The sequence below is a fragment of the Streptomyces sp. NBC_00459 genome, from assembly GCF_036013955.1.
Taxonomy (GTDB): domain Bacteria; phylum Actinomycetota; class Actinomycetes; order Streptomycetales; family Streptomycetaceae; genus Streptomyces.
Map to the genome: position 1 here is coordinate 4,528,602 of NZ_CP107903.1, position 57,671 is coordinate 4,586,272.

Consider the following 57,671-nt stretch of genomic DNA (forward strand, 5'->3'; position numbering starts at 1 on the left):
AAGGACGCCGAGGCAGTGCTCGACCAGCAGACGCTGTCGGGCTGGGTGATCAACCTCGCCTTCCGCGGACAGGCGGGCAAGGACTGGGCACGGGTCACCGGGGCGGCGGCCTGTGCCCCGCAGGGCGCCCCCGAGCGGCGCGTCGCCATCGTGCTGGACGGCAAGGTCCTCTCGGCGCCCGGCGTCAACGCGGATGTGGCGTGCAACGTCGGCATCTCCGGCGGCTCCACGCAGATCACCGGCGGCTTCGGCCGGGAGGAGGCCCACGATCTGGCCGCGCTCGTCAAGGGCGGTGCGCTGCCGGTGCCCGTGGACGTCGTGGAGCAGCGCACGGTCGGCCCCACGCTCGGTGCCGACGCCATCGCCGCCAGCACCCAGGCCGCGATCATCGGGCTCGCCCTGACGGGGCTGTTCATCATCGTCGTCTACCGGCTGCTCGGTGCCCTGGCCACCATCGCGCTCGCGCTGTACGGGCTGATCTCCTACGCCGTACTGGTCGCCCTGGGCGCGACCCTGACACTGCCGGGACTCGCCGGTTTCGTCCTGGCGATCGGCATGGCGGTGGACGCGAACGTGCTGGTCTTCGAGCGTGCCCGCGAGGAGTATCTGGGAGCCCGCGCCCTGAAGTCGGCCTCGGCGCACCTGGACAAGCCGCTGAGCATCGGCTTCCGCAAGGCATGGAGCGCGGTCGTCGACTCGAATGTGACCACGCTGCTCGCGGCCGGGCTGCTCTTCTTCTTCGCCACCGGACCCGTCAAGGGCTTCGGCGTCACGCTCTCCATCGGTGTCCTCGTCTCGATGATCTCGGCCCTGGTGATCACCCGGGTCCTCGCCGACTTCGCGATCCGGCGCCGCTACGTGCGGGGCCGGCCCGGCCTGACCGGGATCACCTCCACCGGCCGGGTGCGTGCCTGGCTCGCGCGCCGCGAACCCCGCCTGGTGCACCACCGGCGCCGCTGGCTCGGCGTCAGCGCGCTGCTGATCGTGGTCGCCGTCGCCGGAATCGGCCTGCGCGGACTGGAGTTCGGGGTGGAGTTCACCGGCGGGCGCCTGGTGGAGTACAGCACCAGCAGGCCCATGGACGTGGACGCGGCACGTACGGCGGTCACGGACGCCGGGTTCCCGCGCGCGGTGGTGCAGGAGTCGGGGCACGGCAACATCTCGGTACGCACCGGTGAGCTGAGCAACGACCAGCAGCACACGATCAGAACGGCGCTGGCGGAGGAGGGCGGCGAGGTCACCGTCGAGCGGGACGAGCTGATCGGCCCGAGCCTCGGCGACGAGCTGCGCCAACACGCGCTCATCGCACTCGGCATCGCCGTCGCGACCCAGCTGATCTACCTCAGCGTGCGGTTCCGGTGGACGTTCGCCGCCGCGGCGGTGACAGCCATGGTGCACGACGTGCTGCTTGTGGTGGGCCTGTTCGCCTGGCTCGGCAGGCCCGTCGACAGCGTCTTCCTGGCGGCCCTGCTCACGGTCATCGGATACTCCGTCAACGACACCGTCGTCGTCTTCGACCGGGTGCGCGAGGCGCGCCGCCGCGATCCGGCGGCGGACCTGGAAACCACCGCGAACAAGGCCGTCATCCAGACGCTGCCGCGCACGGTGAACACCGGTATGGGCGCGCTGTTCATCCTGGCTGCCCTGGCCGTGCTCGGCGGTGACTCGCTCGCGGACTTCTCCGTGGCGCTGATCGCGGGTGTGGTCATCGGAATGGCATCGACGGTGTTCACCGCCGTGCCGATCGCCGTGCAACTGGAGGGCAGCCATCCGGCGCCGCCGGTGCGACCCAGGCGCAGCGAGAACGGCGGGACGCGCAGTCCGCTGGAGCGACGCGGGCGGGCACGGGATTCAGGCGCCGTGGTGTGAGGGCCGGTCCGCCTGGATGAAGAACGGAGGGCCGGCACCGTGGTGGGCGATTTCCTCGCCCACCACACCGGCAGACTCCTCGGGACCGGCTGCGCGCGGGCTGCGCAGCCCGTCGCATCCCCGGCACCGCTCCGGGCACAAGGTCGCCTGCCGCGAGCGGTAGCGGCGCCCCAGCCTCCCCGCCTCGACAGGACATGTGCGTCCGCAACGCCGTAACAGACACCGTCCTCCGAGCGGGACGGGACGGGGTGGGGTGGGGTGGCCGGCTCGGGCGGGCAGGGCCGTGGCGCGAAGGGGCTCGTCCTGGGAGGCCGGGGAGTGAGCCGCCGCGGTCACCGGCCAGGCCCCGCGGTGGGACGGAGTGCCCGGAACGTGTCAGGCCACGCCGAGAAAGCGCAGAACGGCGAGCACCCGGCGGTGGTCCGCGTCGGCCTTCGGCAGGTCCAGTTTGGCGAGGATGCCGTTGATGTGTTTGGCCACCGCGCTCTCACTGACCACGAGCCGCGCGGCGATTCCGGCGTTGGACCGCCCGCCCGCCATCAGCTCCAGCACCTCGCGTTCTCGTGGGGTGAGCCGGTCCAGCGGGTCGCTGTGGCGGCGTACCAGCAACTGGGAGACCACCTGCGGGTCCAGCGCGGTGCCGCCTTCGGCCACCCGGCGCAGTGTGTCCGCGAACTCCTCGACGTCCGCGACCCGTTGCTTCAGCAGGTAGCCGATCCCCGACGTGTGCGCGGACAGCAGATCCGCCGCGTACCGCTCCTCCACGTACTGGGAGAGCAGCAGCACGGCGGTACCGGGCCACTGCTGTCTGATGACCAGCGCGGCTCGTACCCCCTCGTCCGTGAAGCCGGGAGGCATCCGGACGTCCACCACCGCGATGTCCGGCCGGTGTTCCTCCACCGCCGCCAACAACGCCTCGGCGTCGCCCACTTCGGCGACCACCTCGAACCCCGCCATCTCCAGGACCCTGACCACGCCGATCCGGAGCAGGACGGAATCCTCGGCGATCACGGCACGCACGGCAGCTCCACGGTCATGACGGTCGGTCCCCCGACGGGACTGTCGACCGACAGCCTGCCATCGACCGACGCGACCCTCTTGGCCAGCCCGGCCAGCCCAGTACCGCCGGCGGGTTCGGCGCCGCCCACGCCGTCGTCGCTGACGACGAGAACCAGGGTCGCGCCGACGCACTCCACCGTGACCTCGGCCCGGGACGCCTCGGCGTGCTTCACCACGTTCGTCAGTGCCTCGGAGACGATGAAGTACGCGACGGCCTCGACCGCGGGCGAGGGCCTCGACGGCAGGTTCACCGTCACCCCCACCGGGATGGGCGCCCGGGCCGCGACACCCGAGAGCGCGGCGTCGAGGCCGCGATCCTCCAGAACGGCCGGGTGCAGTCCGCGCACCAGATCGTTCAGCTCCTCTATCGCCTCCTTCGCCTCCCGGTGCGCCTCGTCGAGCACGCGGCGGGCGTCCTCGGTCAGGTCACCGAGCGTCGCCCTGGCCAGCCCGAGGTTGACCGCCAGGGAGACCAGCCGCTGCTGGGCGCCGTCGTGCAGATCGCGTTCGATACGCCGCCGTTCGGCGTCGACCGCGTCCACCAGGCCCGCCCGGCTCTCGGCCAGGTCCGCCACCCTGCGCGCCAGTTGTTCCTCGCGGCTGGGCCCGAGCCGGACGGTGGCGGTGCGGGTGTCGAGCCGGGTGAGGGCTCCGGACAGCCAGGATGCCGCGTAGAGCAGGGCGATTCCGGCGGCGGTGGCGTATGCCGCCAAGGGGGTGTAGCCGGCTTGGCCGAGTCGCGACTCCGGTGGAACGAGCCAGATCCATACGTAGGTCGAGGCGACCACGGCGGACATGGCCCACAGCAGAAGGACGAAGCCGGCTGCGAGGGCCAGGAGCGGTCCGAACAGCAGGTGGTAGCCGAGCTGCCGCCGGCCCGCCGGGGAACGCAGCCACTCGGGCAGCGGGGGACGCGGCCCCTCGTAGGGCGAGGGGATGTCCACACCGAGACGGGTACGGAAGCGGGCGTACTGGGCCTCGGTCAGCAACGGCCCGGCCGGCATGACGGCGGCGAGCGGGGCGAGAACCGCGAGGAGGATATCCGCCGGCGTTTCCGGGACGAAGAGGATCCAGGGGAGAGCCATGACGACCAGGACAGCGAGCTGGATCAGAACCCCGGTGACCATGAACACGGCCGGGCGTCCGGCGCCCTGGAACGGCCACTGGATCACGCGCCGCAGACGGGCGGTTATGTGCATGAGGGAACGGTAAGCGCCGAGGTCAGGGGTGGTCCATGACGTAGGCGTCCGTCCTGGGGGTGTAGCTGGTGCCACCCCGGAACGGTCATCTGCGCTACTGACTGTGATCGCCGCGCGGTCGAGGCTGAAAGCCATGCAGGAGAACCGCCGACGCGAGGAGTCCGAACCGATGAGTGCGCTGATCACCCGTCAACCACCTGGTGTCGAGGGCGGGTCGACCACCCTGAGGCGGGTGCGCCGCTGGTACCGGATGGAGTACGTCCTGGTCGGCAGCGGGCTGGCCCTGCTGCCCTGGCTGGTCGTGCTGGCGGACAACCTGCCCGCGGTGGCCGTTGCCTCCAACTGGCGCACGGTCTGGATCGGCCTGGACGCCGCGGAGGCGGTGGCCCTGATCGCCACGGGACTGCTGGCCGTACGAGGTCACCGCCTGTACCCGCTCACGGCCACCGCCGCCGCCACACTGCTGGTGGTCGACGCCTGGTTCGACACGATGACAGCGGCACCGGGCGCGGACCAGGTCTCGGCGGCGGCGATGGCACTCGGCGCGGAGCTGCCGCTGGCGGTGGTGTGCGTCGTACTCGCGGCAAGGGGGCACGCCCGCCGCACGGTCTGACGGTCTCCCGGGCCTCCTCCTCGTGCATTGACTAGTCCGTGCCACCGCCCCGACGCAGTGCTCGGGTGCACCAGCCGATGATCGCGGTGTTGACCGCTGCCCCGAGAGTGACGGCGATGACGGCCATGACGATGTTGTCCGGCAGTACGAGGAGCACGAAGCTGGCGGGGGCGGTGGCGAGAAGGGGGATGACGCCGGCCATGGACTCGTCCGAGCTGTCGCCGATGGTCACCACCAGGGCCCACGCGAGCAGAACGGCACAGACGACGAGGTAGCCGAGGCCGACGACGCCGATGTGGTCGCGCAGTCGGCGGAGGATGGATCGGCCGGTATCGGTGTCGGTCATGGGAGGGGTGGGCTCCTTGGCTGCGGCTGGGTGGTGGTCAGAGGTGGGTGCCCGGTGGGTTCGGGCGGGCGAGGCCGAGGTCGTACGCGAGGATCGTCGCCTGTACGCGGTCGCGCAGGCCGAGTTTGCGGAGCAGCGCGTTCACGTGGGACTTCACGGTGCCTACGGTGATGCCGAGTTGTTCGGCGATCTCCGTGTTGGTGAGTCCGGCCGCGACCAGGGTGAGGACGCCCCGTTGGCTGCCGGTCAGGCTGTCCAGTTCGGGGGAGCTCCCGACCGGGACCGGGGCGGGTGGTCCGGACGCGTAGTGGCCGATGAGGCGGCGGGTCGCGGACGGGGCGAGCACGCTCTCGCCGGCCGCCACCTCCCGGATGCCCTGCAGCAGTTGGGCGGGGAGTACGTCCTTGAGGAGGAAGCCCGAGGCGCCGGCGCGCAGCGCGTCGAAGACGTACGCGTCGAGGTCGAAGGTGGTCAGGACGAGGACGCGGGGCGCGTTCTCCCGGCCGGTGATGATGCGGGTGGCGGCGATGCCGTCCAGTTCGGGCATGCGTACGTCCATGACGACGACGTCGGGAGCCAGTTCTTCGGCCAGCCGCACCGCGGCGGCGCCGTCGGCGGCCTCGCCGACGACCGTCATGTCGTCCTCGGCGTCGATCACGGCGGCGAACCCCGCCCGTACGATGCCCTGGTCGTCGACGACCAGCACGTTGAGGCTCATCGGTGTCTCTCCTCGTTGTCCGGGGTGTCCTGCGCGACGGCGAGTGGCAGTCGGAGGCGGACCGCCCCCTTCGGGCCGGTGGTCACGGTGCCGCCGAGCGCCGCGACCCGTGTGGTCAGCCGCTCCTGTACGGCCAAGGCTGCGGCACGGGGTACCCCGGTGGCCGTGAGCGTCAACGTACCTTTGTCCACGTCCAGTTCGAGCATCGCGGGCTGCTCGCCGCCGGCCGCGAGCAGCGTCTCGGCGGCGCGGTAGGCGGCCAGGTCGACGGCGGTGGGCAGTCGTTCCGGTACGCGGTCGGTCAGCCGGATCTCGATGTCCCGTCCGGTGGACCGGAGTTGGTGGGCGAGCAGGTCGAGCGCCTGGAGGGTGGGCTGCGGCCGTAGTTCGGCCTCTGTCTCGCCCTCCCGGGCGGTGTCGAGCAGGGTGCGCATCGCGGCCAGGGCCTCGCGGGCACGGGTCGCTGTCGCATCGAGTCGGCCTGCCTCCGCCTCGGTGACCATGTCGGCGGCGCGGGCCAGTACCGTGGTTTCGAGACCGGCGGCGATACGGCGGCGCTCGGTCCAGGCGTCGCGTACGGCCTCCTCGGTCCAGGCGGCGAGGCGTTCGTCGTGGGCGCGGCGGTCGGCCTGTCGGCGCCGGGTGCGGAGGCGTCCGGCCAGGTGAGCCGCGGTTCCTGTGAGGGCCGCGCCGACCGTGGTTCCCGCGACGACCGCCCAGACGGGAGCGGCCGTACCCCGGTCCAGAACCGCGATGGTGGCGGCCACGGCGTGCACCAGCACCGTGAGCACCATGAGGACTGTGAGGAGAAGGGTGGTGATGTGGCCGCGGGCCGGTGGGGGCCGGTCGCTCACCCCTCTCATGGGGAACCCCGTCGCGAGGGCCGCGCACGTGGCCAACAGGCTCAGCGCGGGCGGGAGGAGGACGGGACCGCCGTAGTTCCCCAGCGCCATCGCCACCGGCCACAGCAGCGCCAGCCCCAGCAGCATCCCGTACGCCGTCCGCGGAGCCCTCCGCAGCCACAGCAGGGCCACCGCCTGGCCCGCCGCCAGCAGGGCGAAGAAGACACCCGCGGACACCCGCGTCGTGCTCGACGCCTCGTCGGCCCGGATGACCAGCACGGGCAGCAGTGGCTGCAGGACCAGGCCCGCCGCCGCCACCAGCTGCGCCACGCGGTAACTCCTCGGCGCCGACGGCTCCACCGTCGTGGCCATACGGCCCGGCAGTACCGCCCGTACCTCCCAACCGCCCTCCGCCGTCGGGCCGCTGTGCACCGTGCCGCCCGCCTCCCGTGCCCGGGAGCGCAGGAAACCCTGCCCACGGCCACCGCCGAGTCCCGCACCGTGCGCCACCGCACCGGCCGGCGGGGACGTGCTCGTGACCGCGACGTCGGTGCGGGTGTCGCCGTACCGGCACAGCACCCTCGTATGCGCGCCGGGGGCGTACCGTGCCACGTTGGTCAGCGCCTCGCGCACGATGCCGTACGCCGCCTCCGCGACGGTGCCGTCCGGCAGGGGGTCGATCTCGCAGTCCACCCGCTGGTCCAGGCGCCGGAACCCGGCGACCAGATCCAGCAGCCGTTCCTCCGGTGACGGCACATCCCCGCGGGAGGGCGCAGGCGCTCGTACCGCGCCGAGCGCGCGGGTGACCTCGCGGCCGGTCTCGACCGCGAACTCCAGTGCCTCCTGGGCCAGTTCGGGTCGGCGGTCGCGCAACCCGAGGGCCGCTCCCGCCGTGACCACCACGGCCGTCAGATGGTGGGCGCTGATGTCGTGCAACTCCCGTTCCATACGGCGCCGTTCGGCCGCCGGGAGCCGGTGGCGCTCGAACTCGGCCCACTTCAGGAGTTGTTCGGCGGCTCGCCGTGCCCGACGGGTTCGTCGTACGCGCAGGCCGGCGCCGCACACGGCGGAGTACAGCAGAGCGGTCAGGACGAGGTCGAGCCCGTCGCGGTCGCTGAGCCCGTGCAGGCTGATGCCCTGCAAGAACTGCCAGGCGGCAAGTGCCACCACGCACAACACGGCGGTGAAGGCGTCGCGTTCGGCCGCCACGGTGAACAGGGCCAGCGCGACACCCGCGGTCCCGAGCACCGCCATCGCCCCGGCGGGCAGCGGTCCGGCACCCAGCGCGCAGGCGGCGGCGACCACGACGAGGGTGGCCACCGGGCGGGTACGGCGCAGGGCGAGCGCGGCCGTCACCACTCCGGCGACCAGGGCCGCCACGAGAAGGGAGGCCATGGTGGGGGCAGGGACGGTCCCGCGCACCAGCGGCGCCCCGGGCCACACCACAGCCTGGGCGCAGATCAGCAGGACCGGGAGCAGCCGGTCGTCAGTTCGATTCATGGCGGATCAAGGCTATGGCCGCAGGTGAGCGGCCCGACTCCGGCTGGAGGCGGATTCCGGCCTCTTACCTGGGTTGCAGAGTCTCTACCTGTGGTTCGAGGCGCCACTCGTCCTGCGGCGTGAGGACGGCGCCATGCCCCGGCCCTAGGCTCGAACACATCGAGAACGCGGTCGGCCACCGCTTCTACGACCACCTCCAGGACCGGCTCCACCAGCGGCTCCACCAGAGGTTCGTCCACGGTCTTCCGTGCTCTTTCGCGTAACCGACCCGACTTTCCAACCAATTCAGGGGGATCTCCCATGTCCAAGCGCGTTCTCTTCTCGTCACTCATCGGTGTCGTCGTCCTCGGCGGAGTGGCCGCCGGCGGTCTCGCCCTGGCCGCGGGCCCCACGGAGCCGACCCTGGACCGCGGCACGGCTCGCTACACGGCTCCGTCCGACAGCAGCGCGGGCTCGCTCACCTACACCGTGGACGTGAGCGACGACTCGGGCATCCGAAACCTCAAGGTCCTTGCCTGGCCCGCGAGTTCGAAGCTCGACCCGACCGAGGCGGAGCTTCGCTCGGCGGAGAGCGCCAAGTGCGGGAGCACCTCGGGCGAGACCACCCGCTGCACCTACACGCTGAAGGTCACGAAGCAGGAGGCTGCCGAACTGGCCAAGGGCACCTGGTACGTCTCGGCACTGGCGACGGCCAAGGACGGGGGCACGACGTTCGTGCCCGGCGCCGCCACGTTCGACGTCGCACGCTGACGCGCTGACACACAGGTCGAACCGTCGTTCAGTGACGCGGTCTGCCGGAAGCGCGGCTTCCGGCAGACCGATCCCGCCTGTCCGCCGGGCCGGACCGACGGTCACAGGTCACCCGCGCACGACACCTGGCTGACAGCCAGTCGGACAGCCGCCAGACAGCGAGAGCCGAGGAGAATCGGAGAGCATGGCCAGTTGCAGGAAGTGCGGTGTGAGAAAGCACAGTTGGCCCCGCTCCTGTCCAGGGTGCCGCGCCGGGTCGGCCCGGGCGGACGTGGCCATGGCGGGGGCCGATGTGACCGTGGCGGCAGAGCTGTTCGGGTGGATCAGACGGGCGGTCACAGGCGTCGTGCGGCGGATTCTCGACTGGGCCTGACCCAGCGGGCGCGATCCTGCTCCCGAAGCCGTCGGCATCGATCGCACCGGCCGGGACAGTAAGCATCGGCGGGTCCCTGCCGAGCTCGCTCCAGGGCCACTCCCCGCCCGTCGTCGCGCGCAAAGGCTTGACGGCGGCGAGTGGCAATCGTTAACTTCCAGGCTTGACGAGCATGCGAAATCTTGCATGCGATTCGCAATACCGAACAGTCTCGACAGCTTCCCGAGCCGCCAAGGGCAGGCCGAGGCAAGGACCGGCAACACCTCCCCCGAACAAGACCAGCGCGTAGTCGTCCCTGCGTGTGGGAGCGCTCCCACGTCGATGGCGCGGATCAGCGCCCACAGTCAAGAGGAGGAGACATGACGCAAGGTCGGAACGAGCCCGCGAGCAGCGAGCGGAGGTCGCCGAACCGGAGGACCGTCCTGGCGACGCTGGGAGCCCTGCCGGCTCTCACCGCCACGACGTCGGCCGTGGCGGCGTCGAGAGCTGCTGCCGCGACGGCTGCCACCACGGCGGTCGTCGACCCCTCGGCGCGGCGGCAGACGATCCGGGGCTTCGGCGGCATGACCCACACGGCCTGGATCGGCGACCTGACAGCCGCCCAGCGGGACACGGCGTTCGGCACCGGCGAGGGCCGGCTGGGGTTCTCCGTGCTGAGGATGCCCGTTCCCGAGAACCAGGCGGACTGGAGCCGTGACCTGGCGACGGCAAAGCGCGCGACCGAGCTCGGGGCGACCGTCATCGCGTCGCCCTGGAATCCCCCGGCCTCCATGGTCGAGACCTTCGTCCGCGGCACTCAGACGGACGCGAGACGCCTCAGGTACACCATGTACGGCGCCTATGCCCAGCACCTGAACGACTTCACCACGTTCATGCGGAACAACGGGGTGAACCTGTACGGCATATCGGTGCAGAACGAGCCCGACTACGCTCAGGACTGGACGTGGTGGACTCCCGCCGAAGTGGTCCGGTTCCTGCGGGAGAACGCCGGCTCGATCGGCACCAGGGTCATCGCACCCGAGTCCTTCCAGTACCGGAAGAACATCTCGGACCCGATCCTCGACGACTCCACGGCGCTCGCCAACGTGGACATCATCGGGGCCCACCTCTACGGCACGGCGCTCGCGGACTTCCCCTATCCCCGCTTCAAGGCAAAGGGCGCGGGCAAGGAACTCTGGATGACCGAGGTCTACCACCCCAACAGCAGCGATTCGGCGGACCTCTGGCCACAGGCGCTCGACGTGGGGGAGCACATCCACCACGCCATGGTGGACGCCGAGTTCCAGGCGTACATCTGGTGGTACATCCGGCGCAGCTACGGGCCCATGCGGGAGGACGGCCGGATCAGCAAGCGCGGTGCCTGCATGGCGCACTTCGCCAGGTTCGTCCGCCCCGGACATGTGCGGGTCGAGGCGACGGCGAACCCGGTGTCGAACGTCTACGTCTCGGCGTACCTTGGCGGCACGTCCACGGTCGTCGTCGTTGCCGTCAACAAGGGGACGTCCGCGGTGAGCCAGCAGTTCACCCTGAAGAACAGCACGACGTCCGGTGTCTCGTCCTGGCTGACCGACGCGAGCAGGACCGTCGCACCCCAGGGCACGACGGGTGTGTCGAACGGCTCCTTCACCGTCACGCTTCCGGCCAGAAGCGTGATGACCTTCGTGACGGCGTGACCGTCCTGCGGGACACGGTGATGACACGGTGAGCCCCTCGTACGGTTCAGCCGCCGAGGGGTGCCGGGCGTGGTTCAAAAAGCGCCCTACAACGGCCACGGCTATCAGAGCGTCTTCTACTTCATCGCCGGCACCTGGCTGGTCGGCGCGATCGTCCTGGCCCTCTTCGGCACCCGGACGCGCTCGGCGCGCCTCGCCGAGGCGGAGCGGCAACGCGAGGGCGTCCCCGCCTGAGGCGGGCGGCCCGACCGTCGTGGTGGCCGCCGCCGTCCCGCCTGAGGCGGCCACCACGACAACCATGCGGACCTTCGACGACTCGTCGCTGACCGTCGTCCGCTGCCGCTGGTGGGCTCGGGCCATGCCCGCCCCGTACCCGGATCCGCTGCGCTACGCTCCGCTCCGCGCCATGAAGCTGAAGGCGGCGGTCACACTGGTTCTCGTCGGCGCGGGCGGCATGGCCACCCTCGCGGCAACGGGAGTGTGGGCGCTGTCGAGTGGGCTGCTCTACGGCTGTACCGAGGCTGACGAAGAACTCGCCCCCACACTGGCGTCCTTGTCCGTCCTCGACGCGCACCCGAGCCAGACGCAGCCGCAGGACGAGCGGTACTCCGGATGCGACGAGGATGACGGATTCGCCTACGCCGGGCAGTCCTACCGATTCACGACCCCCCGAGCCGACGTGCTGGCCTTCCACCGCCAGGCCGCCGCGGCGGACGGCTGGCGACTCAAGAGCGCCGACCCTTCGCCGTCCCCGGCACCCGGCAGCCTCGCGGTCGACATCTCGGCGCTCTGCTTCGAGAAGCCCGTCGCGGGCACTACCGCCCATCTCGCTGTGTGGTTCCCCGGCGATCTCGGGGACAGCCCCGACGAATACGGCCTGGAGGTCACAGCCAGCCATGACGGCACCGCCTGGTGCTGACCCCGCGAACGGCACGGCCCCCTCGTCGAGCCGTCTGGGCAGGGGCCTGACCTTTCACAGGTCGGGCCCGGGAGGCGAGGGCGAGGAAATCGCCTCGGTTCTCTCGAACGCGGCGATGCGCCGCCGTATATCGGTGAAGCCGGCACGGCCCGCCCCGGCACGTGGGTGTGCGCAGGGGCGGGCCGCTGTGGACGGGGCTTGTTACTTGATGCCGATCTCGGCGAGTTGCAGGCGGAACTTGGTGGTCTCGTCGGAGGCCGGGGTGCCGAGTCTGGTGGCCGTCAGGCGGAGGTAGCGGCCGGTGGTGGACGTGAGGGTGTAGGTCTGGGCGGCTCCGGCCGGGTTGGCCTGGCCGGTGACAGTTCGGGCGGTGGTGTAGGTGGTGGATCCGTCGGGGCGGGTCTGGAGTGTGAAGTCGACGGGGAAGTTCGCCGTCCCGCCGCCGGTTGCGCCGGCGTCGGTGCGGGGGTGGAGGGTGACGGAGCCGATGGTCCGGTCGGCGCCGAGGTCGACCTCGATCCACACGGGTGTGGCGCTGACGTCGGCGGCGGGGAAGTCGATGCTGGTGAAGCCCTTGGCGCCGGTGACGCTGGTGGTGGTGCCCTCCAGGAGCCGGGTCTTGCCCCAGTCGCTGTTCTCCAGCGTGTAGTTGGCCGTGACCGTGGTCGCGGCGGTGGGGACGGTGAGTTCGGCGAGCTGCAGGCGGAACTTGGTGGACTCGTCGGAGGCGGGGGTGCCGAGCTTGGTGGCCTGGAGGCGGACGTACCGGGCGGTGGTGGTCTTGAAGCCGTACGTCTGCACCAGCCCCTGGGGGTTGGCCTGGCCGGTGACCGTGCGGGCGGTGGTGTAGGTGGTGGATCCGTCGGGGCGGGTCTGGAGGGTGAAGTCGACGGGGAAGTTCGCGGTGCCGCCCCCGGCGGCCTGGGTGTCGGTGCGGGGGAAGAGGCGTACGGCGTCGAGGTCGGTGTCGGCGCCGAGGTCGATCTCCACCCAGACGGGGTTCGCGCTGACATCGGCGGCGGTGAACTCGTTGCTGGTGTACCCGCGGGCGCCGGACACGCTGGTGAGCTTGCCGTCGGTGAGCCGGTTCCGGCCCCAACTGCTGTTCTCCAGGCTGTTGTTGCTGGTGACCGTCCTGTTCAGGGCGAGGTTGTCGAGGCGGCCGGTGCCCGTCGCCGTGAACGTCCACGTGCCCGGCTGGACCGTGAAGTAGACGTACGAGGCATCCTTGCCGTCATAGGCCAGGCCGCTGACGCTGCCGGTGGATGAACCACCGGTGAAGACCGTCGTGCCGTTCGCCTTGACGACGGGCTGGGAACCGCCATAGGTGGGCACACCCACGCGGGCTGTCGTCCCGTTCGGCGACGTGAGCGTCAGGGTGGCCTGGGTGCCGTCGCGGGTGATGGCGAAGCGGATGTCGCCCGCGCCGGTGGGCGTCACGGTGTTGATCTTCGTGAGGGTGCCGGTCTGCGGGGTGACCTCGTAGGTCGCCCAGCCCGCCGTGGTGGGCCGGACGCCGGCGGCGTACGCGGACAGGGCGTACAGCGGGCCGCCGTTCCAGGCGTGGTTGTCGGTGCCCTGCGACTTGACCCACACCTCCCACAGGGTGTGGCAGGCGGGATCGGCGACCTGTGCGGCGAAGCGGTTGCGCATCCGCTCCTCGGCGACCGTGGCCGCACCCATGAGGTACAGCGCCTCCAGGACGTAGAACTCCATGTAGGGGCTGGCGTTGAGGTGGGTGCGCAGCACGTTGGTGATCGCCGGGTAGTGGCCGGGGGTGGCCAGGCCCGCGACGACGGCGAGGGCGTTGGCCCGGTCGTCGGTGTCGCCGGTGTAGGCGGGAGAGCGGTACTCGTTCTTCGTGGAGTTCCACAGAAGAGAATCGAAGTTGGCCTTGATGCTGGTGCGCTGGGCCTGCCATCCGGCGACGTCCGCGGTGTTGCCGCTGAGGGTGGCGAGCTTGGCGGCGGTGTCCAGGGCCAGGTAGTACCAGCAGTTGTTCAGGACGCGGGTGTCGATGTTGCTGCCCCAGTCCTGCCAGTCCCAGTCGCCGGTGCGGTGGGCCACCAGTCCGTCGCTGCCCAGGCCCCACAGGTCCAGGTACTTCTTCACCGCCGGGTAGGCGCCGGTGACCGTGCTCGTGTCGCCGGTGTAGAGGTGGAACGTCCAGAACGACCACACCGACGCGAGCATCTGGTTGGGCAGTTCGGCGGTCCAGATGGTCGAGGGCATCGGGGAGTAGAGCGCCCCGCTGTCCTTCTGCCAGGAGGCCAGCTGCGCGATGGCCTTCTTGCCGAGGGCGTGGGAGTTGGTGTCGAAGGTGTAGAAACCTTCCTTCAGCTGGTTGACCACGTCGCCCCACCACTGGGCGCGTTCGCGGGTCGGGCAGTCCATGTAGTTGTCCCGCATGTTGACGTACATGGTGCGGGCGGCCTTGGTCCACACGGTGTCGAAGAGGGCGTCGCTGCTGGTGAACGACCCGGCGAAGTCCGTGTCGTACCCCGACTCCCGGTACTTCAGCTCCACGATCGTCACGCCCGCCGGGATGGTGTACCGCACGGCGGTGCCGCTCATCCAGCCCAGCGCCTCGAACTCCTGGACCCCGCCGGTACAGACGTAGGTGGCGCGGACGTTGAAGATGGTGGCCTGGTCGATGCCCACCAGGCCCTTGCCGTCGTCGTAGTGGTCGGTCTGGATGCCGATCACCGCGCCGGCCGGGGCGTCGACCTTCAGGTACGGCGTGACCTGGATGTTGGACGGCAGGGTGGCCCAGATGGCGGTGGAGCCCTGACCGGTGGCCGGGAGCGAGGCGGCGTTGGCGTAGGACTTCAGGCCGGAATAACGGAACTGCGGGATCGGACGCTCGACGAGGCCGTTCCAGGGAGTGGTGCCGGCGGCGCCGAAGTCGGTGGGCGCACCCCAGGCGCTGTCGTCGAAGCCGGCGGACTGCCAGTTCGCCATGGCGGTGGCGTTGCGGGCGTCGTAGTAGACGTTCGATTCCGGCAGCCGGAAGTTGACCTGCGTGCCGCTGGTGTTGTTCGAGTAGCCCGGGTGGACGGTGTGCTTCCAGCCGGTGTCGCTGACCACCCGGGTCGTGGTCGAACCGGTCTCGATGTCGGACTGGAACAGCAGACCGCCCTTGCCGCTGCTGCTGTGCGAGAAGCCCTGCTTGCCGAAGTACCGCACCAGCAGCGCCACCGTGTTGGTGCCGCTGGTCAGGTACGGGGCGAGGTCGATCTCGTCGTAGTACGTGTCCGTACGGTTCGGCCCGCGCTTGAGCCCGCCCTCGAAGACCACGAGTGTGCCGTTGACCCACAGCCAGTACTTCGAGTCCGCCGCGATCTGCGTCACCGCCTTCGAGGGCGCCGAGCCCAGCGTGAACGATCTGCGGAAGGCCACCCACTGGTTGGTCGAACTGGACGGCGCCCAGATCCACTTCGCGGTCCACGAGACCGCCGCGGACGCCACGGGCGCCAGCCCGGGCAGCATCAGGGAACCCAGCGTGGGGGCGAGCGCCACGGCTATGGCCGAGCGCAGAACAGACCGGCGCGCTACATCGTGCATCGCGGGCTCCAACGGTAGTTGTGCGGGGAGGGTGGCAAACACGTCGACAGCCCGGAGTCCAAGGAAGCGGAATTATCGACTCCACGCCCTTGAAACGTTTCAATCTGGTGCTTGCAGCCGCGATCTTTGTCCCGTTCGCGGCGCCATGTCAATGGTTGTGCAGTCGACGTTCTCGCGAGTGACTCCGTTTCACCCGGCGATCGCCGGGCGTTCGGGCAGATGGGCAGGGGTGGTCCCACCACCATTCAGGGCGGGTGAGCGCGGAGGGCCTCACCGCCACGAGCGGACGCGGGCGTGAGCGCCGGGAGGTGTACCGGCCAGTTCCATTGACGGGCCCCTGATCGACATCTATCTTCTGCTCGAACTTGCGAACAGTGTTCGATTTTTCGAACCATGGCCGTCAAAGGAGACAGCCTGTGTTGCGTATGCGTCGCCGGCGCACTCCCGAGACGTCACCGCCGGCCCTCTCCGCCGCCTTCGCGGCCCGGCCCGCCACCGCGCGGCCCCGGGTCACCGCCACGCACACACGGGAACCTCGACCCACCGGCCACTGACCGCGCATCGCCGCGACGTCCCACCCCTCGCGGGAGACCGGCCCCGCTCCCCACCTCCTGCCATGCCCTGACCTGGTCCTCATGGCACAAAAGACGGGAATGCATATGCCAGCGGTATTTTCCAGAGTGGCGGCGGTATTCGTCGCCGCCTGCCTGCTCCTCACGGCCCAAGTCGTGACCACACCTCAACGGGCCGCCGCCGCGGACCCGGGTTACCTGATGACGCACTTCATCGGGGAAGGGGCGACCGGTCAGCAGATGTACTTCTCGTACAGCGCGGACGGTCTGAACTGGACCGACCTCAACGGCGGCGGGATGACCCTGCGTTCCACCGTGGGCACGCGTGGAGTGCGTGACCCCGCCCTGGTGCGCTCACCCGACGGCAGCAAGTACTGGATCATCGCCACCGACCTGTGCATCGACTGCGGGCAGACGTGGAGTCAGTCCATCAACGACGGCAGCCGCAACCTCGTGGTGTGGGAGTCGACGGACCTGGTCACCTGGTCCGCGCCGTGGCTGCTCAACGTCGCCGGCGCGATCCCCGACGGGCGCAACGCCTGGGCGCCGGAAGCCATCTGGGACCCGGCCAGCAACGACTACGTCCTGTACTGGGCGACGAACAAGCCCCTCAACGGCGCGACGAAGCACCGCATCTACTACGCCCGCACCAGCGACTTCCACACGATCACCACCCCGCAGATCTACATCGAGCGTCCCGGCACCCAGGAAATCATCGACACCCAGATCGTCGAGGTGCCGTCCGGCGTCGGCAACTACCGCTACGTACGGGCCTCCGGCGACGGCCAGATCACCCTTGAGGGCAGCAACTCGATCCTCGGCACCTGGACCAGCCTGGGCAACCTGTCCGGCATCGGCCTGACCGGTTCGCAGGTCGAGGGCCCGATGTGGATGAAGTTCCGCGACCGCAACGAATGGACCCTCTACCTCGACCAGTACGCCGCCGGAAAGGGATACATGCCGGTCGCGACGACCAACCCGTCCACCGTCGGCACCTACCACCTCCCGACGTCGGGCACCTACTCCATGGGCGGTACCAAGAAGCGCCACGGCTCGATCCTGAACCTGACGGCCGCCGAGGACGCCCGCATCCAGGCCCGCTGGGCCAACGTCCCGGCCAAACGCCTGCAGTCCTTCAACTACCAGGACCGCTACGTCCGTCACACCAACTTCGACGTACGCATCGACCAGAACGTCACCAACGACGACGCCAAGTTCCGCCCCCGCCCCGGCCTCGCCGGCACCGGCACCGTCTCCTTCGAATCGGTCAACTTCCCCGGCTACTACCTGCGCAGCGACGGAACCGACTTCCAGCTCGTCTACAACGACCGCACCACAGCCTTCGCCGAGGACGCCACCTTCCGCCAGGTCGCCGGACTCGCCGACGCCACCTGGTCCTCCTTCCAGTCCTACAACCACCCCGACCGCTACATCCGCCACTACGCGTACCAACTGAAGCTCGCAACGATCACCACAGCCACGGAACGCAGCGACGCCACCTTCCGACTGACGAGCTGACCCGACCGGGATGCCGGCGCCCTCGGGCAACGCCCCCTGCCGCCCGCCCGCGAGCGAGCGAGCGAGCAGGAAAGGCGCCGGCATCCCACCCACGACGGCAACGCGACAGACGTCCCGACCGGTTGCCAGTTGCCCGTTGCCCGCCACTACGTCGTTCTGGCCGACGAACGCAGAGAAAGCGCGGCCCGCATCCGCCGCGAGAAATGCGTCCGCCGGTGCGGACGCCCACTCACGACCGCGGCCTGACCAGAACGCTCCGGCGGCGGTCACACCACCAGCGTGCCGGGCATGGAGGACAGACAGACCGTGATGGGCCGCGGTAGCGGCGATGACGAGGTCCACTGCCGAGGCGCTGCGATGTTCTCCGGCCCGGGCCATACGGTATTGCACCGCGCTGATCCAGCGTCCGGCGTTCTTCGGCACCGGGACGTCGGGGTAAAGGTCAGTGAACATCTCCGCGATCTCGTCGTACTCGCGACCGTCTCGGGCGCTGTACAGGAACTCGGCGCGCTGCACGAAGCAGGATGCGATGGCCCCGACATCGATCGCGTCGTACCAGGCCGATGCAGTTTCGGCTCGCGGAGCAACCGCACCAGTCCGGACGTGTCGAGCAAGCAGATCACCGGCTGTGCTTCTCTGCCTCGTGCAGACGGTCGGCATCCTCGACGGCGACCCACTCACACGCACGCTCGAAATGACGGCTGATGCGTGCCGCGCGTTCCTGCTGCTCCGCATAGAAGTTCAGAGCGAGATTGACCGCTTCCGTCTTGGTCCGGACGTGAGCCAGAGCCATGACGCGCTCCAAGGCGGCGTCGTCGATGTCGATCTGGGTCACGGACATAACCCGTACCTCCCGCGCGATGGTTGGTGATGTACATAGAAATACGTCACCACCATTTACGGGTCCACCTGTCAGCTCCGGTGTACGCAGTCGCGACAGATCCTCCAGACCAACCCCAGGGACGGTGCGGTCCGGTCGGTGCAGTTCAGAAGCCACGTACCGACCGAAGCACCGCCGCTTCCCAAGCTGAGGGTGCCAGCTCGATTCTCGTCACCAGCAACGAATCCCACAGGGCAGTACCAGCGGAAGGTATTCCTCTCGTCACGACGGCCAGGCATCGGCGACCACGAAGGAGACCACCGTTCCGCCGAAGCAACTGGGCCCGGAGTGCCAGGACTCCGCGATCGAGTCGACGAGGAGCAGCCCGCGCCCGTGTGCGTCGTTGGCGTCGGGGCACCGGAGCCGAACGTTCGCAGGGAATCCCGGGTTGTGCACCTCGATCCGCAACGAGGCCTCCTCCCGGAACCACTCCACCCGCACGACCCAGGGTTCATCGGCCTGCCCGTAGCAGATGGCGTTGGTGACCAGTTCCGAGATCATCAGCGCGCAGTCCTCGACCGAACAGGCCGGGTTGTACGGGGCGATGAACTTCCGGAACCAACGTCGGGCCCGCGGGACGGACTCCGGGGTCGGATGCAAGGTCATCGCTCCGAGCCGCGGCGAGTCCTCAGAGGGGTAGCGGTCGATCCTGTATGCCATCCGCGTTCACTCCTTGCCGCTGCCTTCGCAGTCGAGGCAGCGCCGCTTCGATGTGGCACGGGTGCGGTGGGCGGCAGCGGCAAGCGCCAAGGACGTACGCGAACCGACACGCTTGCAGCCGCGCTCCTGGCAACCCCGACAAGGTAGGTACGCTCCCTGGTCCGGCCGCTGACTCGTCACTCCGTGCACCCTTCCGGTCAAGTGGCCTTAGCCACTTACTGGATAGTGGCATTAGCCACTTGTGACGCGCAAGCAGTTCCTCGAAGTGACCAACCATCAGGTGAGCGGATACCCCTGCTCGAACGCCCAGCGGTGCGGCGGGTAGGTGGCCTCGGCGAACTCCAACGGCCGGTCCTGGAGGTCGAAGACGACATGATGCACGATCAAGACAGCCGCACTCGGCTCAAGTTGGAGGTCCTCCACCTCCTCACCGGTCGCCTGCCGGGCACACATACGGTCTTCGGCGTAACTCCCCTGCCGTCCCGTCATCTTCTCGACGTACATCAGGGTGCCCTCCTGAATCCGTTCCGGCTCCAGGAGCTTGGGCGCCCGCTGCCCGACGTCCGGCGCGAACCACGAGGTGGACAGCGTGATGGGCCCGTCCTGGTTGTTGGTCACCCGCCGGCGGTGCACAGCCCGACGGTCCTTCACCAGGCCCAACGCCTCAGCAACGTGATCCGGGGCATCCAGCCACCCGGCCGACGTGATCACCGCGTACTCGCCTGGCGTGTAGATCTTCCCGGTCTGCCTGGCCCGCCCGTACAACTCCCGTGCCCGCCGGTTCACTTCCAGACTGCGGACGTACGTGCCGGACCCCTGCCGCTTCTCGACGAGTCCCTGATGACTCAGCGCCTCCAACGACCGCGCCGCTGTCGGCCTGGACACCTTCCAGACCGCCGCCAACTGCCGCTCGGAAGGAACCTCGTCCCCCGGCCGAAGGTCGCCCCGAAGGATCTGATCGCGGATGAAGTGCGCGATCTGCAGATACTTCGGCTGCGCTTCCTCAATCTGAGGCATGTCTCCATCCCCTCCTCGTCCAAGTGGCTATAGCCTCTAGCCACTATAGGGTGATCGGTCAACGAGCCGCCCCGTACCCTTGGCCCCATGACGCGGTTGATCGTCGCAGCAGGAGGAGGGGGCGACGCAGTCGCCGCCTCCATGCTCGACGCGGCCCTGCACGGCGACAGCGAGCCGGCCGTGATCCTCACGTACGCGTGGGATCGCTTGCTGATCGACCCGGTACCGGGCCCCCGGGGACCCGCCGACTTCACCGGCCTCGAACTGCTCACCCCGGCCGTCTGGAAGGTGCCGGCAGAAGCCCGACCGATCGCCCCGGCAGGATCCACGCTCCCTCGACTGGCGGCAGAACTCCCGCACACCTTCGCCCTGATCGACCCGGGGAAGGGTGCCGAGGGCGTCACGCGCCAACTCGAAGAGCTGGTCACCTACTTGCAGCCGACCTCCATCGATCTCCTGGACGTCGGCGGCGACATCCTGGCCCGAGGCGACGAACCGACGCTGAAGAGCCCACTCGCCGACTCCCTGACACTGGCAGCATGCGGCCAAGTGAACGCCGCCATAAGCCTGTTGGTCGCAGGCCCCGGCCTCGACGGCGAACTGCCACACGAAGACCTGCAAGACATGCTCGGCCCGCGCGTCCACACCTTCACCGCTGAAGACGCCGATCCGATCAGCCCGGTCCTGGAGTGGCACCCCTCAGAAGCAACAGGCATGCTCGCGGCAACAGCCCGAGGCGTACGCGGCACCTGCGAGGTCCGAGACGCCGGACTTCCCATCCCCCTCACCGACGAGAGCCCGACCGTCCACGAGGTCGACCTGGACCATGCGCTTAGCCGCAACAAACTGGCCCGCGCCATCATGTCGACCACCACCCTCTCCCAGGTGGAAGCACTGAGCCGCGAGATCTGCGGCTTCTCGGAGATCGACTACGAGCGCAACAAGGCTCTCTGGCTCAAGGATCAACGGCCGGCGAAGCTCGACGCCGAATCGGTGCTGATCCAGCTCGCCCAGTTCGAGGCCGAAGCCCGAAGTCGCGGAGTCACTCACACGACGTTCCGCCATCTCACCGAGGTCCTGAACCTCGACGGCTCACAGCGCGATGAGCTGCGCCGACTGCTCATCAACAAACGACCGGAGCGGTACGCGGCGCCCCTCTGGAACATGGCCTCTCTCGATTCCGGCGCTGGGAGAGTCACTTGAGCACGTTGTCCAGTGACTTCGGGCTGGACAGCGTCCGAGACGCGGCAGGTACCGGGACCGAAGTCGACGTTGCCGTGCACCTACTCGACGGCACTGTCAGGCTATCGATCCTCTGGACACAGGAGATCCTGCTGTCCGCCGATGACGCCGAGCAGGTAGCCCAGGCCCTTCAACGCGCCGCGGAACAGGCTCGGAGCATCACGGCCAACGACACACCCGGCAGCACGACGTGTCAGACCGGACACCACAGAACCGAGTTGTCGGATCCCAGTTGATGCCTGACGTTTTCGTCCCAGGTGATGCTTGACGGTGGGCCTAGACAACATGGGAAGCCCCGTGGGGCTTGTTCGCCTTCACGTTACGGACCGGGACGTCGGTCGTGCTCGGGCACCGGGGTGAACCGGTCGCCAGGCGAGTCCATGTCCAGCGCCTGATGCGGCCGCGAGGCGTTGTACTCCTCGACCCACGCATCCAGCGCCGTCTGAGCCGCCCCGATGCTCTCGAACGCCCCGCAGTCGTCGAGGAGTTCACGCCGCAGCGTCTGATGGAACCGCTCGACCTTGCCCGTCGTGGTCGGCGACGCCGGCTGGGTGAGCCGGTGCGCGATCCCGTTCTCCCGGCAGATCCGGTCGAACAACACCTCACCGCCCTGCCCGAACCGGTCGGTGAACTGCTTTCCGTTGTCCGTGAGCACCTCTTCCGGCACCCCGAACGTCCGCAAGGCCCCGGCGAACGCGGAGCAGACCGCCCGCCCGGTCGCCCGCTCGACCACCGACGCGATCACGCAGTACCGGGAATGATCATCCACCCCGGTCACGACCTTGGCCTCGGACAACTCCCCAGTGACCGGGTCGACGAGCATCACCCCGCCGACGATGTCCATCTGCCACAACTGCATCGGCCGATCCCGCTGCCAGCGCTTGTAATCCGACCGCTTCCGCCGCCGCACACCCGGCTCCACCAGGCCATGCCGCACCAGGATCCGATACACCGTCATCCGCGACGGCACAGGCGCCACCGCCCCCGAACGCCCCAGCACATGAGCGATCCGCCGCGGACCCCACCGAGGATGCTCACGCCGCAGCTCACACACGGCCGCCTCCACCTCGGCAGAAGCCTGATGCGGACACGAAGCTGGCCTACGCGAACGGTCCGCCAGCCCGGCCAGACCGGAGGCCTCATACCGGGACTTCCACCCGCTGACCGTCTGCCGGGACACACCAAGCGACGCGGCAACCTCCGTCACCGTCGCGCCCGCCAGCACCGCAAGCACAGCCCGGTATCTCTGCTCGACAACCGACAACTCCACCAGAGCCAATCCCGGCCTCCCGCCACACGCCGCAACGACGCGCACAGCAAAGCCGATCACGGCCACCGTCAACCATCAGCTGGGATCGAACTGTCAAGCATCTACCGGGATCGGACAGGCCGCTGCCCAGCGTGCTGTTCAGAGTTTCTTTACTGGATCAAGGCGGCCCGCCTACGGCGTGCCGCGCGCGCTGGCGGCCACGGGCCGCCGCCGCTCCCTGTCTCCGCCACCGCTGCGGCGGCCCCCGGCCACTCAGCGCGCAGTCCCGCCAAGGCAGACAGCCAGGCCAGGAAGCAACTCGCCCAGCCCGAGCACGCACGACCCCGCCGTCCGGGTGGCCGTCGTTTCGAAACCGGGAAGCGTGGCTGATGCCGGTACGGGGTTGCTGGAGGCATACGTGACGGGTGCTTGTTCGGCGCACTCGCCGTCTTGGCTCACTTTCGGTGGTGCAGGTCAGAACTGCGCTTCCAATGACCGCCTTCAACCGCCGCCCTCTCTAACTCAACAACAGCTGACGGGGGTTGCCGCCGCACCCGAATCCGAGCACGCCGACCGCCCCGGTACCATCGGCACCGGGGTCCTGATCAGGGCTTCCACGACCGGACCACCCGGAATGCTGTCCAGGCTGAGGGGTGGTCCGGTCCTTTGTTGTTGGCGTCCGCGCGCTCTGCTGACGTGAGGCGGACCGGGTTTTCGGGATCAGGTCAGGGCTTTGACCACCTCGGGGATGGTGGGCCGATCCCCCGGGGAATGACTGAGCATCGCGTCGACCAATTCGCCTAGCTCACCGGGCACTTTCACGGGCCGACGTCGGCCGTTGGCCACTGCCTGTCGCTGCACGGGTCGTGGAGCGTCGTCCGGGTACTCGCACGCCCGCCAGCCCGTGGCGGAGATGAGCAGCGAGGCCCCGAGCGCGTAGACGTCGGCTTCCTGCGTCGGCTCCGCTTCCCCGGTGTCGAGCACGCTGCGTGCGATCTCTGGTGCTTCGTAGTGGACGAGGCAGCCGCGGAACGGGAAGTCGTGCCCCTCGGGTACGTGGCCGCCGTGGGCAAGGGCGAGGTCGATGAGGTGTGTTCGTTCGGGCCCGATGATGAAGTGGGCAGGCTGTACATCGCCGTGTGCCCAGCCCTTGGCGTGGAGGTCGGCGAGCGCTTCGGCGCATTCCAGTGCTTCGCTGGTGTGCGGTGCGATGGGCGAGTCCTTCGTACGGCAGCGCTCCCACAGCCGGTACAGGTCCGGCCCTTCGTGCCACGGCTGGAAGTTCCACGTGCCGTGCTCCCACTCGCCGTACGCGATTCCCTCAACGCCGAGGCGAAGCAGAACGGCACCCTCGCGCGCCGGCGCGAGCGCGGTCCAGGGTTGGGCAGGCCAGTCGGCCGTAGCCTCGATCGGATAGCCGATCTTCACGGCGTAGTGGCCCCGGTGGCTCTCCACCTCCCAGACCGTGGAGCCTCGACGGTTGATGACCATGCGCTGAGTCGTGGGCATGAGTGCGTCGAGCACCACGATCGGCAGTTCAGGAGTTGAGCCCGGCAACGTCTCTTCCCTTCCAGGTTCCAGGCGAGCGCGGCCGACCACGAGTTCGGGCCGGCCGCGTCGCTGTTGTCGTGTGGCTAGGCCTGACCGTACGGTCGGCCGCAGTCCGAATCGCACTGCGCGAGATTCACGCCGTTCACGGTCCACAGGTCGTCGAAGACCATGAACCCGGCCGCCTTCATGGCGCGTGCGGAGGCGGCGACCATCTCAGGGTCGCGGGCGCCTCCACCCGGCTTCGGGTTGTGGTGAAGGAAGCGGCCCGCGTACCGCTCGCACAGCGCGGCGTACTCCTTCGTGTGCAGGATGAGCGCGTGGAGGCCGAGGTCCACGTCATCGGACGGGACCATGGGAACGGTGGCGGTGGCCGCCGCGACCAGGAACGCAACCGCCTGATCCGCGATCCGCTCCGCGCGCTCGGCCGACTGCCCGTTGTGGATGACCACGAAGTGGGCGAGGCTCTCGAACAATTTCTCACCAGCCGCCGCGCGACCGGTCCGCTGATCGTTCGCCGTTGCCGTCATGTGCAATCTCCCGGTGTGAGGTGGTGCGTGGCATGGGCATGCCGCCCTGATCGCCGAGCTGGGCTCTAGCAGACGATCAGGGGGCAGGTTTGGAAGGGCCGGCCCCGGACGGGGACGGGGGAGCCGCGAACGGGCACCCGTCCGGGGCGGCCGGTCTATTGGCGGATACCGAGGGTCGCGCCGATCACCAGGCCGCACGAACCGCTGATGCAGATGCTGAAAAGGACTCCCGCGTACCGGCCGATGGCGCGCATCACAACCCACCCAGACTGTTGCCGTTCTTGATGGCCAGACGTGCGCTTAGTTCCTCCCGCGCACTGAGCGCCACCACGTTGTCCGATACGGCATCCCACTCCAGGCCGCCACGGATCGGCCGCATCTGCACACGGCCCCCGAACTCGCCCATGACGACACCGATACGGTCCCTGACGCTGTCCTTGGCCAGTTCACCGACACCTGGTCTGGTCTGCTGATTGCTCGCCATGCACACGAGCATCGCGAACCGGGTGCCCCCGCCAAAAGGTCAGGCTGATTACCCAACTTGGGTAACATCGCGGCAAGTAGAGAATCAGCGACGTTGCGTAGCCCTCGCAGGGTGGGAGCTTGCCCGATGCCCGACGCCGACCGGCCGCAGGAACTGCCTGCCAGGCTGCTCACCGATCCCGAGATGATCAACGCGTGCCGGGTACGGGACTTCGGCAGAGTCTTCCGGCTGGTGAAGGTACGGGCGGGCATCTATCCGTCGATGATCGCCAGGCGATGTGAGCTGACACCCAGCCGAGTCGGTGAAGTGATTGCCGGGCGCCGTCAGTTGCTGCACATGGACGTCGTCGAACGCATCTCGGACGGCTTGCGCATCCCAGGGCACATGCTCGGGCTTGCCCGTCGCCCCTGGGAGACGCCCCAGGCTCTCGTGGTCACCCAGCGAGAGGCACCGCAAGTGCCGGAGCCAGAGCAGCAGACACCCGCGTCTCTGCCGGGGCCGGACGTAGACAGCATCTTGGCGCTGGCCACACGAACGAGCCTCAGCACCGCCACACTTGCCGCGTTCCGATCGTCCATCGAGGACTACTGGCGACGGGACGACCAGCACGGCGGCGAAGCTCTGAGGCCGGCCATTGTCGGTCAGCTCCGGCATGTTGTGGGGCTGTTGAAGGAGAGCCGACCGCCGTCCATCCAGAACGGCCTGTACGGAATCGCGGCCGAGTTGGCGCGCCTCACCGGCTGGACCTACTTCGACGCCCGCCAGTACAACCAGGCCCGCGCGTACTTCACCGAGGCCCTGCAACTGGCCAAGGAAATCGACGACCGTCAGTTCATGGCCAACGTCCTGGCCTGCATGAGCTTGCAGGCCACGTACCAGGACAAGCCCGGGGACTCCCTGGCACTCGTGACCGCCGCTCAGGACCAGGCCCGCCCAGCTCTCGGCGCCACGCCGCGCGTCATGTCGATGCTGTCCATGCGTGAAGCCTTCGCCCACGCCACCCTCGGCAACCGAGACTCCACTCACCGGGCCATCGGGGAAGCGCACCGCCACTTCGAGCAGATCCAGGCGAATGATCCGGACCCATCATGGGTGACCTACTTCGACGAGCTGAAGCTCATAGTCGACACCGGCATTGCGCACGGCCGACTCGGGGAGGCAACGACCGCTGAGCCCTTGATCGCGGATGCTCTGCGGCGGGAGAACAGCACCAACCAACGTGGCCGGGCGTTTCACACGTTCTGGCTGGCCCGTACGCAGCTGGACCAGGGCAAGCTTGCCCAGGCTTGTCACACCGCCACGCAAGCTCTGGAGCCCGCCTCGGCGGTGTCCTCCGAGCGGGTGTCGGGCCATCTCCGGGAGTTCTACGAGCAGTTGGCTCCGCACAGGCGGGAGCCCGTAGCCCTGGCTTTCGAGGCACGGCTACGGGAACTCCTCCCACCGGTCAGCGGATCGCTTCGTCCATGAGCACGTACAGGAGGCCGACGAGGGATCCGCTGCTCACGATCTCGCGGCGGTCGATCATCCCGCGCACCTCGCTGAGGGGGATCCACTCGATGCGGTCGGACTCGTTCTTCTCCGTGGGTGGGCCGTCGTAGGTCGCGCCGTCCGCGCGGAAGACGTGGTGTTGCGAGTCGGTGATGCCGTTGGCCGGCTCGGCGTAGATCAGGGGCTTGATGGGGCCGGGGCGCCAGCCCGTTTCTTCCAGGACTTCGCGGGCCGCTGCCTCCTCAGGGGACTCACCTTCCTCGACCAGGCCCATGGGCAACTCCCAGGCCCACGAGTCCGTGATGAAGCGGTGCCGCCACATCATCAGCACCTCTTGACGGTCGTTGACCACAGCGGCCACGGCCAAGTGCCGGAGACGAACGACGTGGTACTCCCACCTGCGCCCGTCAGGCTGCTGGACGTCGACCAGACACAGGTTCACCCACTTATTGGTGTAGATCTGCCGTTCGCCATGGGTCTTCCACTGCATGAACGCCGCCCCTCTCACACGATGCGTCCAGCATCTCAGACGGGGGGCCAGCCGTCCGTAAGATTAGCGTCACAGTGACGATTTAGTTTTCGTGGAAGCATCCTGATGGCTTGGCTGCGACATGACGTATGCCGCGCTACTCGAACCAATGGTCGCGACGGGATATTGCAGACAGCGAGGGTAGCTTTTCGATCATCGTTGCATTTGCCGCCTGTTGCGCTGCATCAACCAGCACAAAGGGAAACTCGAATGGGTTCTCCAATATCTCGATGATGAAACGCTTAGGGATCCGTTTTGACCCGTGGAAAGAGGCGACGGATTTCCTGAGTGGCGCACTGATGCTAGATCTAGCCTTTGGGAACATTTCTCTAATACGCGAAAGGTCCGCGTCGAGTTGATCGACCTTCCCTCTCCCGAGCACGTTAATAAGTTGGTTCGTCCGATAAGCGAGATCAACGCTCTCATGCTTCAGGCAAAGGGAACCTGCGTGGACCATAAGTGGTGCGGCATAATTTCGTTCAAACCTTTCCTCCAGCACAGGAAACATGCAGCCCGGGATGGTGTTAGGTAGTGCTCGAAATTCGACGCTGGTGAAGCGGCAAGGTGAAAAATCCTTATTGTTCACGACATGCTGGATCTTGATATTCTTCTGAATTAGCGACATCTGCCAAGGCTCGAGTGTCTGCCACCGCTGAGTAACCTCTGAGTGCAAGTCGCGGAAAGCCTGTGGAGGTGCCCACGAAACAAACATTGCAACCCGTGGCAGCAATCCCAGGGATTCGTCGGCCAAGAGATTCTTCCAATAAGCGAGGTCACCGCGCCTATTCCAACATCGAACTACAGCATCAATTATCTTGGATCCCGCTTTGTTTTCGAATGCTACGCTCAAAATAGGAGCCAAAAGCATGGATGTTTTCCAGGAAGTCCAGCAGTCAGAGCCGAGAATTGCTTCTGACTCTCGAATCAAAGCCAGGGCATTGTTGAATTCAGGTTCTCCTTCATTTGTCGGGAGACACTCGAAAAGCCTGAGCAGAGCTGTTAGTTCTTTGCGGAACTCTGGGTGCCGGCCCGGCACGCTCAGTGCCACCTCTGAAGGACGTTGGATCTGCCAATAGGGGACATCTGATGAAAGGAATTGCCAGACGTCATGGATGTACCGGCCTTCTGGGTTGGCTGGATAAGACAACATGGTATTACCAGCGGCAAGCCGAGTCAAAAACACCTCGAACCAATCAGGTCGCGAGAGTGCTATGTCTAGTCGGCCAGCTTCGAAGCATCTGATCCAAGATTCGGTAGAACCCGACACCAAATCGATCGCAGCCGACACATCTGTAATTGATGCCCCGCAATAAGCCTGCACGATAGAGCCTGAGCGAAGCCAGGATGAGAATTCACCGCTTCTCGCGTCCGGCCTATTTTCACTCCACCAATCGAAGCGATCATTCGGTTGCACCTGGGATCGCAGAACTGCCGCAAGTTCGTATGAAACCTCATCTGACTCAACATCAGGGTAAATTCGCATGGCTTCCTTGGCCATGGCCGGCAGGATGAAGCTATTGGGTGGGATTGGCGATGAGATCAATTCCCCGGACAGGAGCCGACCTACAGCGCGCAAGCTCAGCGGATCGGTGAGTTGATCTGCTAGCTGACGCGTGTCCCTTCTTGAGGAGTGAGTGACATGGTCTCCGAGGAGGGAAGCAACCAGTTCTCGGGGATGAGCCAGCAGTCGATAATCAGGATCTTCGCAAAGGTCGATAAGGTGTCTTGAAAGATCAGCTAGCTCTCCCTTGTCGTACCAGCCGCAAAAGAATCTGACTACGTTTAGCCAGTAGGGGTTCCGAATGATCGCTTCCAGCCTGTCCGGCCGGGACCCGGTCACGTCAGCTGCGTTACTATAATGCGGCGCTGTCTTGTAGAGATACGTGCCCGCAAAGAATTCTCGCATCGACTGAATTTCGAATTCAAACCTGCCCTGAATCCGCTCAGTTAGGGCAAATACGCGCTGCACACCTCTGAATAGAATGTCGATCAATTCTCTAGCTTCATCTTCTTCCTGACTCTCCAGGTAGTCCCTCATGAGCTGCTTCAGCTCATCTTTGCTAATATCCCCAGAACCTGAGGACTTTTCGTGTTCGCTGCGAGCATGCAAAATCCAGGCGATGTATCCATGAAGTTCCAAAAGAATCCCACGGTTTTCCCGAATAACAGGGTCCTTTGTGGCCTCACGGTCGAGGAATGTCGCCATGTATTGGTCATACAGAGCGGTCCGCTTGTCAGGTAGCGACCAGTCTCTAACATGCACAAGCCATAGGAGAATGGCCAACTGCATCGGGTTGCGGGCAAGATCCGCGACGTGTTTTTTTTGCAAACACTCACCAAGGACTCTCTTGAAAGTCGCCGAGTCGTGGACTGCAATTTTTTTACGGGTGATCCAGTCTTCGGCGTATTCCCAAATTTCCTCCTCGGCTAGGTCTGCAAGCGTCAGGTATTTGAAGCCCTGGCGGGAAAAAACAGCGGACTTTGTGCTAGATGAAGGCCGGCTCGTGACCATCACCTGAACGTCTGCACCAAAAGCCTGGAGGTTCTTGATGAACCCTTCTGCCAGTTCAATGATTTGTGATCGAACTTCGGTGTCGGGAACCTCATCCAGACCGTCCAGCATCAACAGTGAAGGTGTCTTCGCCATGATGGCAATCACGTCGTTGGCTGTGAGCTCAAGCCCGTCAGTTGAGTAGGCCGCGTGCGCTGATATGAAAGATGGGATTGATGGATAGACTGGTTGCTCCGATGAGGCGCTGAATCGACTTGGCCACGGGGACTCTCCTTGTAGCCACGTGCCGAGGTGGCGCAATTCGATTCTAATCGGTAGGCGAAGAGGCCCGGTGGTCAGTTCTTTTGGAACCTTTTCGAGATCGTCCAGTCGATCGAGTATCCGCGCTCGATAAATTTGCCCAATATACTGAACCAGCGTCGTCTTGCCCTGTCCTGGTGCCCCTTCGAGAACCACCTTCCCGAAACCTTCAACGAATCGTTCGTTTAGGAAGAGGCGTGCTGCCCTAACTGTGTAGCCTGCGTCATCCCGATCTTCGAATACCTGAAGGTGGGGATCCACGGAAGTTAAAAGTGAGTGCAGGTACCCAAGATCCAAGCCATGCTGTTGTACATTGACTGGGGTGTCTACAAAGTGATTTAGAACTGGAATCGGGTCAGTTTCCACCTGCTTGAACCGGAGGGACCCTTCTTCCTCGTACTGCTTGTGCAGGTAGAGGAGCATTGTTGAAACGCCTGGGTGAGAAGGTTGCAGCGATATACCAGAAAGTACGCTTGGGGCAGCGGCGGCAGGAAGGAGTGCCTGGAAGTATGCCCGTACGGAATCGATTCCGCGAAATAGGGAGAACTTGAAGATAAGATCTGAATGGCGACTGAGTCTAGCGTCGAGATCTTCGCGCCACCAGATCGTAGTTGGCAGAGGGAGATTTTTCGTCACCCAATCCTGAACCCGATCCCGGAGTCCGGAGTCCGGATGTGCTGTTGCGGATACATTTGTGACGAATGTGAAAAGTTCGGCTTCTCTTTTGGCGAGCCTCCTTACCTTGGGCAACTCCGCTTTTAGATTTGCGATGACCCATTTGTAATGTTCGTCCGCCGTGGGTGTGCCCAGTGGATTCCGCTCCCGAAATTTTGCCTGATACACTAATGTGTCTTTGAGGGAGCGGCTTGCCGGTCGAAGCGACATACCTACTGCGTCTCGACCGCCATCGGGGCCGGATATATTGAAGCACTGCACATTAGGATGCTCCGCTGTAATGAGGCTTTGTGTCAGCAGTTGAAAGCGCCGACCGTCCAACTGCTCGTATGGATACGTCTCGCCCACGTAGCCTGCTCCTCCCCGATGTGCCTGCTACTTATCGTGTCGTAAGAGCGTGTGGTCCGCACCCGGCTTCGGAAGACTGGTCCTCAGCGCACACCTCGTCCGCGACTTCCCTGAGGAGGCGGGTGCATCTGGTGCTGTAGGGGACTGGGTGGTGCTGGGAGCCGCGTGCATGGCGCAGCCAGCAAGCTGGCGGCGTTCGCTGACGGCAGTCGTGACGGCAACGACGGCACACACAGGCATCTCATCACCACCACCGGCAACCGACCTTGGGCAGAGCTGAGCCCTCGCACAGCAAGCCGCCCGATCCTACGGATCAGAAGGCATAACCTGTTGAGCGGTGAGGTCGTCCGCACGGTAAAGGCCGCGACCCGGGGTGCGACAAGGGTCGGCTGCCTCACCACTCAGAGCGTGCCAGTTCCGTGCCAGGTGGAGCGGGGAGCCACGGGGAATGGCGGGTACTGAACCGCTGGCGTTGAAGCAGTTCCGCACAGTCGGCCGCAGGTCAGGAGCCCAGCAGGCCCTAAAACACCTCAGCTTCCCAAGCTAATGGCGCGCGCCGGTGTGCGGAACAGACGTCGACAAGTCGAGCCGCGTGGCTGAGGATCTGCTGCGTGACCGATGACGAACTCCTCCTGGCCGTCCGTGCCCACGTGGCCGGCCGGGGGCTGCCTGGCCCTGCATCTGTGCAGGATGTCGCCGCTTTCGAGCAGATGGTGGGGCACCCGATGCCCGACTTGTTGAAGAGGATGTACCTCGAAGTCGCCAACGGCGGCTTCGGCCCGAAAAAGACGCTGTCACTGACCGACACCGGCAACTGGTTCAGCGACCGCGCCGACCTCACGATGGCCTACCAGGACTTCACAGCCGATCCCGATCACCAACTCCCGCCAGGGATCGTTCCCCTCATGGACCGCGGCTGCGCCATGTGGGCGCTGATCGACTTCCGGACCGCAGACGGGCAGATGTGGGACTGGGATCCCAACCTCTGCTGTCTCCCACACGCCCTTGCCCCGCTCGAACAGTCACTGGCCCAGTGGCTCACCGACTGGCTGCACGACGTGATGCCCGATGGACCCTACCCACACCGCGAACTGTCCAGCGGGGATTGCCCCGACCGGTGACGTCCGGGACGAGTACGCAGTCTCACTTTCCGTCTCATTCAGCAACGTTCACGGCCGTTCAGGCGAGACCCGACGTCGTCTCCGCACCGTCGACTGACCGCCCATGAACCCAGGTGAACGCCCCTCACTCAACCCACCACCCCACCAACCCAGTTAGAAAGCATGGCGAATGGAAGGTCAGTTCTCTTCTTCGCTCTCGTACATCCACGGACTGATCTCCCACGGAGTCTGAGCGCTCGACCGTTCCGCGACGTGGCCCGGGGGCATGCCGGCCAGGTCTGTGAGTGACGAGTCCCGAACGAGAACGTGATCCATGTGCGTCACGATCGACGCACCGTCGGCGTTCGGATCGTGGATGGTGTCGCACAAGAGCCAGTCGTCCTCGTCGTCATGGATCACCATCAGGGCTGGAAACTTCCCGTCGGCAACTGTCCGTTGAACGATGGCCAGCAACTCCGATGGGAAGGCCCCCGAGGGGAACGGCCAGGCGATGTCCGGTTGCATTGATCCCATGGACGCATACTCGTCTACAGGCAGAGGTCCGTCATACGCCAGGTCGTGACTCCGGGCTACGGAAGGCTGGTTGAGCGCAACTGCATGCGCGCCGACCACAAGCGCTCCAGAACCGGCGGGGAGCAGCGGGGAATCACGGTGAAAGCAGCCGAGCCCGACGAGGCCCTGGCCCAGCCGTTCGCCCAGTTCAGCGCGCCAACTGCGCACAAAGCACCGCAGCTTCCCAAGCTGAGAGTGCGAGTTCGATTCTCGTCGCCCGCTCCAGGACATGGGCCCAGGGCATTGGCCTGGGCCCATGTCCTGGCCTGGCCTGGCCGTCGTGATGACTCGTAGGCGACCACCACACCGGCGAAGTCGAGTCGAGGTCGCGCGGATCCGCTCGCTCGGCCCGGGACGACCCCTGCCCGGGCAGCGCTGCGGTCACGTGAGTGCCTTTGGCTTCGCGGCCGTTGGGCCGCCAGTGGGTGGGGCAAGGTGTGTTGCCCCACCCCTGCCCTTTCGTCCCTGGGATCCGCGGCCCCTGTCTCCTAACGTGAGTCCATGCGTTCCCATGAAGTCCCCGGGCAGCAGGCACACAGCACGCCGCATGTGACGCCTGCGCGGAACGACCGTGGTAACCGTGGGCCTCACTCCCCCGGGGCGTTGCAGGGCACCGCGGGCAACGCGGTCGTCTCTCGGATGATCACGGTGTCCCGGATGATGACCGAGGACGAGTTCAAGCAGGGCACGGGGGCGATCGCCGGGAGGCGCGGGCACTCCGAGATCACCAAGGTTGACCAGGCGCTCAAGGCGTTCTACGCCCTGCCGGACACCGGACAGGGCGCCCGGTGGCTCGCGCTCAGGGACATCATCAGGGCGTGCGGTGACTACGTCGCCCACAAGGGCGACGGAGGGTCGCGGGTCGGGGGCACCCGGCGGCTCGGCGAGCAGGCCGCAGCGGCGCAGGGGCAGTTGGACCCCGAGGCTGTCTTCCGGGATCTGCTGACCGAGATCGACCTTGCGATGAGCAAGGGGGAGAACCCGGACTACGACCCTCGTATGCAGGCCGGCGAGGCCCAGAAGGCGGCCCAGACAATCCCCGCGGACCGGTTCCACGCGATGATGGGCGAGTTCGTCCAGAAGCTGGGGGCGCTCCGCGACGACGAGACGCTGCCCGCGGAGACACACGCCGTCATCGGGGAACTGATGGCCGTAGTACCGCTGGTGACCGTGATGCAGTATCCGCAGGGTGGCATGGGGGGCATGAAGCTCGGCCCGGACGCCACCGATGACGACCCGGCCTTCACGTTCAACGTCGACACCCAGGCCAGGGGCGGAACCTCCTTCCTGTTGGGGCACATCGCCCATGAGCTGACCCATGTGGCGGCCCATCAGGCGTTCGGCAGCAGCCCGGTGATGGAGCTGGTGCAGTCCGGGGCGACCGACGAGGAGGTCGCGGCGCTGGCGGCGGAGCGCAAGCAGTCGCTCGCCGATCTGAAGGCGGCGCTGACCGGGAACCCCGAGTTCGACGACTTCCAGCAGAGCATGCTGAAGGAGAAACTCGTCTACGGCGGTCAGCCGCAGAAGCTGGAGATGTACGCGAGCTCCTTCGCGGCGGCGAAAAAGATCAGCGCCGAGCAGAAGGAGCGACTCGTCGGCTGGGGCAAGGCGGCCGGGGACGCGTCCGGCACCCTGGTCGAGTACGACACCGTGCTCAACCAGATGCTGATCTATCTGCACATGTGGCAGACCAGCCAGGACAACCCCTTCTACGTACTGCTGCGGGCGGCGGCCCGGACGGCGTACGACCGCCGGAGCAGCGCCCGTCGGCCTGCCTCGGACGGGTAGTCGGGTTTCGGGTTTCGGGTTCAGGTTCGCTGGAAGAACTCCACCTCTGCCAGGGCCAGTTGGCGACCCGAAGCCAGGCCGACGGGTGAGCGCAGGGTCAGGCGTATCGTCTTCACGTCGCTGATCCCGGTGGGGTTCGGCTGCTCGCCCGGTTTGTCGTTGAGGGTGAGTTGCTTGTTCTGGCGTTCGCCGTCCCACGTCGTCACCTCCACGTCCAACCGGAGGGCGCGTGCCTGACTGCGGTAGACCTCGGGGTTCTTGGACGGGCCGTTGGTGATGAGGATGTCGACCAACCGGAACGGCTTGCCGAAGGTGTACGTCACCGAGGCGCCGGGGGCGGGCGCGCCCCAGTAGCTGTTGCTCAGGCCGTCCGTGGTGTTCGTCGCCGGGTGCCCGGCAACCTCGGCGCTCGCCCTGATGTCCACCGGGGTCACGGGCTTGGGCTTGCCCAGTTTGTCCCGGGTGTCCTCGAACAGGGCGCGTCCGGCGGGGAGCAGCAGGAGAGCGCCGGCGCACAGCGCCACCACCACGGCCAGGATCACCAGCAGCCGCACCGCCCTGCCCGAACTCGCCCGCACCCGGCGGCGGAACGGCCACACGGTCCGCCACCACGGCAGCGGTTCGGGCTTCGCAGCGGGGTTCAGCGCGGTCGCGCAACGTCGGCAGAACCGACGCTCGGGCGGGTTGGGGGTGCCGCAGGAGGGACAGGGCGGGCCCGTCACCTCGTCGGGGGCCTCTGCGGGGCGTACGACCGGACGTGGGGCCACCGGCTTTGCGGGGCGTACGGGCTGGATGGGGACGGGGGTTGGGGTGTGGGTGGAACTCGAAGTGGGGGTGGGGGTGGGGGTGGAGGTGGTAGTCGTAGTCGGCGTGACGGGCGTGGGGGCGGTCGGGGGCGACGAGGGTGTCGGCGTGGCGGACTGCGGGGCGGCGTCGGGCCCGGGGGCATCCGGTGCGGCCGGGGGTTCGGCAGGTGTGCTCGGGGCCGACGACTCGGAGGACGTGCCGGCGGAGGACGTAGCAGGGGAGGACGTAGCAGGGGTCGGCGGCTCCGTGGGCGTACTCGATGCCGGCGGCTCCGCGCGTGTACCCGAAGTCGGCGGCTCCGCAGGCGTACCCGTAGCCGGCGTACCGGCAGGCGTACCCGTAGCCGGCGTACCGGCAGGCGTACCCGTAGCCGGCGTACCGGCAGGCGTACCCGTAGCCGGCGTACCCGAAGTCGATGTGCTGTTCGACCAGCCCAGGTACGACCCGCAGTTGCCGCAGAAGTCGTCCGTGGGGCCGTTGGACGCCCCGCACGTGGGACATGCGCGCATGACGTCACCTCCCTTCGTCGGTGGGCGGGCCGGGGAGGATCTCCACCCGGCAGACGGTGTGCACCGGGCACATGGCCCGGACGACCTCGTGGATCCTGGCCGGGTCCACCTGGGTGTCCAGGTCCTGGTCCGGCCATACCCGGACCAGGACCTCGGCGGAGGGCTCGGGCGGCAGGTCGGTACCGGCGGTGTTCGACCACGCCGCGCCGCCGTCCCCGCTCACCTCGGCGTGCACGCCGAGTGCGAGCCGCAGAGCCTCGACCAGGCCGCGTCTGGTGCCGCGCCACCGGTGCAGCTCCACCGCGCGGACAACCGCCTCGCGGCGGCGCTCCACCGGCCACTGCGGGTCGTCGGCGGCGCCCACCCAGGACGCCAGCCAGGCCACGAAGTCGCTCGGAGCCACTCGGGGGTCGAGGTAGGCGGGCAGGTTGTCGAGGGTCGCGAACACCGGGGCGAGGACGGTGTCGAGGCCGGCCGTGAACCGCTGCGCGAAGTCGTCGTCGGCGTACAGGGCGGGGAGTTGCCCGCCGATCGGGTACCGGCTCGGCAGGCCGGGTACGGCGGCTCGGCTGCTCATCTCCGGTCCCCCGGCTGCTCCATGGCCGTGACGACCACCTGGTGCTGGTAGGAGAAGACCAGTGCCCCCGCGGCCACGTCGATGCGGTCCGACGGGGCTCCGCGCCGCCCGGTGATCGGGTCGGCGGCGAACAGCAGGATCTCCTCCACCAGCGCGTTGCCGGTGGCGCGCTGGAGGACGCCGAAGACATCGCCGTACTGGACCGGTCGCCCGAAGGGCCAACCGGTGCCGTCCGGGCCGCCGTTCAGCGGGTTGAGGTGCCGGAACAGTGCGGCGAGCGCCGCGTCGCGCACCCGGTCGGTGTCGCCCGGCGCCGCCGCGAGCCGGGCCACCACGGTGACGCCCTGGTAGGCAGGCGGCTCCACGACGAGGCGGGTGCCGATCAGGCGCCGTTCGTCGAGGCTCGCGGTGATCGCTTCGAGCACCTGGTCGGAGGGGATCAACTGCTCGAAGCGGAGCCGGTCGTCGCCCTCGTCGGCCACCGCGTCGGGGACGACCAGGACACGTACCGCGCCCGCGCCCTCCGCCGCGTGCAGGCAGCGGACCCGGCGTACCGAGGGTGCCGCCTGGCGGGCGATGATCTCATAGTCCTCGGCGGTCACCGCGCGTTCCTGCATCCGCAGGGCGTCCGGTGCCCGCAGCTTGGCGTTGTCGATGGTCTCGCCGGCGACGCCGCCGAGCGCCGCCTCCCGGTTCACGACCCGGGCGACGTAGGGAACAGAGCTGCGGAGGACCGAGATCGCCCCTCGGGCGACGTTGCCCGCAGGTCCGCCGCCGGTGCGGTAGCGGGCCACGCGTATCCGGGCGCCCTTGGGCGGCACGGCACCGCACTGCCGTAGCGTGCCGTCCGGCTCGCGCAGCACCGGCGGGAAACCGAACTCGCCGGTGGTGGCGTCGACTCGGACGTGCCGGTCGGCGGGGCCGGAGCGGCCGAAGTGCTCCACCACCTCCCAGCGCTGCCAGCCCTCCTCCGAGGACACCTCCACCTCGGGGGGCTCGCCGTCGAGGAGTACCGGCGGGCGGCCGAGCCGGAACGTCTGCCCGGAGACCCCCTCCGAGATGCCGAGCGGTACGTCGGTCTCGGTCTCGGCATGCTCGACGGACATGGTGCCGCCCACGGTGAACACCACCGCCTCGCGCACCGTCGGGGACTCCGAGTAGAACGGCTGGCCCGGTTCCGGCTCGGTGACACGGCAACGCAGCCAGCCGGCCCGGGTCCCGCCGATCACCGACGCCGTGTGCCCGGCCGGTACGTACACGATGACCTCGCCGGGCCGGTTCAGGCCGCCGGTGGTGTCCTCGCCGGTCTCGCACACCTGCCAGCCGCCGCCGACCCATGCCTCCCACACCAGCGGGGGCTGGCGCGGGTCCACGCCGATGCCCTCGGTGCGGCTGTCCAGTTGTACGGCGACCACACAGCGCGGCACCGCCGTCGACAGGCCGAACAGCAGTGCGTCGCCCGGCTCCGGTACGGCCTGGAAGCACGGTACGTCGCCGGCCTCGGCGAGCGTCCTGGTCCGGTCGGCCTGCTCACCGGTCCGGGGCGCGGTCACCAGCCGTATCAACTCGCTGGGCACGATGCGCAGTTCGTCCGCGGTCGTGAACACCACTGCCTCGTCGCCCTCGCCGCCCGCGGTGGTCACCTCGGTGCCCGGGGGCAGCGTCACCGTGTCGGGCTGCGGGGCCGACAACCAGAAGTCGACCTCGGCCGTGGCGGCGGCCGGCGGGTAGAGCCGGATGCCCAACAGGTCCAGGAAAGCTGTGTAGTTCTTGTCCGGGACCCGGTTCAGCCGGTACAGCAGCTGGTCCACGAGATAGGCGAACGTCTCGATCAGGGTGACGCCCGGGTCGGAGACGTTGTGGTCGGTCCACTCCGGGGCGCGCTGCTGCACGTACCGCTTCGCCTCGTCGACGAGTTGCTGGAACCGTCGGTCGTCCAGGTTGGGGGAGGGCAGGGCCATCAGTCGGCGACCAATTCCTCGGCCCCCTCCTCGGAGGGGATCGTGTAGAAGGGAAAGACCAGGTTGCGCCGGTCGTTGGTGGAACGCAGGGTGTAGCGCACGTCGATGTAGAGGGTTCCGGCCTCGACGGCGTCGTAGGCGACGACCACGTCGTCCACCGCGATGCGCGGCTCCCACCGCTCCAGGGCCTCGCGCACCTGTTGGGCGATGAGTCCGGCGGTGGCGCCGTCGCCGGGGGCGAAGACGTACTCGTGGATGCCGCAGCCGAACTCGGGGCGCATGGGCCGCTCGCCGGGCGCGGTGCCGAGGACCAGGCGGATGGCCTCCTCGATCTCCCGCTCCCGTTCGACCATGCCGATCCCGCCGGTCGGCCCGACCCGCAGCGGGAACGCCCAGCCACGGCCGATGAACCGGTCGCTCATGACACCCTCCCGATCCGGACGCCCGAAGCGCCGGGCACGACCACGCCACCGCACGCGAGGCGCCCGAGCCGCGACGGGAGCGGACAGCCACTCCCACGGCCACCCCGGCGGCCACTCCGGCAGTCACTCCCCCGGTCGCGCCGACAGCCGTGCGGACCGTCGTGCGGACAGTCGGGCCGACAGCCACGCCGACCGAACCGGTCGCTCATCACACGCCCCCGATCAGGACGTTGGGGGCGCCGGCGATGATCATCGCGCCGCACGTCGTCTGGTCGCGCATCCGCGCGGCCGGCAGGCCGCCGATGAGGACCTGCCCCCTGGCGAGCGCGGCCGGGTTGGGCATGATCACGTTGCCCGGGCCCAGGGCCAGGTGCGGGGGCATCGCGCAGGTGTGCACGCTGCCCGGGCCGCCGACGCCGGTGGTCACGGCAGCGGGGCGACCGCCGATCAGTACGCGCGCCACCGCCTGGGCGGCGCGGCCGGGCGGCGGCATGGCGATCACGCCGCCGTGGTTGGTGGGGTCACCGGTACGGGCTGCGGCTGGCATGCGGTGCTCCTTGCGGATGTCGGGGGCAGCGGAGGGGGGCAGCGGGCAGGGGGTCAGTTGATCTCGATGATCGCGGCCTTGAAGACACCCCGCGCACCACCGTTGACGGTGACGTTCGCGGTGCCCTTGACGCCCACCGTGGCGCCGTCGATCCGCACCCCGGCCGTGGCCTTGATGTCCACGTTCCCGCCCGAGATGCTCACGTCGCCCTGTCCCGCGTCCAGGGTGATGCCCTTCGCGTCGAGCAGGACGGAGGAGAGGGGCTGTCGACTGGTCCTCCGGGCGTACACGGACAACTGGATGAGGTTCCGCCGGTCGTCCACGAACACTTCGAGGCGCTCGTCGGCGCTCATCAGCCGCACCCCGGAGAGACCGGGTGCCCTCTCGTCCAGCAGCTCCACCCGGTGCCCCGAACGCGACACGATGGAGCGGCGGTTGACCTTCCCGGTGCTCTTGTCGATCAGCGGGACCTCGTGGGGCGACGGCTTGTCGACGCCGTTGTAGAGGCCGCCTATGACGTACGGGCTGTCCAGCAGACCCTGTTCGAACCCGACCAGGACCTCGTCGTTGACCTCGGGGCTGAACACGCCTCCGCCGCCCTTGCCGCCCCACTGCACGGTACGCACCCAGTCGGTGGTGTAAGTCTCGTCCAGCCAGGGGAACTTCAGTTTCACCGAGCCGCTCTCGGCGCCACCGTCCTCGTGTACGTCCGTCACCACACCGATCGCCAGACCCGGCATGCGCGAGCCGCGGCCGGGCGCGTCGGCACCGGTCACCAGGCCGGTAAGGGAGCGGTCCGGGCTGGCGCTCACCCACACCGTCGTCCGGTACCCGCCGTGCGGTTCGAGGACGTGCCGTACCGCCGTCGCCGTGTACTTGCCGGAGAAGGCCTGCCCGACGTTGCCGAGCGCCACCGGCTTGCCCGCCCGCAGCTGCGGGTTGCCCTCGGCCACCGCCTCCAACTCGGCGAAACCGGCGCTGACCTGACCGGCCACCGACTTGGCGACCTGCCCCGTCTCGGCCAGCGTGCGGTACGGGGTGTCCGTGACGGTCAGCTTCGCCGACTTGCCGAACCGGGCGGAGGCGAGCTGCGGGCTCAGGCCCGGCAGCACCGTCTCACTGATCACCGACGGCGCCGGGGACACCAGCTGCTTCTTGTTGGTGACGTCCCAGCCGCGCACCTCCACCTGCGACGCGCCGTCCGCCGCCGACAGCGAGGCCCGCAGCGCGAGCAGGTTCGCGCCGTACTCCAGGACCATCGGGTTGCGGGACGACGAGGTCGAGGGCGCGGGTGCGCCGGACGCCTTGACCGGCTTGGTGAACTGGAGCTTCCCCTTGTCGTCGACGCGCACCAGCGCGCCGCTCTCCGCCGCCAGGAACTGCAGGAAGTCCCAGTCGGACACGTTCGCCTGCGAGAGCTGTTTGTAGGTGACCTTCCCGGCGTCCACGGTGCCGCAGGTCAGCCCGGCCCCGGCGGCCACCTGGCGGACGATCGCCGACCCCGTCATGTTCCGGTACGCCACCACCTTCCGGCCCCGCTGGAGGCGGTGCGCCTTGGAGTAGGCGCGCACCACGGTGAACGTGCCCGTGCTGTCCCGGTCCAGTTCGAGGGCCGTCACCTCGCCGCTGAACAGCAGCTCGCGCGCCCTCCCGGACACCGTCACCACCGACACCTTCAGCGGAGTGCCGATGGTGATGCCGGTCGCCTGCAGGAACTCGTGGTCGGGGTCGCGGAAGGTGAGCTGTGCCGCGTCGGGCAGACCCACGTTCTCGTCCACCACGCAGCTCACCAGCTGGGCGGCCCAGGTCTGCGGAAGTTCGGCGGGTGTCTCCACCACAGGGTCCGCCGCGAACAGCCGGCCTCTTGCCTCGGCGGTCATCTCTCCTCCTCACCGTCCGCGTCCTGCAACCCCGGCACCACCAGTTCGGTGCCGGGCATGAGCGCCATCGGGTCGTCGATTCCGTTCGCCTCCGCGATGGCCCGCCAGGCCGTCGCGTCGCCGTATTCCCGCCAGGCCAGCATCGCCAGGCTGTCGCCCGCCACCACGGTGTGCGTGCTGCGGGCGGTGCGTGAGCCGGACGTCGGGTTCTGGCCCGCCGGGCCGACGCTCGCCTCCTCGATCGACAGCGCGCAGGTGGCCCGCAGCGGTCTGCCGTCGACATCGAACAGCGTGTACGACACCGACAGGCTGGAGAGCACCCCGTCGAACGAGATCGACCGGGAGGTGCCCCAGGTGAACCGCACCCACGGGCTGGCCGGCTTCTTGCGGCCCAGGCTGGCCGGGGTCGGCACGCACGCCTTCATCAGCTTCTCCACCGCCTGCTCCACGGAGTTGTCGTGTTTGGCGGTGGCGTCCAGGAACACCTCCAGGCTCAGCGTGCGCGGGCCGCTGCCGACGAACTCGGGCAGTGCCGACTCCCCCGCCATCCGGGACGGGGAGCGCCGCCACTCGGTGCTCTTGCTCAGCTGCAGGGTGGAGGGGTTGAACTGGAGGTTGAGCCGTGCGATGGTCCCGCCGGGCTTCGCGCCGACCGACGCCGGGGGCTCTTTCAGGGTCAGCTTGGCCCTGGCTCGACTGGTGCGCGCCGGTGACATGGCGGGACCTCCTTTCCGGGGGCCGATACGTGCTGGGGAACCGGTTGATGCGGGTGTGTCAGGACATGTGTCAGGACGTGTGTCAGGAGGGGCGCAGTCCCTCGTGGGCGATCTCCAGGGTCTCCACCGCGGCCTGCGAACTGGCGGGGTCGAAGGACGGCCCCTGCCAGCGCACCGGGACGATCCCGAACACCTGCCAGCTGATGATCTTCGTCAGGTCCGGTTTCAGGGCCACGATCTCGCCGTCCTTGGGCTCCACCCGCTTCAGCGTGTCGTCGAGCCAGCGGGCGATCTTCGCCGTGTCGGCGGTGACGGGCCTGGTGAGCGTGATGTTCGACCAGGTCACGCGGCCGGGCAGCTGCCAAGTGAAGCCGTTGTTGCCGCCCTCGGCGTAGCTCTCCATCTCCACCTCGGCGCCCATGCCGGAGCAGGTGTGGAAGGCGCCCAGGTCGTTGCCGCCGATCGCGAGCCTGAAGAACACGCTGGTCGCGAAGATGTTGTCCGTCATTCGTGCGTCATCCGTCCATCATCCGTTCCGGCTCTCAGCGGCGTCCGTCGTAGGGGCGACCCGTGCGGTCCCGGCCGCGGCGCAGTTCGGTGCGCAGCAGCCGGGCCACCGGGTCGAGCAGGCGGCGCGCCAGGTCGTCCAGGTCGAGACCGGGGTCGTCCTGGGGTGTCTTTGATGTCCTGGTGAACTGGACCGCGTTCTTGCCGGAGGCGGCGGACGACGTGGCTGACGTGGAGGCGGCGGAGGAGTCGGGCGCCGCCGAGGACACGGACGCCGAGCGCTTCCGGCCGGGTGCCCGAACCTCCTCGGCCGCTGCGCCTGTTGGCGGCGCGAGGGGCCCGGGGGGCGCGGAGGACGACCGCGGACGACCGCGTGTGTCGCGCTGCACCGCGAGTGCCGTCTCGCCGGTCTCGGCGGTCCCGTCGGCCGCCGTAACGATCCTCGGCCGGACCACGGGCACGGCTGCTCCGCCCGGTGCCGAGTAGGCCGCCGGACGGTCCGCGAGCGGCGGCGCCTGCGGGGCTGTCACGGGCAGGGGCCTCGCCGGTACGGCGGCAACCGGGGCGGCCGTCCCCTGGCGGGGAGGCGTCGGCCGGACGACCGGGACTCGCTGAACGGGGGCCGGGGAGCTGGCCGTTGATACGTCCGAACCCTCCGGTCCGGGGTAAGGGGCTGCCGCCCGCTGCACCTGCGGTGTGGCCGGGGCGGGGGCGGACGGGCCGGACGCCGGGCGCGCGGGGGTCCCGGGGCCGCCCGGCGCGGGGGCCGAGATGCCGGACCGGCGCGCGGGCGCCTCGGCTGTCGGCCCGGAGTCGCGCTGCGGGACCGCCGGTGCGCCGGGCCAGCGTGCCGCCACCACGGGACGGCCGCCGGAGCGGGAGACGGCGGGCTGTGCCACCCCTTCCGGGGCGCGGGTGTTCAGGGTGAGCCGACGCTCGGCGAGCAGCGAGAGGGTACGGGGTGCCGCCGAGGCGGAGTGTGCTGTGGAGCGGGTCACGGTGAGGCCGTGCGGGTCTGCCGGGCCGGAGGACCGGGCTCCTCCGGTGCCGTGGGCCACGGCCCGGGCGACCACGACCGGAACCGGGGCAGCGGGGCCCTGAGACCGATACCTGCCGGAGCCGGAGCCAGAAACGGAACTGGAAACGGAACCGGATCCTGTGCCTTCGGCCGCCGCCCGGGCCACGACGACCGGGCCCGGAGCGGAGGCGCCCAGGACAGCGGCGTCTCGGGTGCGTTGCCCGTCGGCACCCGGCCCACCGGGAGTCCGGCCGCCCCCGGTGCCGTCGGCCACGGCCCTGGCGGCCACGACCGGACTCGGGGCAGCGGGGCCCTGAGACCGATGCCTACCGGAACCAGAGCTGGAACCGGTGCCGGAACCGGAACCGGCTCCCGTGCCTTCGACCGCCGCCCGGGCCACGACGACCGGGCCCGGAGCGGAAGGTCCTTGGTGCTGCTGACCGCCGGACGTCGTGCCGGGTCGGGGCGTGTTCCCGGTCGGGCCTGCCGGGCCTACGGTGCCTACCGGGCCGTGGGCCGGGGCGGCTGCGGACGGTGTCACCAGCGGTGTGGCGGGCCCGTTTCCGTGGTCCACGGGGCCGGGCGGCATGCTGCCCCCGGTGGCGGACGGGTCCGCGAGGCGGCGTTGGACGTCGCCCGTCCCCAGCAGCGGCGCGCCCGGTGTGCGGGGTGCGGCCTCGGCGGACGTCCGGTCGCGATCCGGTGTGGACGGCGGCGCCGGAGCGGCGCCGGGCCCCGGGTGCTGATGTGCCGTAGCACGCTGGATGTCCGGGCGGGAGGCACGGGCACCGGACGCGGGGGGACCGGGCACTTCGGCGCTCGGCGGCAGCGCGGACAGCGGCGCGCCGAGGCCGCCGCGCGCACGTGCCCGGCGGTTGCCTGGGTCGGGGGTCCGGCGCGGGTCGGCGGGCGCCGTTCCCCTCGTACCGGCGTCGTTCGGTCCCGGGGTGCCGCCCGCTCCTTCCGCCTGGCGCTGGACGACGGGCAGCGCCGGACCGGTGGCGGATCCGGCGCCTGGCGCGGGGGTGCCCTGCGGCAACGGTGTTGCTGTAGAGGGCAGTTCACTCAGCGGGGCGCCGAGCGGACCGCGGCCGGGCTCACGCGTGGCGGCGCGCTGCACGGGGGCGGGGGCCGGGCCGGGTGGGTCGGGGGTGGTGGCGCTGTCGGGGGCCGGTGCGGCGGTGGGCCGCAGGGCGGGGACACGGCGAGTGGGTCCGGCGGGGCGCCGGGCGACGGTCAGCGCGGCCCCCACCGGGCGGAGCCGGACGGCCGGGCGGGACATGCCGGAGCCGTCGGAGCCTGCGGAGCCGGCGGCACGGGATGCCTCCGGCCGGCCGGCTCCCCCGGCGGAGCGCGGCCCCGTCGCGGTGCGTTGGACGGCCGGTCCGGAAGACGTACGCCCCCCGGAACCGGCCGGCGGACGGGACGGCTCGGCCGGGGCGGGCCGGGCCATGGCGCCGTCGGCAGCCGTGGGCGGGACCACCGCCACCCGTCGTACCAGCGGGGTCGCGGGAGCGGCCAGTGTCACGACCGGGCCGGTGTCCGGCCGCGCGGCCCGTTGCACGGCATGTTGGGCAGCGGGAGGTGACGAGGAGAGCACAGCGGGCGAGGCCGTGGACGTGAGGCCACGCGCCCGCCCGGTGGCATCGCCGCCCGGACGCGTCCGGCGGGAGAGCTGGGTCGTCGGCGTGTCCGCCGTACCCTCGCTCTCGCCCGCCCCCGGCCCGTCCGCCCTCTCCTGCCTCTCCGGACGCAGTGCGCGGAGCAGCAGCGGACCCCCGGCGCTGTGGGTGGTCCGCGGTGTGGCGGCCGGGCGGGTGACGCCGTTCACCAGACCGGTCGGGGCGGTGGGCAGCAGGGCGTGGCCTAGACCGGCGTCGAACGACGGGTTCTGCCAGGCGGCGAGGCCCGCACGGAAGGCGAGGCCGTCGCTGACGCCCAACGGGGCGCGGGACACGGTGAGTTCCGGCGCGGCGGTGCGGCGCCAGCCGCCGTCCCAGTCGCCGGGCAGGGAGGAGGCCGGGGCCGCGCCGGGCGCGGACGGCTCCGGGACGCCGGTCGCGTCCCGCGACCCGGTCCCGGGTTCCGCGATGTCCGGCGCGGCGGCCCGGCGGCGCAGCCTGTCCCGCCATGCCATGTGCTCAACCGCCTTCGTTCACACGGGTGTTGATACGGGCGATCTCGGCCACCCACTGCCGGCGCTCGTCGTGGGTCAGGTCGAGGATCTCCTCGCGCCGCCAGTGGAAGTGGTAGGCGATGTACGCGATCTCCTCCCGGAGCCGGGGAAGGGCGTACGTCACGATTCCCCCAGGCGCCCACCCGAGAGGTCGACCTCGAAGCCGCCCTCGCAGTGCGGGCAGGTCACCGCGGCGCGGGTGTGGCCCTCGCTGTTGACGCGGCGGTAGAAATCCTGGAGGAAGGCGACGTCGGTGGCGTACATCCGCTCGACGATCCCGGCGTGCACATCGCTGATCGAGCCGATCCGGGTGATCACCTGGCTCAGCAGCACCACGCTCAGGTACGCCGGGTTCTCCTTGACCCGCAGGTCGATCTGCGGCCGCAGTTCGTCACGGGCCGTGGCCAGGCGCATCGAGCCGTGGCGGTGCACCGTGCCCGCCTCGTCGACGTACCCGCGCGGCAGCTCGAACTCGAACTCGGTGCGCAGCCCGTGGTCCTCGCGGCGTGGCGGGGCGGCGGCGGGAGGTGGAGCCGCCTGCTCCGACGCCTGGGCGGGCTCCGTCACCTGGAGGAGCTCCTCCAGGTTGCCCGCCGTCACCGTACGACGCCTCATTCGACGATGATCTCCTCGAACACGATCGTGACCGACTCGGTGGCCGGAGACGACTCGCCCGCCTTCAGGGACGGGCCCTCCCACTTGGAGGCCCAGCCCTGCATCAGCTGGATACGGCGGACCGTGTTGCCCTCGGTGTCCTTGATCTCGATGGTGAGGTTCTGCCGCGCGGAGTTCACGGCCCCGTTGTTCAGGGTTTCCTTGATCCACTTGGTGAACTCGCTGCTCTGGTCGAGTCCCCGGGTGATCGTGATCTCACCGGCCTGGCGGGCGCCGGGCTGCTTGCGGATGATCTGCTTGCCCTCCGCGCTGACCTGCTTGACCTCGACGACCTCCTCCTCGACGGTCAGTCCGCTGATCTCCTGGATCGACTCGACCAGATAGCCGCCGAGTTGCACGCCGAAGACGTGGGTGGAAAGAGCATCGCCCGTTGCCATGACTGTCTGTCACCTTTCCTTACGGGTCTTTTCTCTTCTGCTCTGCTTCTCTACCGACCCGTGGTCACTCGTCGATGAGGCTGGTGCTGTCGGAGAACTGGGCCAGCCGGAACACCACGAACTCCGCGGGCTTGACCGGCGAGACGCCGATCTCACAGATGACCCGGCCCTGGTCGATGGACTCCGACGGGTTGTTGTCGCGGTCGCACTTGACGTAGAACGCCTCCTCGGCCGTACGGCCGAACAGCGCGCCCCGGCGCCATTCCTCGGTGAGGAACGCGGTGACGTTGCGCCGGATGCTGGACCACAGTCGGTCGTCGTTCGGCTCGAAGACCACCCACTGGGTGCCCAACAGGATGGACTCTTCGAGGTAGTTGAAGAGTCGGCGCACGTTCAGGTAGCGCCAGGCCGGGTCGGAGGAGAGGGTGCGGGCGCCCCAGATGCGGATGCCGCGGCCGGGGAAGGCCCGTACGCAGTTGACGCCGATCGGGTTGAGCAGGTCCTGCTCGCCCTTGCTGAGCCGGAGTTCGAGGTCCACCGCGCCGCGGATGACCTCGTTGGCGGGCGCCTTGTGCACACCGCGCTCGCCGTCGCTGCGCGCCCACACGCCGGCGACGTGACCGCTCGGCGGGACGGTGGTGTTGCGTCCGGTGGCCGGGTCGAAGACGCGCACCCAGGGGTAGTAGAGGGTGGCGTAGCGGGAGTCGTAGCCGGCCTCGTCGTTGCGCCAGGCGCGCACCTGCTGGGCGCCCAGGCCGGGCGGGGTGTCCAGGACGGCGACGCGGTCGCCCATCTGCTCGCAGTGCGAGATCACCGCGAGCTGCACGGTGCGTACGCCCTCGGCGTCGATGTCGCCGCGCTGGTAGGCGCTCATCAGGTCCGGCACCGCGACCATGGTGATCTCGTCGATGGTCTCCAGGCCGCCGAACCCGGTACGGGCGGCGGCGTCACCGACGTACTCCGCCGGGTTGAGGCGGGCCACCTCGCCGGAGCCGTTCGCGCTGGGCGCGGCCGGGGCGTCGGGCACCGCGAGGGTCTGGGCGGCGGGCCTGGTCTGGGCGGCGGACTGCTGCTCGGTGACCTGGATCAGCTTGGAGGCGCGGGCCTGGCTGACCAGGTAGCCCTTGACGTTCTTGCGGGTGGAGGCCTCGTACGTCTCCGCGACCTGGTCGCCCTGGCGGACCAGGACCTTGAAGCGGTCCTCGGGCGGGTTCTCGCCGTCCGCGTCGGCGACCTCGACCGACACCCCGGTGACGCCGGGCTTCGCGGCGATGAGGAAGCCGCCGAGGGCCACCGGCTCCGCCGCCTTGTTGCCGCGCCGGCCGCCGTCGACCGCCGGGGCGGAGGCGTCCTCGGCCTGGCCGCCGATCCGCACGACGTACGCGGCGCCGCCGCCGTTGGCGAAGTAGCCGTGGACCGAGAGCGGCAGATAGGTGCCTTCGGTGAAGCCGCCGAACGTCTGGGTGTACTGGTCCCAGCTGGTGACCAGCGTCGGTGTGTGGAACGGGCCGTTCTCGGCGAATCCCACGAACGCGGCGACGGCCGTGCCGACCCCTTCGATGGGTCGGGCACCGGACTGCACCTCCTCCACGTACACACCCGGGGTGAGGTACGTCGGCATGCTCGCTCCTTCGCGTCCTACGGGTCGGTCACATGTGTCCAGGGCGAGTCTGCGCGAGGGTCCGCCAGGGCGGCAGGGCCTCGGGGACCTGGCCAGGGGCAGGATCAGTGCCTTTCGTTGCCCACTCCAACTGACCGGCCGCCGCCCCGACTTGCCCTCGCTCTGCCCCTGCGGGCCTGGACGGGGCACTCGTCGGGGCGGTCCACTGGGGGTCGCAGGAGGGCTGCGCCGACGAGGAGGCAACGAATTGCGGACGTCCGGGGCGCACGCCGAGCAGCACGAGCACCGGCAGGCCACGCGCGGCCCGGCCCCCGCCCGCCAGGAGACCTCCGGCAGCCCCGCCGTACCGCCGCCGCTCACCGCCGACGGGCTCCGCGCGGCCCAGCGCGGCGCGGGAAACGCCGCGGTGACCGCGATGATCGCCCGCCGTGCCCGTCCGGCGCCCGTGACGGAGCAACCGGACCACGGTGTGGACCAGGTCCTGGGCTCCGCCGGCAAACCCCTCGCCGCGCCGGTGCGCCAGGACATGGAGTCCCGGTTCGGCACCGACTTCTCCGACGTACGACTGCACACCGGGGCCGCCGCCACCCGCTCGGCCCGTGCCATCGGGGCCCGCGCCTACACCTCCGGCAGCCATGTCGTCCTCGGTGCCGGTGGCCGCGACAAGCACACCCTCGCCCACGAACTCACCCATGTCGTCCAGCAGCGCAACGGTCCGGTGTCGGGCACCGACCACGGCAACGGGCTCAAGATCTCCGACCCGTCGGACAAGTTCGAACGAGCCGCCGAGGCCAACGCGCACAAGGTCATGTCCGGGCCGGTGCCGGACGTGCAGCGGGCGCCGGAGGCGGCCGGGCACAAGGCGGGGGCGGCGGGCGCGGGCATGGCCGAGGCGGACATGGTGCAGCGGGCCAGCAGCACCACGCTGGAGAACGCGACCGTGACGCACTACCAGCCCACCAAGCCGGGCGCCCAGCACGCCCAGAACCTCCCCATCCAGCGTCCCAAGACTGTGACCGGTCCCGTCATCCCGACGGCCACGTCGGGCCGGGGCCAGGCGCCGAACCCGATCGCGGTCAAGAAGCTCCACACGGCCTACAAGAACGCGAAGGGCAAGCGTGGGGCACCCTCCGAGGCGGACGTCTGGAAGGATCTGTTCGGCGGGGCGGGCTACGACCGCGGGCACGTCATGGGTCTCGAGGTCGGCGGCAGCGACAAGACGGAGAACATCGTCCCCCAGTGGTCCCTGAACCAGGGCACCGGCATGTGGCGCAAGATCGAACAGGCGCTGGTGGGGGTGGGCACGGGCAACCTCACCTTCGAGGTGATCTACGAGACGAACACGGGCAACCACCGCCATGTGATGACCCCGATCAGGATCGACATCTACCTCGACAGCCACTCCACCACCACGACCTACCGCGAGTGGACGAACGAACCGGACGTCAACGACCTGATGCGGGCGGGCCGGGACCCGAGCGACGCGGCGGACTTCTACACGGAGACCAAGCAGGCACTGGGTGCGAACCCGACGCTGACCGAGAAGCAGATGCAGGAATTCGCCCGGTCGGCGATCGCCCAGGACAAGGCCACCTTCCTCGCGTACAAGGACTACGAGGACGGCAGTGCGGCAGGCCAGACCCCCGCGACCAGTTCCGCCGCCGCGCACGCGCAGGGCATGACCTTCTCGGACATCTCCAAGGACCGCCGGGACAAGCTGATCGAGTCGTACATCGCCGCGGGCTGGGTGACCAAGAGCGGCTCCAAGGACACCGCGATCTACACCCTGAACGACGTCCCGGCTCCCGCGCCCGACAGCGACACCGAGAGCAGCGGCTCCAGCAGCGAGTCCGACGCCGAGATGGCCGACGATTTCCAGCCGCCGGCGCCGGGACAGCCGTTCGCCAGCATGCAGTTCGACTCGCAGGGCAGCGGTACCGACTCGGACTACGAGGACAAGATGTCCACCGGCGCCTAGGCCCACGGCCGGGTTCGCGGCCGGGTTCGCGGCTAGGCCCCGGTCGCCTCCGCCGTGTACGGCCCGAACTCGCCCTCCAGTACCAGCCGCCCCAGCTTGCGGTACTCCTGCGCGACCGCCGTCACCAGCTGCCGCATGGTGAGCGGGCTGCCGGACTCCGCCGCGAGGTAGGCAGCGGTCACCGCGCAGGCGCGGATGGAGCCGCCGGCGAGTTCGAAGCGGTCGGCGCAGAAGGCGAGGTCGAGGTCGTCGGCGCGGGGCAGGCGGTCGCCCAGGCAGCGCTCCCACAGGGCGAGGCGCTGGCCCGAGTCGGGCACCGGGAAGTCGGCCACCACGTCGAGGCGGCGGGTGAACGCCTCGTCCAGGTTGGCCCGCAGGTTGGTGGTCAGCACCGCGATGCCGTCGAACGACTCCATGCGCTGCAGCAGATACGCCGACTCGATGTTGGCGTGCCGGTCGTGCGCGCCCTTCACCTCCGAGCGCTTGCCGAAGATCGCGTCGGCCTCGTCGAAGAGCAGCACCGCGTTGACCGCGGAGGCCTCGGTGAAGATCCGCTCCAGGTTCTTCTCGGTCTCCCCGATGTACTTGTCCACAACTGTGGACAGGTCCACCACATACAGGTCCATGCCCAGGTCGGCGGCGACGACCTCGGCGGACATCGTCTTGCCGGTGCCCGACTCGCCGGCGAACAGCGCGATCACGCCGCGCCCCCGGCCGCCGCCGGGCCGCATCCCCCACTGCCCGAGCACCTGCTCACGGTGGCGGGCGCGCAGCGCGAGTTCGCGCAGCCGCCGGTCCGTGGTGGGCGGCAGCACCAGATCGTCCCAGCCGACGCCCGGCTCCACCCGGCGGGCGAGCCGGTCGAGCCCCGCGCCGTTCTGGGCCCGTACGGCGGTGCGCAGATCGTCGGGGCGGACCGGGCGGTCCGCGAGGGCGGCCGTGCGCACCGCCACATCGGCGGCACGGCGCAACTGCCCGGAGTCCAGGCGGTGCGCGGCGACCGCCTCGGCGAGGGCTTCCACGTCGCCGATCACCACGCCGTCACCCGCGGCATCGTCGAGGGCGTACCGCCAGCGCGCGGCCTGCCGTTCGGGCGAGGGCGCCGGCACGGTCAGGACGACGGGGGTGTCGGCGGCCCACTCCGGGGCCCAGCCGACGGTGCCGTGCGTGAACAGGGGGATGCCCCGCAGCGCCGCGCACAACGCCCCGAGCGTGCGGGCCCGTTCGGCGGGTTCGCCGGGCAGCGCCTCCAGGGGTCCGAGGACGACCCCGGCGCCGGTCAGACGGGCTTCGAGGGCGGCGATCCGGGCGAGTTCCGGTACGTCGCCGGGGCGCCGGGAGAGCGCCGTCGCGTCCAGGACGAGCGGGCGCAGCCCGGCCGCGCTCAGGGCGGCGGTGGCCAGCCCCGCGGCGTCGCCACCCCGGCTGCGCAGATGGACGAGGCCGACGCCGGTCCCGGCGGCGGACGCCGTCCGGTGGACGTCCGTCGTCTCGGCGGTCGGGTCCTCACGGGCCTCGCCGAGCACCCCGGCGAGCCTGGCGTCGGGCCGGGCGCTGCCCAGCAGATGCCCGGTCACCCGGTCGGGCACCGCCAACACCCTTGACAGCGGCGGCCGTTCGGGCTCGGTGACCTCCACCAGACCGCCCGCGACCAGCGGCGACCCGGGAGCGAGCCGGAACCGGGCGGCTGCCGCCCCGCCCAGCCCGCACAGCTCCAGGGCGAGCCCGACCGTGGGCCGACGGCGGGTCAGGTCGTCGTTGAGATAGCCGTAGAGCCGCTCGAACCGCGCGTCGAGGTCGGGTGCCACCGCGACCAGGAGCAGGTCCAGATCCAGCGGGGACAGCCCGAACCGCTGGGCGAGGCCGTCGAGTACGGACCCGGCGGGCGGCTGGCGGGGCTCGTGCGCGGGCACGTCGAGACCACCCGGCTCGTCCAGGATGCGGGCGACCGCGTCGGGGGTGAGGTACTGCCCGCGATACGGGTCGTCGGGATCGGGATCGGCGGCACGGCGGACAGCCACGGCATGCCGCACCCGCTCCTCGACCAACCGCAGCCGCGCCCACAGGTGTTCCACACCGGCGGACACGGGGTCGGCGTCGACGGACACTCGGTCAGGGCCGACCACGACCACGGGTTCGACGGTGTGCGTCACGGCTGGCGGTCCCCTCGGCGGCGGCGACGGGCTGGGGCGGATCCCCGTTCTCGCGGGCCGGCGAAGCCGCCGTCCGGGCCCGGGTCGGTCGCCTCCTGGTAGCGCAGCCGGCGGCCCGGCGTCGTCTCTCCGCTCTCGCTACGGGTGGCCGAGCGCACGACGAGGCCTTCGGTGACCGGCGGCGCGGTCACCGTGGTCACACCGGCGAGCGGCGCGCTCACCCGTATCTGGAGCGAGGCCTTCAGCTCGCCGCCGAGCGCCGACCACACGTCGGCGGCGGCCGGTGCGTCGAGCCGGGTCCCGCCGGCGTCCAGTCCCACCGCCAGGCCGAGCTCGGCGAGCGTGCCGGTGAGCAGGCGGGCGGGCAGGGTGTCGCGGGCCACCAGGGTCGCCAACACCTGCGAGAGCAGGCGGTGTTCGTCCTGCGGGCGGCTCGCCCATGCCGTGACCAGGTACGTCAGCTCGAACCAGCGGGGCGGGGTGCGCCGCGCCACCAGATGGCCGTCGGCGTCGTACACCTCACCGGCGCCGCTGCCGCGCCGGACGGCGTCCTCCCGGATGTCGTAGAGGAAGACGCAGACGGTGGGGGCGCTGCGGCGTGCGGCCCAGTCCCGGGTGGGGGCGTCGAGGACCACTTCGACGCCCGACGCCTCCAGGCCGGACTCGCCGAGCAGCCGGCGCAGCCCCTCGTCGACCTCGTGGATCACCGGCGGGTCACCTCGTCGGGCGGCTGGACGGTCCCGCTGACCACCAGGAAGTCGGTCTTCACCGGTGAGAACCCGGGGCCCCTGGCGGTGATGACGCGCGGTCCGGTCTGGTCCTTGGCGAGGATGAGCAACTGGCCGATGAAGGTGCCGTCCCGCTTCGGCACGGTCGGTGCCGCCGCCGCGGTGATCCCCGGATTCCAGGTGAACCGCACCGGCGCTCCCGGCGGGAAGTCCTTGCCGCGCACCGAGGTGACGAAGCCGGGCTTGCCGACGTTCGGCACCGCGACGATGCGGGGCTGGAGGATGCGCAGCCGCAGCCGGGCGGTGTTGTCGCCCTTGTCGGCGTCCGTGCCGGTGGTGGTGAGCAGGCCGGTGACGTTGCCGGTCAGCGCCTTGTCCGGGCTGAGGACGACCCGGACCACGGTGCTCGCGCGCGGCTCCAGGTCCGGCAGCGCGCACACCCAGGACGTGTCGCAGCCCGCCGGCGGCCCGCTGTCCGGGATGCCGTTGGGCAGGCCGACACGCAGCCGCAGCCCGGTCGCGAGCGCGTTGCGGCCGTTGCGGACGGTGTAGGTCACCACGACGCGTCCGCCGACGTAGCCCGGGTTGGGCTGGGCGGTGACCTTCACGCCGGGTCCGGCGTCCGGCGCGGGCGGCTCGGCGGGCACGGACGGTTCGGTGGGTTCGGCCGGCACGGTGGGCACTGTGGGCACGGTCATCGTGGGCGTCGGGGTCGGGGTCGGCGGGGCCTCGCGCACCGGGACCACGGTCCGGCCGGCGTTGTCGCTGGGCTCGGGGTCCAGGACCGTGCCGGTGACCGACCAGTCGACGGGCTGGTCTCCTGTGGTGAGGCCGGTGAGGGTGACGCTCACCGTGACGGTGGTGCCGGGCCGCACCACGCCGACAACGCACTGCAGGGAGGCGGCGTCGCAGGTACCGCCGGGCCAGGTCACCGTGGTGACCTGCACACCGGCCGGCGGGGCGATGGTCAGCGTGGTGCCGGGCGAGGCGGCGGGCCCGTTGTTCACGACGTCCACCTGGACGGTCGTGGACCCGCCGACGATGACCTCGGGCGTGGTGCCGGGCGCCCGCACGGCGAGGTTCACCGACTGCTGGACGCTGGGTTCCTTCTGCCGGCCCGGGAGCGTACTGGTGAGCGGGGTCAGGTCGCCGGAGTCGACGTCCAACAGGCTCAGTTTTTCAGGGCTGTTGGCGGCCACGGCGGCCCGTGAGCTGATCACCAGGCTCGTGCCGTCGGCCGTCCAGGCGGCGTCGCGCGGCTGGAAGGGACCGGTGGCCGAGGTGTCCGGCAGCTGCCGGCCGCAGGCGCCGGGCAGGTCGCGGGCGGCTGCGGGGGTCAGCACCCGGCAGTCGTCGCCCGACAGGGAGGTCAGAAGGATGCCGTCGCGTCGGTCGACCGCGCCGCCGCCGCTCTTGCGGTTGAAGGCGATGCCGGTCCCGTCCGGCGAGAACGCCGGGCTGTCGTCGATGACCTCGCAGGCGCCCGGGCAGATCCTGGAACTCAGGTCGCGCTGCCGGGTCAGGTCGTTCACGGGCACGGTCCAGATGTGCTTGTTGCCGCCGCCCCCGTCGATCACCTCGCTGCGGGTGAAGGCCAGGGTGGTGCCGTCGGAGGACCAGGTGGGCTGGGCGTCACGGCCCGTCTGCTCCCCGGCCGGCGGAGTGACCTCGCCGGTGATCGCCCCGGTGGTCGCGTCCGCGACGAGGATCCGGCTGGGACCGGCGGCCTCACCGACACCGCCCGGCGAAGTCCGGGTGAAGGCGAGGTACTTGCCGTCCGGGGAGAACGTCGGGTCGGTGTCCCAGTCCGTCGCGGCACGGCCCGCCAGTGGCATGGGCGCCGCGTCGGAGCCGTCGGCGTCCACCGTCCAGATCCGCTCGATCCGTCGTCCGTCGGTGTCGGTCTCGAAGCGGGTGACGACGATCCGGCGGCCGTCGGGTGTGTAGTTCTGCCGCTCGGTCCACGGGTCGTACCCGGCGGCGGGCTGGAACAGCGGGTCCTTGGCGGGATCGGTGTTGGTGTCGGCCGCCGGGTCCTCGTTGAGGATCGTCAGCCCCAGGTCGCGCGGGTCGGACCCGTCCGCCCGGGCGTCCTGCAACGTCACCACGTGCGGGCCGGCCGCCGAGGTGCGCTCGACCACCACGCCACCGCCGTCGAGCGGACCCGACCAGGTGACCGTGGAGACCTCCCGGTCCTCGTTCAGCACCAGCGAGGGGACCTGGTCGGCGTGGGCGGTCGTCCGGAACACATGGTCCCAGTCGCCCTCGCACTCACAGGTGATCTCGGGGCTCAGGAACACCACACCGTCCCCGTCGGGCAGCCACGCTGCCCCATGGGCCCGCCACTGTGCCTGCGCGCCCCCGAGCAGGGGTTCGTCGCCGTTCGCGTTCGCGTTCGCCACCCGCAGCCGGGGCACGCTCCGCCCTTCGGCGGTGGTCGTGGCGGTGTACGCGATCCAGTCCCGGTTCTCTTCGTCGTTCACCGGGTTCCACACGGGTTCGGTGGCCGTGCCGTTCGCGGGGTCGGTGATCCGGACGGCGGTACCGCCCGCCAGCGGCCGTACGTAGACCTGCTCCCCCGTCAGTGCGTCGCTGTCGCTCGCGTACGCCAGCCGCTGCCCCTCGGGGGAGACCGTCGGGCTCTCCTCGTTCGCGGGGGTGTCCGTGAGCCGCGTCAGGCCGGTGCCGTCGGTGCGCACCAGCCACAGGTCGCGCTGCGTACCGTCGCCCGGGCCCGCGGACCCGGCAGCGTCGAACACCACGGACGTGCCGTCCGGTGTCAGCCGGGGATGCGCCGCGTCCATGCCGCCGGTCAGACGCCGTACGGCACCGTCGGCGGACCGCAGATAGATCTGCGGGGTCGCTTCGTCGCGCAGGCTCGCGAAGACCAGCTGGTCGCCGAGGGCGGCCGGCTGGACGTCGGAGTGGGCCGGTCCCGCGCCGAACAGCGGGGTACTGGAGGTCGTGGTGGCCACCTGGCCGAGACTGCGGTGCCGGGTGCCGGCGTAGGTCATCCGGGTGTTCGTGGTGTCGGCGGCCGCTGCCCGCGCCGCGGGTTCGGCGCTGCCCGGCCCGGAGGCCGCCGTCACCCCGAGCAACGGGGCGAGCAGCAGCAACGCCATGCCGAGTCTTCCCGGGCGGTACCGCCCGCCGGGGCCGGGCGGTGTCCGGCGGATGCGCGTGCCGGCGCCCGCGACGCCGAGCTGATCCGCCGGGCACTCCCTAGCGGTTCCCATGGAGGTCCCTCTCGCAGTCTGGAATGCGGCACGTGGACGGGCCCCCGCCATCCTGCGACGACCGCGCACGACACGGCAGGGAGACGGAGCCGTACCTGGGGGAAACGTGCGGTGCGCTTTCGGGCAGCGCCGACGTACCCGACTGTCGTCAGATGAGTCCGTTCCGCAGCGCATAGCCCACCGCATGGGTCCGGTTGCGCAGTTGGAGGCGGGTGATGATCTCGTGCAGGACGTTCTTGACGGTCCGTTCGGAGTACGCGGTCTTGCGGGCGATCTCCGCGGTGTCCAGCCCCTCCGACACCAGGCGCAGCATGTCCGCCTCCCGTGTGGTCAGCGTGGACAGGGACAGGCCCTGCGGATCGAGCGCCGAGCGCTGGAGGCTGCCGACGTGGGAGAGCAGCTTGCCGAGCAGGTCACCGGGCAGCACTCCCTCGCCGTTGGCCGTCGCGAGGACCAGGTGGACGAGCCGGTCCTGGTCGGCCTCGGCGCGCCGCAGCACCGCCGACACGCCGCACTCGATGACGCGTTGCAGCGCGCCGGAGCCGAGAGTGCCGACCACAAGGCCCACGCGGGTGGCGGAGTTGAGCCGCAGCCGGTGCAGCAGGGCGGTCACGTCGTCGCCGACGTGGTCCACGACCACCAGCGACACCTGGGCCCTCTCGGCGTCGGTGTCGACCTCGGCGAGCAGGTCGACCTCGGGACGGTGGCGTAACTGCTGGACCACGCCGACGCGCAGGATCGGATCGGCGGCGTAGACGGCCACGGTCACCCGTTCCGGCCGACCGGTGCGAGAGACCCGGCTCCCGGAGCCGACGGTGGCGTGGTCGTAGGACATGGAGACGGACATGGCAGGGGTGTTCTCCTCCGCGCGGGGCATTGGGGGACCTGTTCGTTGAGTTCGTGAGTTCGTGGGGGAGGATCGCTGGGGCCGGACGAACACCGGAAGGCGGCGCGCGGGAGCCGTCGGTTAACATCAACGACCAACTGCTAAGGGCGAGTTGACGGTGTCTTCGCGGGCACCACGACTGCCCGGGTGTTGCCCTCGTACCCCTCGGCCAATGCCGGCCGGCGCTTCTACCGTGGTGGCGTGACGCCTTCTGCAGCCTCTTCCGGTCCCGGTGCGCCCGGACTCGACATCCCGGTCGTGACAGTGGCCCCTGGCGGCACCGCCACGACCAGTCTGACCGTCCGCAACGACAGCGACATCGTCGAGGCCTACAGCCTGGAGGTCGTAGGGGACTGTGCCTCCTGGACCACCGTGGAACCCGCGCGGGTCTCCCTCTACCCCGGCACCTCCGAGACGGTGACGATCCGTCTGGAGCCGCCGCGCTCCCCGACGATCCGG

Annotated in this window: 44 protein-coding genes and 2 pseudogenes (2 of these 46 cut by a window edge); 13 read left to right on the forward strand and 33 right to left on the reverse strand. The window is 69.4% G+C overall.

Annotated elements, in window-relative coordinates:
* Nucleotides 1–1,869 carry the 3' portion of a protein translocase subunit SecD gene (gene secD, locus OHN74_RS19800; protein ID WP_327695893.1) on the forward strand. It extends 474 nt beyond the left edge of the window, so 1,869 of the gene's 2,343 nt are visible here — the last part of the coding sequence; its start codon lies off the left edge, out of view; it ends in the stop codon at nucleotides 1,867–1,869.
* A 375-nt stretch (nucleotides 1,870–2,244) separates the two neighbouring features.
* On the opposite strand, the gene OHN74_RS19805 is transcribed toward secD, so the two are convergent.
* Both OHN74_RS19805 and OHN74_RS19810 read right to left on the reverse strand, forming a co-directional pair.
* Nucleotides 2,245–2,889 carry a response regulator transcription factor gene (locus OHN74_RS19805; RefSeq protein WP_327695894.1) on the reverse strand — a complete coding sequence of 215 codons (645 nt, stop codon included), beginning with the start codon at nucleotides 2,887–2,889 and terminating at the stop codon, nucleotides 2,245–2,247.
* The gene (locus OHN74_RS19810; RefSeq protein WP_327695895.1) at nucleotides 2,877–4,127 is read right to left on the reverse strand and encodes a sensor histidine kinase; all 1,251 of its coding nucleotides are present in this window, start codon (nucleotides 4,125–4,127) and stop codon (nucleotides 2,877–2,879) included. Before OHN74_RS19810 ends, OHN74_RS19805 begins: the two co-directional genes overlap by 13 nt.
* Before the next feature lie 169 nt (nucleotides 4,128–4,296).
* Here OHN74_RS19810 and OHN74_RS19815 point away from each other — a divergent pair, with 169 nt between their 5' ends.
* Entirely contained in the window at nucleotides 4,297–4,740 is a 444-nt protein-coding gene (locus tag OHN74_RS19815) for a hypothetical protein (RefSeq protein ID WP_327695896.1), read from the forward strand.
* A 31-nt stretch (nucleotides 4,741–4,771) separates the two neighbouring features.
* Here the strand turns inward: OHN74_RS19815 and OHN74_RS19820 are convergent, their stop codons facing one another.
* The 3 genes from OHN74_RS19820 to OHN74_RS19830 are packed head-to-tail and all read right to left on the reverse strand — an operon-like array spanning nucleotide 4,772 to nucleotide 8,146.
* A complete protein-coding gene (locus OHN74_RS19820) occupies nucleotides 4,772–5,086 on the reverse strand; it encodes an SCO4225 family membrane protein (protein WP_327695897.1) in 315 nt (104 codons plus the stop codon).
* Between the two features lie 37 nt (nucleotides 5,087–5,123).
* Complete coding sequence (locus OHN74_RS19825; RefSeq protein ID WP_327695898.1) at nucleotides 5,124–5,804, reverse strand: response regulator transcription factor; 681 nt, start codon at nucleotides 5,802–5,804, stop codon at nucleotides 5,124–5,126.
* On the reverse strand, nucleotides 5,801–8,146 hold the full coding sequence (locus OHN74_RS19830; RefSeq protein ID WP_327695899.1) for a sensor histidine kinase: 2,346 nt from the start codon (nucleotides 8,144–8,146) through the stop codon (nucleotides 5,801–5,803). The genes OHN74_RS19825 and OHN74_RS19830 overlap by 4 nt, the downstream gene beginning before the upstream one ends.
* A gap of 300 nt (nucleotides 8,147–8,446) precedes the next feature.
* Here OHN74_RS19830 and OHN74_RS19835 point away from each other — a divergent pair, with 300 nt between their 5' ends.
* From OHN74_RS19835 to OHN74_RS19850, 4 genes and pseudogenes are all read left to right on the forward strand, one after another.
* Entirely contained in the window at nucleotides 8,447–8,896 is a 450-nt protein-coding gene (locus OHN74_RS19835) for a DUF5707 domain-containing protein (RefSeq protein WP_327695900.1), read from the forward strand.
* A gap of 732 nt (nucleotides 8,897–9,628) precedes the next feature.
* The gene (locus OHN74_RS19840; RefSeq protein ID WP_327695901.1) at nucleotides 9,629–10,942 is read left to right on the forward strand and encodes a glycoside hydrolase family 30 beta sandwich domain-containing protein; all 1,314 of its coding nucleotides are present in this window, start codon (nucleotides 9,629–9,631) and stop codon (nucleotides 10,940–10,942) included.
* Between the two features lie 87 nt (nucleotides 10,943–11,029).
* Nucleotides 11,030–11,176 (forward strand): annotated as a pseudogene (locus OHN74_RS19845) (MFS transporter); the annotation flags it as partial.
* Nucleotides 11,177–11,240: 64 nt separating this feature from the next.
* A complete protein-coding gene (locus OHN74_RS19850) occupies nucleotides 11,241–11,861 on the forward strand; it encodes a hypothetical protein (RefSeq protein WP_327695902.1) in 621 nt (206 codons plus the stop codon).
* 201 nt (nucleotides 11,862–12,062) lie between these two features.
* On the opposite strand, the gene OHN74_RS19855 is transcribed toward OHN74_RS19850, so the two are convergent.
* Nucleotides 12,063–15,425, reverse strand: coding sequence for an alpha-L-rhamnosidase-related protein (locus OHN74_RS19855; RefSeq protein WP_327695903.1), 3,363 nt, complete (start codon nucleotides 15,423–15,425; stop codon nucleotides 12,063–12,065).
* 659 nt (nucleotides 15,426–16,084) lie between these two features.
* Here OHN74_RS19855 and OHN74_RS19860 point away from each other — a divergent pair.
* Nucleotides 16,085–17,515, forward strand: coding sequence for a glycoside hydrolase family 43 protein (locus tag OHN74_RS19860; RefSeq protein ID WP_327695904.1), 1,431 nt, complete (start codon nucleotides 16,085–16,087; stop codon nucleotides 17,513–17,515).
* 619 nt (nucleotides 17,516–18,134) lie between these two features.
* On the opposite strand, the gene OHN74_RS19870 is transcribed toward OHN74_RS19860, so the two are convergent.
* The 3 genes from OHN74_RS19870 to OHN74_RS19880 form a co-directional block, all read right to left on the reverse strand.
* Nucleotides 18,135–18,356 carry a type II toxin-antitoxin system VapB family antitoxin gene (locus OHN74_RS19870; RefSeq protein ID WP_327695905.1) on the reverse strand — a complete coding sequence of 74 codons (222 nt, stop codon included), beginning with the start codon at nucleotides 18,354–18,356 and terminating at the stop codon, nucleotides 18,135–18,137.
* Nucleotides 18,357–18,617: 261 nt separating this feature from the next.
* Nucleotides 18,618–19,055 (reverse strand): ATP-binding protein, encoded by a 438-nt coding sequence (locus OHN74_RS19875; RefSeq protein WP_327695906.1) that lies wholly within the window; start codon nucleotides 19,053–19,055, stop codon nucleotides 18,618–18,620.
* A 276-nt stretch (nucleotides 19,056–19,331) separates the two neighbouring features.
* A complete protein-coding gene (locus OHN74_RS19880; protein ID WP_327695907.1) occupies nucleotides 19,332–20,072 on the reverse strand; it encodes a GntR family transcriptional regulator in 741 nt (246 codons plus the stop codon).
* Nucleotides 20,073–20,159: 87 nt separating this feature from the next.
* Between OHN74_RS19880 and OHN74_RS19885 the strand changes: the two genes are divergently transcribed.
* Nucleotides 20,160–21,275 carry a DUF1152 domain-containing protein gene (locus tag OHN74_RS19885; RefSeq protein WP_327695908.1) on the forward strand — a complete coding sequence of 372 codons (1,116 nt, stop codon included), beginning with the start codon at nucleotides 20,160–20,162 and terminating at the stop codon, nucleotides 21,273–21,275.
* A 385-nt stretch (nucleotides 21,276–21,660) separates the two neighbouring features.
* Here the strand turns inward: OHN74_RS19885 and OHN74_RS19890 are convergent.
* From OHN74_RS19890 to OHN74_RS19905, 4 genes and pseudogenes are all read right to left on the reverse strand, one after another.
* Nucleotides 21,661–22,578, reverse strand: a pseudogene (locus OHN74_RS19890) (IS481 family transposase); the annotation flags it as partial.
* A 705-nt stretch (nucleotides 22,579–23,283) separates the two neighbouring features.
* Nucleotides 23,284–24,120 carry a protein kinase domain-containing protein gene (locus OHN74_RS19895; protein WP_327695909.1) on the reverse strand — a complete coding sequence of 279 codons (837 nt, stop codon included), beginning with the start codon at nucleotides 24,118–24,120 and terminating at the stop codon, nucleotides 23,284–23,286.
* 77 nt (nucleotides 24,121–24,197) lie between these two features.
* Nucleotides 24,198–24,641: a glycine-rich domain-containing protein gene (locus tag OHN74_RS19900; RefSeq protein WP_327695910.1), complete on the reverse strand. Its 444-nt coding sequence runs from the start codon at nucleotides 24,639–24,641 to the stop codon at nucleotides 24,198–24,200.
* 253 nt (nucleotides 24,642–24,894) lie between these two features.
* A complete protein-coding gene (locus OHN74_RS19905) occupies nucleotides 24,895–25,137 on the reverse strand; it encodes a hypothetical protein (RefSeq protein ID WP_327695911.1) in 243 nt (80 codons plus the stop codon).
* A gap of 114 nt (nucleotides 25,138–25,251) precedes the next feature.
* Here OHN74_RS19905 and OHN74_RS19910 point away from each other — a divergent pair, with 114 nt between their 5' ends.
* A complete protein-coding gene (locus tag OHN74_RS19910) occupies nucleotides 25,252–26,592 on the forward strand; it encodes a helix-turn-helix domain-containing protein (RefSeq protein WP_327695912.1) in 1,341 nt (446 codons plus the stop codon).
* Here the strand turns inward: OHN74_RS19910 and OHN74_RS19915 are convergent.
* Together OHN74_RS19915 and OHN74_RS19920 are read right to left on the reverse strand one after the other, a co-directional pair.
* Nucleotides 26,570–27,103 (reverse strand): NUDIX hydrolase, encoded by a 534-nt coding sequence (locus OHN74_RS19915; RefSeq protein WP_327695913.1) that lies wholly within the window; start codon nucleotides 27,101–27,103, stop codon nucleotides 26,570–26,572. The two genes, OHN74_RS19910 and OHN74_RS19915, sit on opposite strands and share 23 nt — an antisense overlap.
* Nucleotides 27,104–27,239: 136 nt before the next feature.
* Nucleotides 27,240–30,977 carry an NACHT domain-containing protein gene (locus OHN74_RS19920; RefSeq protein ID WP_327695914.1) on the reverse strand — a complete coding sequence of 1,246 codons (3,738 nt, stop codon included), beginning with the start codon at nucleotides 30,975–30,977 and terminating at the stop codon, nucleotides 27,240–27,242.
* 611 nt (nucleotides 30,978–31,588) lie between these two features.
* Between OHN74_RS19920 and OHN74_RS19925 the strand changes: the two genes are divergently transcribed.
* Nucleotides 31,589–32,098, forward strand: coding sequence for an SMI1/KNR4 family protein (locus tag OHN74_RS19925; RefSeq protein WP_327695915.1), 510 nt, complete (start codon nucleotides 31,589–31,591; stop codon nucleotides 32,096–32,098).
* 177 nt (nucleotides 32,099–32,275) lie between these two features.
* On the opposite strand, the gene OHN74_RS19930 is transcribed toward OHN74_RS19925, so the two are convergent.
* Nucleotides 32,276–32,602: a hypothetical protein gene (locus OHN74_RS19930; protein WP_327695916.1), complete on the reverse strand. Its 327-nt coding sequence runs from the start codon at nucleotides 32,600–32,602 to the stop codon at nucleotides 32,276–32,278.
* Nucleotides 32,603–33,151: 549 nt separating this feature from the next.
* Here OHN74_RS19930 and OHN74_RS19935 point away from each other — a divergent pair.
* The gene (locus tag OHN74_RS19935; RefSeq protein ID WP_327695917.1) at nucleotides 33,152–34,438 is read left to right on the forward strand and encodes a hypothetical protein; all 1,287 of its coding nucleotides are present in this window, start codon (nucleotides 33,152–33,154) and stop codon (nucleotides 34,436–34,438) included.
* 20 nt (nucleotides 34,439–34,458) lie between these two features.
* On the opposite strand, the gene OHN74_RS19940 is transcribed toward OHN74_RS19935, so the two are convergent.
* The 13 genes from OHN74_RS19940 to OHN74_RS20000 form a co-directional block, all read right to left on the reverse strand.
* Nucleotides 34,459–35,205, reverse strand: a complete 747-nt coding sequence (locus OHN74_RS19940) for a zinc ribbon domain-containing protein (RefSeq protein ID WP_327695918.1) — start codon at nucleotides 35,203–35,205, stop codon at nucleotides 34,459–34,461.
* Between the two features lie 553 nt (nucleotides 35,206–35,758).
* Nucleotides 35,759–36,331, reverse strand: a complete 573-nt coding sequence (locus tag OHN74_RS19945) for a phage tail protein (RefSeq protein ID WP_327695919.1) — start codon at nucleotides 36,329–36,331, stop codon at nucleotides 35,759–35,761.
* On the reverse strand, nucleotides 36,328–38,292 hold the full coding sequence (locus OHN74_RS19950; RefSeq protein WP_327695920.1) for a putative baseplate assembly protein: 1,965 nt from the start codon (nucleotides 38,290–38,292) through the stop codon (nucleotides 36,328–36,330). The genes OHN74_RS19945 and OHN74_RS19950 overlap by 4 nt, the downstream gene beginning before the upstream one ends.
* Nucleotides 38,292–38,714: a GPW/gp25 family protein gene (locus tag OHN74_RS19955; protein ID WP_327695921.1), complete on the reverse strand. Its 423-nt coding sequence runs from the start codon at nucleotides 38,712–38,714 to the stop codon at nucleotides 38,292–38,294. The genes OHN74_RS19950 and OHN74_RS19955 overlap by 1 nt, the downstream gene beginning before the upstream one ends.
* A gap of 208 nt (nucleotides 38,715–38,922) precedes the next feature.
* Nucleotides 38,923–39,261 carry a PAAR domain-containing protein gene (locus OHN74_RS19960; RefSeq protein WP_327695922.1) on the reverse strand — a complete coding sequence of 113 codons (339 nt, stop codon included), beginning with the start codon at nucleotides 39,259–39,261 and terminating at the stop codon, nucleotides 38,923–38,925.
* Nucleotides 39,262–39,314: 53 nt separating this feature from the next.
* Nucleotides 39,315–41,141: a VgrG-related protein gene (locus OHN74_RS19965; protein WP_327695923.1), complete on the reverse strand. Its 1,827-nt coding sequence runs from the start codon at nucleotides 41,139–41,141 to the stop codon at nucleotides 39,315–39,317.
* Nucleotides 41,138–41,857, reverse strand: a complete 720-nt coding sequence (locus tag OHN74_RS19970) for a CIS tube protein (RefSeq protein ID WP_327695924.1) — start codon at nucleotides 41,855–41,857, stop codon at nucleotides 41,138–41,140. The genes OHN74_RS19965 and OHN74_RS19970 overlap by 4 nt, the downstream gene beginning before the upstream one ends.
* An 82-nt stretch (nucleotides 41,858–41,939) precedes the next feature.
* Entirely contained in the window at nucleotides 41,940–42,365 is a 426-nt protein-coding gene (locus OHN74_RS19975; RefSeq protein ID WP_164410193.1) for a phage tail protein, read from the reverse strand.
* 34 nt (nucleotides 42,366–42,399) lie between these two features.
* On the reverse strand, nucleotides 42,400–45,519 hold the full coding sequence (locus OHN74_RS19980; protein WP_327695925.1) for a hypothetical protein: 3,120 nt from the start codon (nucleotides 45,517–45,519) through the stop codon (nucleotides 42,400–42,402).
* A gap of 4 nt (nucleotides 45,520–45,523) precedes the next feature.
* Nucleotides 45,524–45,682 (reverse strand): DUF6760 family protein, encoded by a 159-nt coding sequence (locus tag OHN74_RS19985; RefSeq protein ID WP_189151611.1) that lies wholly within the window; start codon nucleotides 45,680–45,682, stop codon nucleotides 45,524–45,526.
* On the reverse strand, nucleotides 45,679–46,173 hold the full coding sequence (locus OHN74_RS19990) for a zinc-ribbon domain-containing protein (protein ID WP_189151610.1): 495 nt from the start codon (nucleotides 46,171–46,173) through the stop codon (nucleotides 45,679–45,681). Before OHN74_RS19990 ends, OHN74_RS19985 begins: the two co-directional genes overlap by 4 nt.
* Entirely contained in the window at nucleotides 46,170–46,610 is a 441-nt protein-coding gene (locus tag OHN74_RS19995) for a phage tail protein (protein WP_189151609.1), read from the reverse strand. The genes OHN74_RS19990 and OHN74_RS19995 overlap by 4 nt, the downstream gene beginning before the upstream one ends.
* A gap of 64 nt (nucleotides 46,611–46,674) precedes the next feature.
* Nucleotides 46,675–48,231: a phage tail sheath family protein gene (locus OHN74_RS20000; protein ID WP_327695926.1), complete on the reverse strand. Its 1,557-nt coding sequence runs from the start codon at nucleotides 48,229–48,231 to the stop codon at nucleotides 46,675–46,677.
* 247 nt (nucleotides 48,232–48,478) lie between these two features.
* Between OHN74_RS20000 and OHN74_RS20005 the strand changes: the two genes are divergently transcribed.
* Nucleotides 48,479–50,209, forward strand: a complete 1,731-nt coding sequence (locus tag OHN74_RS20005) for an eCIS core domain-containing protein (protein ID WP_327695927.1) — start codon at nucleotides 48,479–48,481, stop codon at nucleotides 50,207–50,209.
* A 32-nt stretch (nucleotides 50,210–50,241) separates the two neighbouring features.
* Here the strand turns inward: OHN74_RS20005 and OHN74_RS20010 are convergent, their stop codons facing one another.
* The 4 genes from OHN74_RS20010 to OHN74_RS20025 form a co-directional block, all read right to left on the reverse strand.
* Nucleotides 50,242–52,317, reverse strand: coding sequence for an ATP-binding protein (locus OHN74_RS20010; protein ID WP_327700189.1), 2,076 nt, complete (start codon nucleotides 52,315–52,317; stop codon nucleotides 50,242–50,244).
* Nucleotides 52,318–52,358: 41 nt separating this feature from the next.
* A complete protein-coding gene (locus OHN74_RS20015) occupies nucleotides 52,359–53,069 on the reverse strand; it encodes a DUF4255 domain-containing protein (protein WP_327695928.1) in 711 nt (236 codons plus the stop codon).
* Nucleotides 53,066–56,212 (reverse strand): hypothetical protein, encoded by a 3,147-nt coding sequence (locus OHN74_RS20020; protein WP_327700190.1) that lies wholly within the window; start codon nucleotides 56,210–56,212, stop codon nucleotides 53,066–53,068. The genes OHN74_RS20015 and OHN74_RS20020 overlap by 4 nt, the downstream gene beginning before the upstream one ends.
* A 262-nt stretch (nucleotides 56,213–56,474) precedes the next feature.
* A complete protein-coding gene (locus tag OHN74_RS20025; protein ID WP_327695929.1) occupies nucleotides 56,475–57,173 on the reverse strand; it encodes a helix-turn-helix transcriptional regulator in 699 nt (232 codons plus the stop codon).
* A 240-nt stretch (nucleotides 57,174–57,413) separates the two neighbouring features.
* On the opposite strand from OHN74_RS20025, the gene OHN74_RS20030 reads away from it, so the two are divergent.
* On the forward strand, nucleotides 57,414–57,671 hold the beginning of the coding sequence (locus OHN74_RS20030; protein ID WP_327695930.1) for a COG1470 family protein. It continues 1,116 nt past the right edge of the window; the window shows 258 of its 1,374 coding nt (coding positions 1–258); the start codon lies at nucleotides 57,414–57,416; the stop codon falls past the right edge of the window.

Coding starts and splice junctions, on each gene's coding strand:
- OHN74_RS19820 (WP_327695897.1), bottom strand. CDS start 5,086: ATGACCGACACCGATACCGGCCGATCCATCCTCCGCCGACTGCGCGAC.
- OHN74_RS19955 (WP_327695921.1), bottom strand. CDS start 38,714: ATGAGCGACCGGTTCATCGGCCGTGGCTGGGCGTTCCCGCTGCGGGTC.
- OHN74_RS19945 (WP_327695919.1), bottom strand. CDS start 36,331: ATGAGCAGCCGAGCCGCCGTACCCGGCCTGCCGAGCCGGTACCCGATC.
- OHN74_RS20025 (WP_327695929.1), bottom strand. CDS start 57,173: ATGTCCGTCTCCATGTCCTACGACCACGCCACCGTCGGCTCCGGGAGC.
- OHN74_RS19885 (WP_327695908.1), top strand. CDS start 20,160: ATGACGCGGTTGATCGTCGCAGCAGGAGGAGGGGGCGACGCAGTCGCC.
- OHN74_RS19840 (WP_327695901.1), top strand. CDS start 9,629: ATGACGCAAGGTCGGAACGAGCCCGCGAGCAGCGAGCGGAGGTCGCCG.
- OHN74_RS19870 (WP_327695905.1), bottom strand. CDS start 18,356: ATGTCCGTGACCCAGATCGACATCGACGACGCCGCCTTGGAGCGCGTC.
- OHN74_RS19835 (WP_327695900.1), top strand. CDS start 8,447: ATGTCCAAGCGCGTTCTCTTCTCGTCACTCATCGGTGTCGTCGTCCTC.
- OHN74_RS20000 (WP_327695926.1), bottom strand. CDS start 48,231: ATGCCGACGTACCTCACCCCGGGTGTGTACGTGGAGGAGGTGCAGTCC.
- OHN74_RS19855 (WP_327695903.1), bottom strand. CDS start 15,425: ATGCACGATGTAGCGCGCCGGTCTGTTCTGCGCTCGGCCATAGCCGTG.
- OHN74_RS19825 (WP_327695898.1), bottom strand. CDS start 5,804: ATGAGCCTCAACGTGCTGGTCGTCGACGACCAGGGCATCGTACGGGCG.
- OHN74_RS19810 (WP_327695895.1), bottom strand. CDS start 4,127: ATGCACATAACCGCCCGTCTGCGGCGCGTGATCCAGTGGCCGTTCCAG.
- OHN74_RS19990 (WP_189151610.1), bottom strand. CDS start 46,173: ATGAGGCGTCGTACGGTGACGGCGGGCAACCTGGAGGAGCTCCTCCAG.
- OHN74_RS19930 (WP_327695916.1), bottom strand. CDS start 32,602: ATGCAACCGGACATCGCCTGGCCGTTCCCCTCGGGGGCCTTCCCATCG.
- OHN74_RS19880 (WP_327695907.1), bottom strand. CDS start 20,072: ATGCCTCAGATTGAGGAAGCGCAGCCGAAGTATCTGCAGATCGCGCAC.
- OHN74_RS19830 (WP_327695899.1), bottom strand. CDS start 8,146: ATGAATCGAACTGACGACCGGCTGCTCCCGGTCCTGCTGATCTGCGCC.
- OHN74_RS19975 (WP_164410193.1), bottom strand. CDS start 42,365: ATGACGGACAACATCTTCGCGACCAGCGTGTTCTTCAGGCTCGCGATC.
- OHN74_RS19935 (WP_327695917.1), top strand. CDS start 33,152: ATGCGTTCCCATGAAGTCCCCGGGCAGCAGGCACACAGCACGCCGCAT.
- OHN74_RS19915 (WP_327695913.1), bottom strand. CDS start 27,103: ATGCAGTGGAAGACCCATGGCGAACGGCAGATCTACACCAATAAGTGG.
- OHN74_RS19850 (WP_327695902.1), top strand. CDS start 11,241: ATGCGGACCTTCGACGACTCGTCGCTGACCGTCGTCCGCTGCCGCTGG.
- OHN74_RS19905 (WP_327695911.1), bottom strand. CDS start 25,137: ATGCTCGTGTGCATGGCGAGCAATCAGCAGACCAGACCAGGTGTCGGT.
- OHN74_RS19960 (WP_327695922.1), bottom strand. CDS start 39,261: ATGCCAGCCGCAGCCCGTACCGGTGACCCCACCAACCACGGCGGCGTG.
- OHN74_RS19950 (WP_327695920.1), bottom strand. CDS start 38,292: ATGGCCCTGCCCTCCCCCAACCTGGACGACCGACGGTTCCAGCAACTC.
- OHN74_RS19965 (WP_327695923.1), bottom strand. CDS start 41,141: ATGACCGCCGAGGCAAGAGGCCGGCTGTTCGCGGCGGACCCTGTGGTG.
- OHN74_RS19995 (WP_189151609.1), bottom strand. CDS start 46,610: ATGGCAACGGGCGATGCTCTTTCCACCCACGTCTTCGGCGTGCAACTC.
- OHN74_RS19875 (WP_327695906.1), bottom strand. CDS start 19,055: ATGGCATACAGGATCGACCGCTACCCCTCTGAGGACTCGCCGCGGCTC.
- OHN74_RS19815 (WP_327695896.1), top strand. CDS start 4,297: ATGAGTGCGCTGATCACCCGTCAACCACCTGGTGTCGAGGGCGGGTCG.
- OHN74_RS19980 (WP_327695925.1), bottom strand. CDS start 45,519: ATGGCATGGCGGGACAGGCTGCGCCGCCGGGCCGCCGCGCCGGACATC.
- OHN74_RS19860 (WP_327695904.1), top strand. CDS start 16,085: ATGCCAGCGGTATTTTCCAGAGTGGCGGCGGTATTCGTCGCCGCCTGC.
- OHN74_RS19970 (WP_327695924.1), bottom strand. CDS start 41,857: ATGTCACCGGCGCGCACCAGTCGAGCCAGGGCCAAGCTGACCCTGAAA.
- OHN74_RS19900 (WP_327695910.1), bottom strand. CDS start 24,641: ATGACGGCAACGGCGAACGATCAGCGGACCGGTCGCGCGGCGGCTGGT.
- OHN74_RS20020 (WP_327700190.1), bottom strand. CDS start 56,212: ATGGCGTTGCTGCTGCTCGCCCCGTTGCTCGGGGTGACGGCGGCCTCC.
- OHN74_RS19910 (WP_327695912.1), top strand. CDS start 25,252: ATGCCCGACGCCGACCGGCCGCAGGAACTGCCTGCCAGGCTGCTCACC.